Raw genomic sequence first — 57671 nt, forward strand, 5'->3', positions numbered from 1 at the left:
TCTTCTACGAGTGGTTCAAACAACCCACCTTCACCGACGCCGCCGGACGCGCCCTCGACCTCGCCCAGGCCAACTGCTCGGTCTCCGCCGCCGGGGTGCTGCGCGGCATCCACTACGCCGACGTCCCACCCGGGCAGGCCAAGTACGTCACCTGCCCGGCCGGCGCGGTGCTCGACGTCGCCGTCGACCTGCGCGTCGGCTCCCCCACCTTCGGACAGTGGGACGCGGTGCTGCTCGACGACGTCGACCGCCGCGCGATCTACCTCCCCGAAGGCCTCGGCCACGCCTTCTGCTCCCTGGCCGACGGCTCCACCGTCGTCTACCTCTGCTCGACCACCTACAACCCCGACCGCGAACACGAGATCGACCCCCTCGACCCGCAGATCGGCATCGACTGGCCCACCACCGGCCGCGACGGGCAACCGCTGCACCACCAGCTCTCCGCCAAGGACCGGGCGGCCCCCTCCCTGGCCGACGCCGTCGCAGCAGGGTCGCTGCCGCACCGCCATATGCAAGGACAGGGGAACAATTCCTGATGTTCAACAGGTGGCAGACCTCGTGCCCGTAGTTCTTGATTCAAGCGCCCATTATCGCTCACGCATCAGAGCGTTTGTCGAATCGAGCAGACCGAGAATGGGAGCCAATTTGCCGACTGAGAGAGTCAGAGTAGGCGTACTTGGTGCCACTGTCGCCACCGCAGCCACTTTCCTGGGATACACTGCAGCATCGAATTCGACCCTCGTAGGTATTGTGCTGCTCGCCGTCGTCGGTGCCGCAATATTTGTATACCGACCCGACTGGCTTGCCCCGGTGACCATCGTTCTAGGATGTGCTGCGCTTCCCGCAGGTTTGACGCCAAGTTTCAGTTTTGGCGGCTTCACCTTCCCGGCATATGAAATCGCATTGTTTGCCGCACTCATGGCAGCATTGCGTATCAGTATCAATAGGTGGACCAGGTTTAATCTTGGCCTGCTGGCGACATGGCTACTGATTGGTGTGGGAAGTGCGATCCTAACGGGCAACCTGAGCGTTCACACGATCGGCGATCTGCGAAATCTGGGCCAGCTCTTTATGGCGCTGATGGTCGCCGCTACAGTGATTAACACACCGGACGCTGAGCGATGTGCCGTTGTAATGAAATGGGTCCTTTGGGGCTCTGTCGTGCTCATCTTGACTGCATCCACAGCGGGGATTGCTCTGGCGGGCAGGTCCGAGCAGGCAGCCTTGGTTGGCGAATCGGCCGAAGCGACCAGGTACCTTACAGCCGCCACTTATCCCGCACTCGCCACGCTCTGCATCTGCGTCGCACTTGCAGTGCTGGGAGCTGTGCCATTCCGGGCGACGTGGTCATGGACGCTGCCGTCGATTCTCATCCTTTTTCTAGCCTTCTCCCGAAACCACATCCTTGGCATCGCGATCACTGTAATCGCCGCATTGGTCGCCCTCAGGAGTCTGAACGCAGCATTTGCGGCCGCCGCGCGGATTGCCCTGGGAGGCATAACCATAGGAGCCTTCGCCTTCCTCGCTGCAAGCCCTGCGATGTCCGACTTGCCGGGAATGAAGTGGGTCACGGTGCAGGTAAACAGCTATTCGGCGCGTGTGGTTGAAGGCGTCAATTCGGATACCCTACAACGAGATCCATCGGCGTTGTTCAGGCAGGAAGAGAACGACCTTCTCAGGCAATCCGTATATGAAGCGCCCGTCTTCGGCCACGGTTTCGGCTACGCGTACAAGCCGCCGGCCGGCGGGCGCGGTACATGGATGTACGAACAAGCGCCGTACTATGCTCACAACTTCTACCTGTGGGCGACTGCAAAGACAGGAATCGTCGGATTAATTCTGTTTGGGGCCGCTACCGTAATTCCTGTTCTTATACCGATATTGCGAACCAGCAGTGCATCCCGCCTCGCCTCCGGAATCTCTGCCGCTGCCCTAGGCTTTTTCGCTATATCGTTCGTCGCCCCGATGCCTCTCGGCTCGCCCACAGCTGCGATATTGGGAGCAATGGTTGGATGCGTGTGTGGTCTACAGCGCGCAGAAAACTGGAGCAAACCGGCATCATTTCGATACCCTAGCCAAGGCGGAAGCGGAGACGCACTTTGTGTCCGCCAACCGGAACCCGCCCAAAGTTCAGGGCAGAGTTGAACGTGGCGCGCCAGGCGTCCATATGCATTGAAACGCCCAGCTAATGGACCGAAATTGTAGTCGAGAGGAACAAAGATGGCATTGGTCATCAGGGGCCGCGCCGCCTCACTGTTGCGCGGGTCAGTTAAAACAGGTAGTGCTGCTCGCTACGATGCGCATGCATGCAATTTTCAATGGTGCCACGAAGAGCTGGCCGGGTTCCTTCAATGAGCTTTTCAGTCGTCCTAAAGAAGATATGGCCTGGAACCGGCCGCGACCTCGCCTTGAACTTCCTTGTTGCATCACCGATAGTACCGAGGCCAGCTCGGTGGCGACTGTTGCGCGCCATAGGGATGGATATAGAACGAAGCACCATTTCTTCCGGTGTTTGGTTCGGAAGTCGGCGGGTGAGCATTGGAACTGGAACATTCGTCAACTACGGATGCAGGTTCAACACATCGGCTCGGATCAAGATTGGTCGAAACTGCGATATCGGGATGGATGTACTCTTCGTAACTAGCACGCACGACATCGGCCGCACTAACCGGAGAGCCGGGAGGCCGATCGCCAAATCGATTTCGGTAGGTAACGGGGTATGGATTGGCGCTCGATCGGTACTGTTACCGGGGGTCGTTATCGGTGACGGATCGATAGTCGCGGCTGGTGCGGTCGTCACAGCGAACGTTCCGGCGAACACCGTCGTGGCGGGCGTCCCAGCCCGCCCCATGCGAAATCTGGACGACGCATAGGCGGCGCGGTATTGCGCGTGCGCATTGGACGTGCCGTCCGAAGACGGTCACACACCAGATTGGCTTCCGAATCAACAGTCGGTATCTATCGGTGGCCGGACTCCACAGGCACACCTCGTAGATTCCTGTGAGGCAAAGGTATGTAGATGAAAGTACTTGTATTGTGGGCGGACGCAAGCTCACCGAACCTGGGCGTCCGGGCTCTTGCCGAGGGTGCAAAATCACTTGTTCACACTGTTTGGCCGACGGCATCTGTCGAATTTCAGAGTTTCGGTGCCGGAGCCGCGCCGATTCCGATCCGCGAGCGGACGCTGGTAAAGGAACAGTTCACGCGAACTTCGCCTCTCCGGTCGTGGTTGTCGGGTTACGACTTGGTCGTCGACATGAGGTGGGGCGACAGCTTCAGCGACATATATGGCGTGCGTCGATTGGCAGTCATGAGTGCCTTCGCCAGGCTTGTCCACGCGTGCGGAATTCCAATTGTAATGGGGCCGCAGACGATCGGGCCATTTAACAGCAAGCTGGGCCAGATGGTCGGAAAGGCTTCAGGCGGACTGGCGAACGGCATCATCGCCCGCGACGAGGCTAGTGCAGCGTACTGCACAGCGATAGGCCTAAATCGAGCCGTCCTAGCGACTGACGTAGTCTTCGCGATCCCCTCAATCAAAGCGCCGCCTATTAGGGACATCGCGATGAACGTATCCGGACTTCTATGGAACGAGAATTCGCATGTCGATTTTCTGCAATATCGCGAAACTGTTATTAACGTTTGTCGTCGATTAATCGACGAAGGACGCGAGTTGTCATTGTTTGCCCACGTGCTCGACAGCGAGAAGGCCGACAATGATGTGCCCTCGGTACAGGCGGCGGCGGACGCCATCGGTAAGCCGGTCGATGTCTTCATTCCAACCTCGTTGGCGGAAGTTCGAGATTTTGCTGCAGGTTCCAACCTATTACTCGGAGCCCGCATGCACGCGTGCTTGAACGGCCTTTCGGTGGGTACCCCGGCGATTGCCATGGCATATTCGCGAAAATTTGAGCCACTACTCAGAGGAATAGGGTGGCAATACACTGTCGACCTGAGATTTCCGGGCGATATGGCCGAGAGGATCCTGAGTCTTTGTCGGCGTGAAGATCAACTTCGAGATGAAATGCCGCAGCTAAGGTCCAACGTAGACGCCCACATGAAAAGAGCTGCTGAAGAGTTGGAGAGGAGCGCGGCATGTCGAGGTCATTGAAGAACGAAGTCGCGAAAGTAGTTGAAAGGGGGAACTGCTCCGGATGTGGGATGTGCTCCCAACTGAGCTCCAACATCAAAATGACGTTCAACGATGATGGCTACCTGAGACCGACTTGGGATGACGACGTCGCGATAGAGGTCGAGCCTCAGGCGGTGTCGGAATTCTCAAGGGCGTGCCCTGGCGTGACGGTCGAGGCGCGGTTAATCGAGGGTGGGTCCAGACACTCGATATTTGGACCTGTTATCTCGGCCTGGGAGGCATGGGCAATCGATCCTTCGATTCGACACTCAGGCAGCAGCGGCGGGACCCTGACCGCAATAGTGAGTTGGTTGCTGGACACCGGACAGTACACGTCCTCGGCGGGCGTTGTACAATCCCCCGCCGATGCACGCGTTTCCACCGCCGTGGCGCTTACCACAAAGGAGGAAGCGCTGAAATCTGCGGGCTCTCGTTATGCCCCGGTAGCGGCCGCGGGATGCTGCCGATTGGATAGCGCGAACGAGTCGATCTTTGTTGGCAAGCCCTGCGATGTTTCGGCAGTGAAGCAGCTTCTCGACGCCCGGGGTTCCGAACGACCATTACTCCTGTCCTTCTTCTGTGCAGGCACTCCGAGTCAAGTTGCCACGGAACGGCTAATTCAGCACCTCGGAATAGATACGAACGAGGAAAGAGTTGAATATCTGCGATATAGGGGTAACGGGTGGCCGGGCGACTTCACTGTCCGAACGGATGGCGGACGAACCGTAACCGCGAGCTACAACGATTCGTGGGGACGCTTTCTTGGACCGACTACTCAGTGGCGCTGCAAGATATGCCCTGACGGCATCGGAGAGAGCGCCGATATCACCGCTGGAGACTTCTGGCACGCCGACGGTCGGGGATATCCAGACTTCGGAGATAGGGAGGGAATAAGCGTGCTGGTGGCGCGAACCGCGCTGGGGGACAGTATTATCCGGCGCGCAATCTCGTCAGGTGTGTTGGGTGCTAAGCCCGCGGACCTCAGTCAAGTTGCGGCTGTGCAACCACTTCAGGTCAGACGACGAACCACACTGGCCGGTCGGATGGCCGGCGCAACCTTGGGTGGTCGTCGCCTACCCCGGTACCGCGGATTTCAGCTACTGCGGACTGCTCGCCTCGCGCCACTTCAGACGTTGCGCTCGGCTGTGGGGAGCTTTGTACGGGTGAGAAAAGAAGCAGAACGGCGGCCTGTGAAAGACCGCCGACGCAAGGTTAATGCGACATCAACAGCTTTTTCCGGAGCATCGGAGTAGGGGGCACTTTGAACGACATCGAGCCGGGTCGGCACATGCTTATTGCATCGACTGGAGGTCATCTTGCGCAACTAGTGAAGTGGTCCCAGGCAGTACAGAGTCGAGACGACTCTTTATGGATTACATTTGACAATCCTCAAAGTCGATCACTGCTTGCCGATAGGAACACGCTATTTGTCCCGTATATACCACCCAGGGGCGTGTCGAAGGCAGCGAAGGCGTTTGCTCATATGCAAAAAGAAATTGACTGGAAGGGTGGGGGATTCTCTGCGGCGGTCAGTACCGGGGCTGCCTTGGCGGTTCCTGGATTGCTGCTCGCACATGCACGCGGAGTTCCGTCTTTTTACATCGAAAGTGTGTCACGAGTTACCGGGCCCTCGCTCAGTGGTCGAATACTGTCCGCGCACCCAGGTGTCAAGCTATCGTGCCAATACAAGTCCTGGGCGGGCGGAAAATGGCATTATCGAGGTACAGTCCTCGACAGGTACGCCCGCATTGAAAGATCGATAGTGGATGATCCGCAGGTATTCGTGACGCTTGGAACGATTCAACCATATCGATTCGATGCATTAGTGGACGGTCTCTTGGCTACCGGACTTGTTAACGACAGAACTGTTTGGCAGCTTGGCTGCACCGGTCGATCCGATCTGCCCGGAGAAGTACACTCGGAGATGTCGAGCGTGGACTTCGACGCGGCCGCGCAGTCTGCCGATCTGGTTGTGACGCACGCGGGCGTGGGAACGATACTTCGACTCTTGGACCTAGGAATCTACCCGGTAGTAGTGCCCCGGCGGAAGTCGCATAACGAGCACGTCGACGACCATCAGCACCAGATTGCGGACGTAGTCGCCGAGCAAGCCATTGGTGCGGTAATGCCCCCAAATTTGATCACTCTTGAAGCGCTAATTGAAGCTACCGGCTTTTCTGTTCGTGGCCTGTGAACCCAGTTCGGTCCGCTGTGGTGTTCGGGTTGTGTCGAGGAAAAGCTGCATCTTGAAGGGACGTGGGTGCGGTGAAAGATGGATTGGTAGTCAGCTGGGTCCGATATCACGGCCGTTCGGCGGGCTTGTCGGAGGCCCTGGGTTATGAGCCGGCATTTATCGTTGATAGCTCTCGAATACTTGTTTGGAGGTACTTCAAGCAAGCATACGCAACGTGGAGGTTGGTTCGCGGTTCGCACTATCGGCAGGTAATAATTATGCTGCCCCCGTTCCCAGTTTTGATGATCGTTCTGGCTGCTACTAGCAAGAAGGTGTCGATAGTTGCGGATCTGCATACGGGATTCTTCCTCGATCCGAAGTGGAGATGGGCCCGGAAGTTATCGCTTCGAATGTTGCTGGGACATAAGGCAATCGTCACGAATATGCCATTGGCTGAAGTCTGTGAGTCCAGCGGTGTCCGCGCATTCGTGCTTCACGATATCTTGCACAGACCGACTGCGCCTGCGGGGGTAATAGAGCCTTCAGGAGCCAATCGCCATCCCACGCTGGTATGTCCGCTCGGATACGCTAATGACGAACCGATTGCAGAATTGATCGACGCAATTCGCAGAATGCCAGAGTTTCGTTTCATATTGACTGGACGTCCTCCTCAGTGGGTTCGCTCGGCCGTATCATCGAACGTAGAGTTCTCCGGATACCTTTCCAATGATGAGTACTGGCGTCTTATCGACGTGTCAGACGGAGTCGTTGCGCTTACGACACGAGATCTGACGATGCAGCGCGCCGGTTACGAGGCACTACTGTGCGGGAAGCCGCAGGTCACGGCCAACTTCGAAGTATTGCGTAGCTTCTATGAAGACGCGGCGGTGTACACGGATCCCGACTCGGATTCGATTGTCGCTGCGGTTCGAGCGATGGTGCATCAGATTCCCCGGCTACGTGAAAGGTGCGCCGTTGTGTTGGAAGAACGGCGAGCAGAACAGCGACGCGCACTACAAGTGCTAGCGGGCGATTGCCCGCCCACAGCGGTGGGCGGTGCAAAGTTCTCCCGCCTACACGGTGGCCGAGGTGCTTGACCGCCCCGCGGGTCTGGTTGTTACGCGCATCGCTGGCGCGCTTTTGGCCCTCCTCACCTCGCCGTTGATCGCCCGAGCAATTGGTCCCGAAGGCAGAGGCCTAACGGCTGCGGCTATGACAACGTTGATGATCGTGCCGATTGCAATGGGGCTCGGCCTACCATGGGCCGTACGCCAGAAGGCTGCCAACTCAGTGGATGTTGATTCGATTATTCGATCCGCGCGCTTGGTCTCAGTATTCTCAGTCATTCCGAGTCTCGCAGTCGGAGCAATTCTCGTTTTCACCCTGTTTGCGAATATGCCCGCTGGGGCGAATGCGTGGCTTATTGCCGGATTGGCGCTCACGCCGCTTGTAGTTCATCGAAATTCAATTGTCAGTGTCCTGGTGGTCCGCTCTGACTTTCGCCGAATATCCTGCATTAATATTGCGCAACCAGTTGTTTTTTTTGTCGTCATTCTTGGTCTTGCTTTTCTTAGTGCACTCACAGTTACGACCGTAGTCGCTGCTCAGACTGTAGCAATCGCTCTGGGTTTTTTGTTGACCGCGACGTTCCTCCCGGTGTCGTGGAGAGGCTCGAAGTACTCGATCCGTTCCCTAGTTCGAGAATCGATTGCGGCTTCTGGTGCGCAAATTTCAGAGATTGCATCATATCGACTGAACCAGCTAGTCCTGTTGCCGCTTATTGGAAGCGCGGCTCTCGGATTTTACGCTGTCGCTGTCAACGTCGCCCTCGCGCCGGCTCCGGTTGGTCAAGCAATTAGTTCCGCGGTCTTCAGCGATGTCGCTCGTGCCGTGAATACGGAGCGTCGAAATAAGGTCATTCTCGCGTTGCAGGCTTCGAGCTATTTGGGGGTAGTTATTGCGGTCATAATTTCGGCACTTTCGCCGGTGGTAATACCGTGGGCGTTTGGATCGGCCTTTGGTCCTGCGGTTCCCGCAACGATTGTGCTAGCCATTGGCTCGGTTTCTGTCATATGCAATTTCGTGTTGACATCGTCTTTGGTTGCAGACGGAAAATCGAGAGAAGCGAGTGCGGCTCAGTTCGTCGGCTTTGCCGGGGGTACGGTGCTATTGATTGCATTGAGCATGCCATTCGGTTTGATTGGTGCCTCTGTTGCGTCCGCGGCGGGTTTTTGGATCACCTCGGTGGTGGCGTCCAAAGCGCTTGGCATCGGACTGCTCGACTGGGTACCTCGGAGGCCAGCTGTGCGGGCCGCCTTCTCCATCCTGTTCTCGCGTGGCAAGTAATCGGTGCTGCGCGATTTCAAGCTTTGACTCGATAATGGGGTGAATTGCTTTGGCTAATGTGTCGCGCGAAATTTGTGTGGTGGTCGTCAACTACTACTCGTCGGGTCTGCTGACGCAACTACTTGAGAGTCTCGACCTCACGCCTCTTACGGCTCTTATGATCGTCGATAATTCCGACGATATGTGTGAATGGTCGAGAATTAAGTCGGCGGCGTCCCGCTTCGGCGTTGACTGCATTCAGATGTCGTCTAACCTGGGGTTCGGAGCCGGTGTCAACCGAGGTGTGAAGGCGTTGGACCCGAGTGACGAGTCGTATATCTGGATTCTAAACCCGGATACGGTCGTTCGCCCGGATACTGCGGTCGCTCTGATGACGGCCCTTTCTGACAGTGGAGCCGACATCGCGTCACCGTTGATCGTCACGGATCCGAGTGAGCGAGTGTGGTATGGCGGTGGAAATTTCGATTCGCGGCGTGGCCGGACTTGCCATTGGAGCGACGCGCCCGAGGTTATTACGGAGTGCACTTTTGTAACTGGCGCGGCTATGATGATTCGCGGATTGGCCTGGCGTCGACTGGGCGGATTTCGGGAAGATTTGTTCATGTATTGGGAAGATGCAGAATTGTGTATTCGTGCGCACCAACGCGGCATGAAGATGGTAATTGTCCCGTCGGTGGAGATTTGGCACGCGGTCGGCGGGACGGCCAATGATTCCGGCAAGAGTGCGCTCTACTATTTTTACATGCAGCGCAATCGAATCCTGATTCTTGGGGAATACTTCGGACTCCGCGGACTCGTTGGCGTTTTGGCCATCCTGGAAGCATTGCGAATTGGCGTTCGTCCGTTCCGCGAGGAATCGCAGCGAGTCCGCAAGTTCACGGCTTCCGCGCGAGGAATTGTGCATGGACTACGCCTATTGGCAGGAAGAAGCTCCGGGATTATGAGACGCCCTCGGGTCGGAGATGTGTAGGTCAGATCAGAGCAACTCTTGGTTCTATTGCCGTACGGCTGCCGATCTGGGGCGTTAATCTCTTGAATTTGGTCCTTCGCTCGATTCCATTGTTCGCGTGGTGTCCCAGTGCCGCAAGAGTTGTTGAAACTCTGCCGGCTCTTTTGTCCAAGGGTGGAGTTCGAGCAACTCGTCGCGGAGTTCGCCGGTGAGTCGCTGTCCGATTGGCCGGGCTGGGTTGCCGACTACAATGGCAAATGGTTCTACGTCCGAGGTGACGACTGAGCCAGCTCCGATGACGGCGCCAACACCGATCTTGCGGCACCCCGGCAGTATCGTGACGTTGGCCCCGACCCATGCGTCGTGTTCAATCTCGCATGGGGTCCTCTCGACATCTGCGCGATCGTCAACGTAGCCGAGTCGAGGATTGTACCAGAATGGATGCATGCTGGGCGCATCCAGTGGATGCGCCGCCCCGAATCTGCGAACGTTGGGCCCAATGGAAACGTACGAGCCGATCCGGGTGCAGCGATCGGCGTACCCCGGAGTGAGCAGAGAGCCATAGGAGTATGGACCAACTTCTACACCGTAGTGCTCCTCGAGGATGTATCGAAGCGTAGCAGAGTAGAACTCGCCGCCTTCGCGTTTGGAGATCCAGCTGAGAATCTTGGATCGCATTGGAATCCTTGTGTAGAACTTGCAGAATACTCTACCAATTGTGCTTTGTCGAAGTGTCCGGGGCTTCATTGTTTCTCCCAGTGGTTTCAAATGAGTGGTGATGTTCCTAGCGATGTTGCGCGATTCAAGGTTTACTTGTGTGAGAATTCCCTCGGCCGCAAGTGATCCGCGGGATCTTCGATGATTGGATAGATTGAATATGCTTGCTTGGACTCGCCATTTTAGCGTGTTGGTCGTGGAAGAAGATTACTAGATGAGGCCCGGAAGGGCTAAGTGTGGCACTTCTTCTCTGGTTGGCTGGAGTGAGGGGATAGGAGTGGAGACGACTGCGGTAGATTTGTTTCGTCCCCTGGTCTTCATGTGCTCGATTTTCGCTTCTGCTGCTTGGTGTCTCGCTCGACCGCATGTGGTTTCCGTTGCTGCCCTGGTTGTTTCGTCGTTCTTGTGGTTGCCATTCAACGGGCCACTCGAAGGTGAGGTTCTGTACACCTTGAATCCTGACCACGGCATTACCGAGGGAGATCTACTCTCCCTGTGCGGATTCGGCATCGCTCTTTGGGAGTCGGCCCGGTTGTGGTGGCGTCGTGGCAATAGAATCAGGGTCCGGCGTCGGTAATGATTCCGACGCTCAGCACGTAGGCACTTCCACGATAGCCTCGGGGGAGTCGACAAGTGGCTGAAAGGTAAGTCTTGCGGTTCCGTGCGAACTTGGCTCGGTTAGCTCGAAGATTATCTCCGCCGTGTGCCCCTGCTCGATTGGGAGTTGGACACTGTAGACGGGGTGCTTCATTTCAGCCCCGGTGAACTGCATTGCGGGCACGCCGTCCACCGTCACCCTCTCGAGGCGAGCGCGCTGGGTGGCCACTAGCGACAGATCGACCAGATTAGTGCCGAATGGTGCGCCCACCGGGTTGTCGAACATGCCGGCGACGTAGGTCGTGTGGCTACCCTCTGGAAGGTCGTTGGTTAGCCGTACAGTCACCGTCGACTCTCGGGTGTCCCCGTCGCACGACCCTGCGGTGTATTCGATTTCCCGCCGGAGGTAGTAGTCGAGCTTGTTTCCTCCGAGGTTGTTGACTACGACACCGGCGTATGGCGCAGGGTCGTCAGGGACCACGTGTCCCAGTTTTGTGCGCTCCAGAGTTTCCTGCTCTTGAGGATCGTCGCTCCACAACGCCAGGCGTCCTTCGCTCGCGGCGCGGCCGAGTGCCTCTAGAAGTGCCTGCGGCCTGCTGATGCTGCCCGTCATCTTCTGGACGACCGCCGATGCCACCCGTTCCAGGTATTGCTTGCGGGCCGCCTGGTTGTCGCCGAACCGCGAGTACGCCGTGGATTCGGTGAGTTCGACGACGTTGTCGGCGGTGATCTTCTCGCCGTCCGGCAACGTCACCGGGCCGACCACCTCGAGGACGTAGCTGAGCGCCACCGGATCGGTGGCGACCGCGCCGTCGACGCGCTCGCCGGACTCCTGCTGCCAGAGGGACTGCCAGATCTGCGCCGCGTATGGGAAGTGCGAACTGACGTTGCTGTTGCGGAAATCCACCGTCGGCCGGCTGTGCCCGTAGGTGCGGGCGAAGTCCGGTCCGAGGTCGATGGGCTGGTAGTTCGTCCGCAGTTCCCGGTTGCTCGCCAGGTCGTCGACCCGCACCGCACCATCGGCCGCGCGCACGATGCCGAACCCGCCGAGCAGGCCGCCCGTGCCCCGTGCCTCCGCGTTGGTCTGGAACCCGATGAAGTAGCTGCGCGGCCCGTCGGCGCCCAGCATGGCCGGCGCGATCTGCGCCGCGGTGGCCGTGTTGGCGAGCAAACCGGACAATTCGGCTGTCTGGTCCTGCAATTGGACGCGGGCGTCGTCGATCAGGTCGAGGTAGGTGCCGTCGATGTCCTGCGCCCGCGCGTCCAGTTCGGCGGCCGCCGCCGCGGTGGTCTCGAGAACGGGGGCGGCGTCGCGCAGTGCGGCGAGGTTGATGCGGGCGCCGTCGAGGATCAGCTGATCGGGGGAGACGGCCGAGCCGGCATCCACTGCAGGGACCAGGACATCCGATGTGAGTCCTGTCACAACGTCGCTCATCTGCTGGCTCGAGGCGAAGGGGCTGCCGATCCAGGGGATCGCCGCGGCGATGCTCCAGGGCAGCGAGTGGGTGGAGTCCTGGGCCTGCTTCGCGTACTTGTCGGCGTCGCCGGCGGTGCGCAGGGCCGTCTCGGTATCACCGGCCAGGAGAGCGTCTTTCGATCTGGTCGCGTACTCCCGTGCCTGTTCGAGGCTCGACTTTGCCTGCAGCCCTTCGTAAGCCAGCCATGCACCGAGGCTGACGACGACGACCGCTCCTGCGGTGCAACCGATCGCGACGGTCCGACGCTTGCGGCGCTCGGCGGCGATCTGCTCGTCGGTCTTGCGTCGGCGCACCTTGCGCCGCCGTGGTTCCGGCGAAAGTGACTCGTCGGTAACATCGTTCACGCGGTCAAACCCCCTTCGATTCCTCCGCGGCGACCATATCCGAGAAACCGGTCGGATGGTCGGTTCGAGTGGTGAGTAACGCTCAGGATCGTTAGGGTCGATGTATTCGACGGTGATGGATGCAGGGAGGCGTCCACGCCGTGGTCGATCGAGGGGTTCCACTGCACGCCCGTCGGTCTCGAGGGAAAACGAGGGGGTGCGGTGCCGTCTTTTGCCATGTCCACGAGTCAGCGTGGACTGTGGTTTGCTCAGCAGCTCACCCCGGACGTCCCGTTCACCATCGCCCAGTACCTCGACTTGCACGGCCCGCTCGACGCAGACCTGATCCGCGCGGCCTGCAACCGGGCCGCCCGCGAGGTCGAATCCGGCACGCTGTTCCTCGAGATGGTCGACGGCGAGCCGCGGCAACGGGTGATTCCCGACGTCGACGACTGCCCCGGCTACCTGGACCTGCGCGGCCACGACGACCCCGAGGCCGAGGCGCGACGGTGGATGGATGAGACCTACACCCTTCCGCTCGACCCGCTGCACGACCGGCTCATCGCCACCACGCTGATCCAGCTCGCCGACGAGCACTTCTACCTCTTCACCTACATCCACCACCTCGCCCTCGACGGGCACGGCGGCATGGTGATGCTCGGCCGCAGCGCCGAGCTGTACACGGCATGGGCGCGCGGGGAGGAGCCGGCGCCGATCAGGGCGATGAGCCTCGAGCAGATCGCCGAGCACGAGCTCGCCTACGTCGCCAGCACGCGGCAGGCCGCCGACCGCGAGCATTGGAGGCAGCGCCTGGTGGACCTGCCGCCGCCCGTCACGCTCGCCGCCGGCTCCGCCGCCCCCTCGATGCCGTGCCGACACGTCGGTGCGGCACTCACCGCCGAGGTGACCGCCGCCGTCGCCGAGCTGGCCCGTGACGCCAACTCCACCGACGTCCCGATCGTCGTCGCCGCCTTCGCCGCCTACCTGGCCCGCATGACCGGCACCACGGACGTCGCGCTGAGCCTGCCGGTCTCGGCCCGCACCACCGCGTCGCTGCGCCGCTCGGCGGGCTCGATCTCGAACATTGTGCCGCTGCGGGTGGGCGTGGAACCGGACGTGACCGTCGCCGAGCTGGTGCGGCGCGTGCAGGTGGAGCTGACCGGGGCGCTGCGGCACCAGCGGTACCGCTACGAGGACATGCTGCGCGACCTGCACGCCGTCGGCGATCACCGGGAGACCCGCAGCGCGTTCGGGCCCGTGGTGAACCTGATGATGTTCAACCCGGAGTACGCGTACGGCGATATCTCCGGCGAGTACAACCTGCTCTCCACCGGCCCGGTCGACGACCTGTCGGTGAACGTGTACGCCGGGATCGCCGGGCGCAGCACGCGGGTGGACTTCGAGGCCAACCCGCGCCGGTACGGCGACGAGACGCTCACCCGGCACCACCGGCGGTTCCTCGACCTCCTCGGCGCGTTCGCGCGGTCGGCCGACCACGCGGTGGGCGACCTGCCGCTCGCGGCGCCCGACGAACTCGACGGCCTCGTCCCCGCGCGCGGCCCGCACGTCGAGGACGTGTGCCTGCTGCCCGACGTGCTCACCGCGCACGCCGGCTCGGACGGCGTCGCCGTGCGCGACGGCGCCGTCGCACTGACCTACCGAGAACTGGACGAGCGTTCAACTGCGCTCGCGCGCAGGCTGATTGCGTGCGGCGCGGGACCCGACGACCGGGTCGCGGTGCTGCTGCCGCGCTCGGCCGGTTCGGTGGTGGCGCTGTGGGCTGTCGCCAAGGCCGGCGCCGCCTACACCCCGATCGATCCGGGCACCCCGGCGCTGCGGCTCGCCGAACTGCTGCGCGACGTGCCCATCGCGGTGTGCGGCGACGACGTCGCCCTGCCCGACGGCGTGACCCGCGTGGACCCGGCGGGCGGCGAGGCGTCGTCGGCGCCGTTCGACGCGGGCGAACGGCGGCGTCCGCTGCACCCCGACCACCTCGCCTGGGTGATCCACACGTCCGGCTCCGCGGGCACCCCCAAGGCCGTCGCCGTCAGCCACCGCGGGCTCGCGGGTCTCGTCGCGACGCTGCGGGAGCGGTACCCGGCCGACGCCGCGTCGCGCGTACTGCACCTGGCCGCCCCGAGTTTCGACGCGTCGCTGCAGGAACTGCTGCTGGCCTTCGACGCCGGCGCCACTGTAGTGGTGTGCCCGCCCGACGTGGTCGGTGGACCGGATCTGGCGGCGCTGCTGCGCGAGCAGGCCGTCACCCACGCGATCACCGCGCCCGCCGTCCTGGCCGGTACGCCCGAGGCCGACCTGCCGGCGCTGCGGATGCTCGACGCGGGCGGCGAGGCCCTGGCGGTCGACGTCGCCGACCGGTGGTCGCGTGGGCGCACGATGCTCAACGCCTACGGGCCCACCGAGACCACCGTCCTCGCCACGCTCAGCGATCCGCTGCGGCCGGGCGGGGGAGTGCCCATCGGCGCACCCGTCCACGGCGTGACGGCCGTCGTGCTCGACGCGCGGCTGCATCCGGTGCCCGTCGGCGCGGTCGGCGAGCTGTACCTGGGCGGGCCGGCCGTCGCCCGCGGCTACCTCGGCGACCCGGCGCTGACCGCGGCCCGGTTCGTCGCGTCACCGTTCGGGGACGGGCGGATGTACCGCACGGGGGACAGGGTGCGCTGGAGCGTGGTGTCCTTCAGGACCCCGGCAGGTCCGAAAGGACACCACGGCGGCGGAGCCGCCCTCGAGTTCGTCGGGCGCGCCGACCGGCAGGTGAAGATTCGCGGCTACCGCATCGAACCCGGCGAGGTCGAGGCGGCGCTCGCCGCCCTCGGCGACGTCGCGAGCGCGGCCGTCGTCGTCCACGGGGACACGCTCGCGGCCTACGTCGTCGGCGACGTCGAGCCCGACGACGTGCACGCCCGCCTCGCCGAGCGCCTGCCCTCCTACCTGCGGCCCGCGACGATCACCGTCCTCGACGCGCTGCCGCTCACCCCGGGCGGCAAGATCGACCGTCGCGCCCTGCCCGCCCCCGCGGTGGACACGGCGACCGGCTCGCGGCCGCCGACCGGCCCGACCGAGACGCTCGTCGCGCAGCTGATGTGCGAGATCGTCGGCGTCGACCGGGTGGGGACGGACGCGAATTTCTTCGCCCTCGGCGGGCATTCGCTCGGCGCCGCACAGCTCGCGGCGCGGCTCGGGGCCGCGCTGGGCCGCGACGTGCACCTGCGCGACGTGTTCGACCACCCCACCGTCGCCGGACTCGCCGCAGCCGTCGACGCCGGACCCGTCGCCTCGATGCCCGCGCCCACGCGCTCGGACGACGACACGCCCGCCCCGCTCGCCCCCGCGCAGCGACGGCTGTGGCTGCTCGCGCACGGCGACACCGCCGCCTACCACCTGCCGTTCGCGCTGCACCTCGACGGCACCCTCGACGCGGCCGCGCTGCGCGCCGCGCTCGGCGACGTCCTCGATCGGCACGAGATCCTGCGCACGGTGTTCACCGAACCTGGACCGCGGCAACGGGTCCGGGCCGTGGCCGAGGTGCTGCCGGCCCTCGACGCCGAACCCGTCGACCCGGCCGACGTGGACGCCCTGATCGCCGAGTGGGCCGCCGCGCCGTTCGACCTCGCCACCGACATTCCGTTCCGGGTGCGGCTGCTGCGCGTGGACCCGGACCGCCACGTGCTCGCCGTCGTCGCCCACCACATCGCCATGGACGGCGCGTCGTTCGTGCCGCTGACCCTCGACCTCGCCGCCGCCTACGCCGCCCGCGCCGACGGGCACGGCCCGCGGTGGGAACCGTTGCCGCTGCGGTACTCCGACTACGCCCGCTGGCACCGCACCCTGCTCGGCGACGCGGACGACCCGGACAGCCTCGCCGCCCGTGAACTCGCGCACTGGACCACCGCGCTGGCCGGGCTGGGCGAGGCGCCGGCCCTGCCCACCGACCGTCGCCGCCCCGGCAGCCCCGGGCCGGCCGAATCGCTCGAATTCGCTGTCCCCGCCGCGCGGTTCGAGGCGCTGCGCAGCCTGGCCGCCGTGCACGACGCCACCGCGTTCATGGCGGTGCACGCCGCCGTCGCCGTGTGGCTGTCGGCGTGGACCGGGGGGCGCGACGTCGCCGTCGGCTCCGGCACGGCCGGCCGCGAGCACCCCGACCTCGAGCGTCTCGTCGGCATGTTCGTCGGCACCGTCGCGCTGCGGCTCGACGTGGACCCGGCCGCGTCGTTCACCGAGTTGCTCGCCGCCGCCCGTCGCGCCGACCTCGACGCCTATGCCCACGCGGCGGTGCCGTTCGACCGCGTCGTCGACGCGCTCGGCTTCGCGCCGTTCCAGGTGATGCTCGCCTACGACAACGTCGCCGTGCCCGACCTCGCGCTGCCCGGCCTGGCCGTGCGCGCCGAGGAGATCCCGTCCGGCCGCGCCCGGTTCGACGTGGAGATCGCGGTGCGCGAGCTGCCCGACGGCTCGCTGCGCGGACGGGTGATCTACGACGGTGCCCTGTTCGAGCGCGCGACGGTCGCCGCCGCGGTGGCCCGCCTGCACGCGGTGCTCGACGCGGCCGTCGCCGCGCCGCAGGCACCCGTCGGCGATCTCGACGTCGGCGCCCCCGAGATCGCTCTGGCCCCGGCCGGTCCGGTCGCGACGCTGCCGGAGTTGCTTGCCGCGCATCCGCTGCGGGTGAGCGCACCGGGCGGCGCACCGATCGAGTTGATCGCCGCCGCAACACCGTTGGCGTGGCACTTGATCGAGCGCGGCCTCGGCCCCGAGGACCGGGTGGCGATCCTGCTGCCGCGGTCGGTGGACTCGGTGCGCGCGGTGGCCGCCGTCGCGCTGACCGGGGCGGCGTTCGTGCCCGTCGACCCCGCGCAGCCCGCGGTGCGGATCGCCCAGATCTTCGCCGACGCCGGGGTGCGGCACGTCGTCGCCCGGCCCGGCACGTCGCTGCCCGACGGTGTCGCACTCGTCGACCCGGACGCGGGATCCGCGCGGTCGGGTGAGATCACCGACGCCGACCGGACGCGGCCGCTGCGACCCGATCACGCCGCCTACCTCGTCTACACCTCCGGCTCGACCGGCGCGCCGAAGGGCGTCGTCGTCACCCACCGGGGGCTCGCGCCGCTCGTCGCGTCGCTGCGCCGCCGCATGAATCTCGACCCGCAGGCGCGGGTGCTGCACGCTGCGTCGCCCACGTTCGACGCGTCGGTGCTCGAATACCTCATGGCGGCCGCGGCCGGTGGCACGCTCGTCGTCGCGCCGGACGATGTGTACGGCGGCGACGAACTGCTGGAACTGCTGCGCGCCGAACGCATCACGCACTGGTTCTCCACCCCCGCCGTGCCGACGCAGCTGGACCCGTCAGGGCTGGACGCGCTGCGGGTGCTCGCCGTCGGCGGGGAGGCGTGGCCGGCCGAGACCGCCGACCGCTGGGCGCCCGGCCGCACCATGCTCAACGTGTACGGGCCCACCGAGACCACCGTGCTCGCCACCGCCGGCGCGCCGCTGGTGCCGGGGGAGCGGCTGACCATCGGCACCGGCCTCGACGGCGTCACCGCGCTCGTCCTCGGCCCGCGGCTGCGGCCCGTGCCCGTCGGCGTGGTCGGCGAGCTGTATCTCGCCGGGGCGGGCCTGGCCCGCGGCTACCTCGGGATGCCGGGTCTGACCGCGAGCCGCTTCGTCGCGTCCCCGTTCGGCGGCGGTCGCATCTACCGCACGGGCGACAGGGTGCGCTGGAGCGGTGTGTCCTTTGGGCGGCCGGAGCAGCCCAAAGGACACACCGGCGGCGGAGCCGCCCTCGAGTTCGTCGGGCGCGCGGACCATCAGGTCAAGCTCCGCGGGTTCCGGATCGAGCTGGGCGAGATCGACGCCACCCTCACTGGGCATCCCGCGGTCGCCGCCGCCGTCACCGTCGTGCGGGGCGATGCGCTCGTCGCGTACGTGCACGGTCCCGACCCCGCCCGTCTCGACCCGGCCGAGCTGCGGGAGTTCGTCGCCGCGCGGCTGCCGCGGCACATGGTGCCCGCGACGGTCACCGTCCTCGATGCGCTGCCGCTGACGAGCACCGGCAAGATCGACCGCGCCGCGCTGCCCGAGCCCACCGCGGAGCCGGACCGCCCGACCACCGGATACCGCAGCGCCGCCGAGGAACTCGTCGCCGGTGTCGTCGCCGACCTGCTCGACCTGCCCGCCGTCGCCGCCGCCGACGACTTCTTCGCGCTCGGCGGCAACTCGCTGCTCGCCACCCAGCTCGCCGCGCGCCTCGGCGCTGTCGCCGGCCACCGCGTCGGCGTGCGGGAGATCTTCGAGCACCCCACCGTCGCCGGCCTCGCCGTCGCCGTGTCCGATCCGCTCGTCGGCGAACGACTTCCGCTGCTGCCGGCCGGCGACGCCGGGCCGGTGCCGCTCGCGCCGGCGCAGCAGCGGATGTGGCTCGCCAACCGGCTCGACGTCGCCGACGCCGCCCCCGGCGACCACGTCGCGTTCGCCGTCGACCTCGCCGCCGGCACCGACCTCGACGCCCTCGCGGCCGCCGCCGCGGACGTGATCGCCCGGCACGCCGTGCTGTGCACCGTCCACCCCGACGGCCCGGACGGGCCGACACAGCGGGTGCTGCCCGGCGTCGCCCTCGACCTCGCGCCACGCGCGGCGCCCGCCGACCTCGACGCCGCCCTCGCCGAATTCGCCCGCACCGGTTTCGATCTCACCGTCGACCCGCCGCTGCGCACCCGCCTCCACCGCACCGGCGCCGGCTACACCCTCGCCGTGGTGCTGCACCACATCGCCGTCGACGGGCTCTCGCTGCTGCCGCTCGGCCGCGACCTCGCCGTCGCCTACGCCGCCCGCCGCGACGGACGCACCCCGGCGTGGCCGCCGCTGCCCGTCACCTACCGCGACTACGCCCGCTGGCAGCACACCCTGCTCGGCGACCCGGCCGACGCCGACAGCCTCGCCGCCCGCCAGCTCGCGCACTGGACCCGCACCCTCGCCGGCGCCCCGCCGCTGCTGGCCCTGCCCACCGACCGTCCGCGCGGCGACGGCGACGGCGCCGCCGGGCGCGTGCGCTTCTCGGTGCCCGCCGAACTGCACGCCGCCGTCGACAAGCTGGCCCGCGCCCACGACGCGACGACGTTCATGGTCGTGCACGCCGCGCTCGCCGTGCTGCTCGCGACCTTGGCCGCCGCCGAGGACGTCACCGTCGGCACCCCCGTCTCCGGGCGGGTCGACCCGATGCTCGACGACGTGGCCGGCATGTTCGTCGGCACCGTCGCGCTGCGGCTGCCCGTGCCGGCCCGCGCGACGTTCGCCGAGCTGCTCGCCGAGGCCCGCCGCGTCGACCTCGACGCGTTCGCGCACGCCGACGTGCCGTTCGACCGGGTCGTCGACGCCCTCGGCGCCTCCGCGTCGCGGCACCACCCGGTCTTCCAGGTGATGCTCGCCTACGAGAGCTTCGCGCTGGACGGCCTCGACCTGCCCGGCGTGACCGGGGTGCGCGAGATCTCCACCGGCACGGCCCGATTCGACCTCGAGGTCACCGTCCGCGAGACCCGCTCCGCCGCCGGCACCCCCACCGGGCTCGACGGGGTGCTCACCTACGACCGTGGCCTGTTCGACCACGACACCGTCGCCGCGTGGGCGCCGTTCCTGCTGCGCATCCTCGACGTGGTCACCGCCGACCCGGCCGTCGCCGTCGGCGGCATCGACCTGCTCGGCCCCGACGACGACGCGTCCGCACCCCGGTCGGCCCCCGACACGGCCACGCTGCCCGCGCTGGTCGCCGAGCAGGCACGCCGCCGCCCCGACGCGGTCGCGCTCACCCACGGCGACGACACCCTGACCTACGCGCAGCTGCACGCCCGCTCCGGGGCGCTCGCCGAAATGCTCGCCGAGCGCGGGCTCGGCGTCGAGGACGTCGTCGCCGTCGCGCTGCCGCGCTCGCTCGACCTGGTGGTGGCGATCCTCGCGGTCGCCCGCGCCGGCGCCGTGTACCTGCCGCTGGACGTCACGCACCCGCCGGCGCGGCTGCGCGCCCTGCTCGACGACGCCGCTCCCGCCGCGGTGCTGTGCGGCACCGGGTTCGCGGTCGACACGGATGTCGTTCTCCTGCACGTCGATGCGCCCGAGGTTCGGCAACGCCTGGACTCCGGCGCCGAATTCGATGCGGCCGTGCCCGCCGGAGCCGGCGCGTACCTGATCTACACCTCCGGCTCCACCGGCACCCCCAAGGGCGTGCTCGTCGGGCACGAGGCCGCCGCCGCGGTGTTCGCCGCCACCGGCAACTTCGGGTTCGGCCCGAGCGACGTGTGGGCCCTGTTCCACTCCCCGGCGTTCGACTTCTCGGTGTGGGAGATGTGGGGGGCGCTGACCACCGGCGGGCGGCTCGTCGTCGTCGACCACTACACCGCCCGCGACCCCGGGGCGTTCGCCGCGCTGCTCGACGGCGAGGGCGTCACCGTCCTCAACCAGACGCCTACCGCGTTCGGCCAGCTCGCCGCCGTCGACACCGCGCTGCCCACGCTGCGGCTGCTGATCTTCGGCGGCGAGGCCCTCGACCCCGGGCGGGTCCGGCCGTGGCTCGCGGACCGGCCGCACGTGCGCGCGGTGAACATGTTCGGGATCACCGAGACCACCGTGCACGTCACCCGCGGCCCCGCCGCCGAGCCCGGCGTCGGGCGGCCGCTGCCCGGGCTCGACGTGCAGATCCTGGACCGGTCGCTGCGCCGCACCCCGCCCGGCACCGCCGGCGAACTCTACGTCGCCGGAGGCCAACTCGCCCGCGGCTACCGCGGCCGCCCCGGCCTGACCGCCACCCGGTTCGTCGCCGCGCCCGGCGGCGCCCGCCGCTACCGGACCGGCGACCTCGGCCGCCGCGGCCGCGACAGGGTGCTGCACCACCGGGGCCGCGCCGACGACCAGCTCGAGCTGCGCGGCTACCGCATCGAACCCGGTGAGATCGAGGCCGCGCTGCTGCGCTGCGACGGCGTCACCCAGGCGGTGGTGGTGCTGCGCGACGACCGGCTCGTCGCCTACCTCGTCGGCGGCTCACCCACCGGGGCGCTGCGCGCGCTGCGCCGCACCCTGCCCGACTACCTCGTGCCCGCCGCCGCCGTTGCGCTGGACGCGCTGCCGCGCACCGCCAACGGCAAGCTCGACCGCGCGGCCCTGCCCGCACCCACCGTCGTACCCACCGGCGGCCTCGCCCCGCACGGGCCGCTCGAGGAACTCGCCGCCGAGGTGTACCGGGAACTGCTCGGCGCCGGGACCGTCGGCGCCGGCGACGACTTCTTCGACCTCGGCGGCAACTCGCTGCTCGCGACCCGCCTCGCCGGGCGCCTCGCCGACATCGCCGACGTCGACGTCACCGTCCGCGACGTGTTCGACGCCGCCACCGTCGCCGGCCTCGCCGCGCTGCTCGCCGCCCGCGCCGGCACCGGCCGTCGCCGCGCCCCGCTCGTCGCGGCCGGCGACGACACCCCGGCGCCGCTGTCGCCGGCGCAGCAGCGGCTGTGGTTCGTCAACCGGCTCGACCCCGGATCCGGCAGCTACAACCTGCCGTTCGCGGTGCGGCTCGACGGCCGGCTCGACGTCGCGGCGCTCACCGCCGCCGTCGCCGACGTCCTCGACCGGCACCGCACCCTGCGCACCGTGTACCCCGACGCCACCGCGCAGGTGGTGCGGCCCGTCGCGCGGCCCGGCCTCGAGCCCGTCGCCGTGCCCGCCGAGGGACTCGACGAGTTCGTCCGCGAATTCGCCGCCCCCGGCTTCGATCTCACCCGCGAGACGCCGGTGCGGATGCGGCTGTACCGGCTCGCACCGCGGCGGCACGTGCTCGCGGTGGTGGTGCACCACATCGCCGCCGACGAATGGTCGCTCACCCCGCTGCTGCGCGACCTCGTCGCCGCCTACACCGCCCGGCTCGCCGGGCAGGCGCCGCGGTGGGCCCCGCTGCCGGTGCAGTACACCGACTTCAGCCGCTGGCAGCGCGCCGGCGCCGACGAGCAGCTCGCGTACTGGACGAGGCTGCTCGCCGGCCTGCCCGACGAGGTGACCCTGCCCGGCGACCGGGCGCGGCCCGCGCGCCCGACCGGCCGCGGCGCCACCCACCGGGTGACGGTGGATCATGCTGTCGCCGAAGGTGTTTCGCGGCTCGCGCGGGACGGTCGCGCGACGACGTTCATGGTGCTGCACGCGGCGCTGGCCGTGCTGCTGGCCCGGCACGGCGCCGGCGACGACATCGCCGTCGGTACCGTCGTCGCCGGGCGCGGCGACCCGCAGCTCGACGACCTCGTCGGCATGTTCGCCGGCACCCTCGTCCTGCGCACGCCCGTCGACCCGGACGCCTCCTTCGCCGACCTGCTCGCCGAGGTCCACGCCCGCGACCTCGCCGCCTACACCCACCCCGACGCGCCGTTCGAGACCCTCGTCGAACGCCTGAATCCCGCCCGCAACCCCGCCCGGCACCCGCTGTTCCAGGTCGCCCTGTCGCTGCGCCGCCCCACCGTCGACGCGTTCGAGCTGCCCGGCCTGACCGGGCGGGTGCTGCCGGTGGCCGACGAGCACGCCAACTTCGACGTCCAGCTCGTCGTCACCGAGACCGGCACCGGCGTCGACCTCGAATTCGCCTACGCCACCGACCTGTACGACGCCGGCACCGTCGCCGCGTTCGCCGACCGGTACATCGCGATCCTGCGTGCCGCCGTCGCCGACCCGGCCGTGCGGATCGGCGACATCGACCTGCTCACCGAGCGGGAACGCGCCGCGCTCGTCCCCGCCGCCGGACCCGAGCCGGCCCCGGCGCGGACGCTGTGGCGGTGGCTGGCCGCGGGTGCCGAGCGGGCGGGCGATGCGGTGGCCGTGCGCGACGGCTCGACGGAACTGACGTATCCGCAGCTGGTTTCGCGCGCCGACGCGCTCGCCGCCCGGCTCCGCGCCGCCGGCGCCCGGCCCGGCACGGCCGTCGCGTGCGCGCTGCCCCGCTCGCTCGACTCCGTCGTCGCCGTGTGGGGCATCGCCCGGCTCGGCGCCGCCCCGATACTCGTCGACCCCGCCCAGCCCGCCGCGCGGCTCGCCGCGATGCTCGGCGACGCGACCGTCGGCGTCACCGGCGCCGCGCACCTGCCGTCGCTGCCCGCCGCCGTGACGTGGCTCGACGTCGCCGGCTCTCACGGTGGCGGCTTTCACGGTGGCAGTGTCGCGGTGGCCGACCCGGGCTCCGGCGCGCCCGCCTACCTGGTGTTCACCTCCGGTACCAGCGGAAACCCCAAGGGCGTCACCATCACTCACCGCGGGGTGAGCGCCCTCGTCGAGGACCTCGCCGAGCGGTTCGCCGCCGCACCCGGCGACCGCATGCTGCACGTCGCGTCGCCGAGCTTCGACGCGGCGATGCTCGAGCTGCTCGTCGCGGGCACTGCCGGCGCGACCCTCGTCGTCGCCGGGCCCGACGCGTACGGCGGCGACGCCCTCGCCGACCTGCTCGCCGGCGAGCGCATCACGCACGCGTGCGTCACCCCGTCGGCGCTGTCGACCGTGCCGCCGCGGGCACTGCCCGACCTGCGGGTGATCATGCTGGGCGGCGAGGCCGTGAGCGACGAGCTCGTCGCGCGGTGGGGTGCGGGCCGTCGCCTCTACAACGGCTACGGCCCCGCCGAGGCCACCGTCTTCGCCACCTGTTCGCGGCCGCTGGTGCCCGGCGCGGACGTCGTGATCGGCGCCCCCGTGCGCGGGGTGCAGGCCGTGGTGCTCGACGAGCGGCTGCGGCCCGTGCCCACCGGCGTGGCCGGGGAGCTGTACCTGGCGGGGGAGCGGCTCGCCGACGGGTACCGCGACGACCCGGGCCGCACCGCGACGCGGTTCGTCGCCGCCGACGGCGGTCGTCGCCGGTACCGCACGGGCGACCTGGTGCGGTGGACCGGTGCGTCCTTTGGGCGGCCGGCGCAGCCCAAAGGACACACCGGCGGCGGAGTCGCGTTGCGGTTCGTGGGGCGCAGCGACGATCAGGTCAAGCTGCGGGGTGTGCGCATCGAACCGGGCGAGGTCGACGCCGCGCTGCGGACCGTGCCCGGCGTCGAACGGGCCGCGACCGTCGTGCGCGACGGGGCGCTCGTCTCCTACGTCGTGCCCGCCGGCGTCGACGCCGAGGACGCGCGGCGGCGGCTGCGGCAGAGCCTGCCCGCCCACCTCGTGCCCGTCGCCGTCGTGCCGCTCGACGCGGTGCCGCGCACCGCGCACGGCAAGCTCGACGTCGCGCGGCTGCCCGCCCCCGACCTCGGCGGGCGCGACGAGCCCGGCACCGGGACCGAGGCGCTCGTCGCGCGGGTCTACGGCGAACTGCTCGACTCCCCGGTCGGCAGGACCGCCGACTTCTTCGCCGTGGGCGGCAACTCGCTGCTCGCGACCGTGCTCGTGGGCCGGCTGCGCGAGGAGACCGGCGTCGCGGTGCCGCTGCGGCTGATCTTCGAGCATCCCACCGTCGAGGGGCTCGCCGCCGCGCTCGACGCCGGCGGACTCGACGTCGAGGCCGGGCCGGTGCCCGTCCACCCGCGCCCCGCCCGGATCCCGCTCAGCCGCGCGCAACGTCGCCTGTGGGGGCTCAGCCGCCTCGACCCCGACGCCTACCTGCTGCGCGCCGACGTGCGCCTGACCGGCCCGCTCGACGTGCCCGCCCTCGAGGCCGCGCTCGGCGACGTCGTGGCCCGGCACGAGATCCTGCGCACCCGCATCGTCGTCGACGAGCAGGGCCCGCATCAGGTCCTGGCGGACCGTGGTGTCCATTGGGACCTCGAGGGGACCGAAAGGACACCACGGCGCCTGCGCCTGACCGTGGACCACGCCGCGGCGGACGGGGCGTCGCTCGCGCCGCTGCTGCGCGACCTCGCCGTCGCCTACGCCGCCCGCGCGGCCGGGCAGGCGCCGCGGTGGGAGCCGCTGCCGCTGCAGTACGCCGACTACGCGCTGTGGGAACAGGCGCGCGGGATCCCGGAGGCGGACGCCGCGCACTGGCGGCGCGCCCTCGACGGGCTCGACCCGGTCGAATTACATACGCAGGCAGGGTATTCGGCGGCAGAGTCTTCGGAGCCCGTGGCCGGGACCGTCGCGTTCGAGGTGCCCGCCGACGTGCGCGCCGGGATCGCAGAGCTCGCGCGGGTCCACGGGGCCACCGAGTTCATGGTGCTGCACGCCGCGCTGTCGGTGCTGCTCGCCCGCGTCGGCGCCGGACACGACGTCGCGGTCGCCGCCGTGGTCTCCGCCCGGCGCTGGGCGCAGGTCGAGGACCTCGTCGGCCCGTTCCTCGAGACGCTGGTGCTGCGCGCCCGCGTGGAACCCGACATGCCGTTCGCCGGCCTCCTCGCGCAGGTCCGCGACTTCGACGTCGCCGCCCTCGACCACGCCGGGGTGGCGTACGAGCAGATCCTCGCCGGCCTGCCCGGCCGCGCCCCGCAGGTCGCGCTCGCCCTGCAGGACTTCGCCCTCGCCCCCACCCGGATCGGGGACCTCACCGTCGAGGCCGAGGAGATCGTCCGCGGCGCACCTAAATTCGACCTGCAGTTCGCGTTCGCGCCCGCCGCGGACGGCTACGCCGGCACCCTCGTGCACGACGCGTCGCGGTTCGCCGGACCCGCCGCGCGGCGGCTCGCGGACCGGTTCGTCGCCGTCCTGCGGCACCTCGTCGCCGCGCCCGACACGACCGTCGGGGACCTGCCCGTCGACCGTCCCGCCGCGCCGCTGACCGGCGCCGCCCCCGCCCCGGCCCGCCCACTGCCGGACCTGCTGCGCGCCACCGCCGCCGCGCACCCCGACCGGGAAGCCCTGCGCGAGGGCGACACCGCGCTGACCTACCGCGAACTCGACGCCCGCTCCGACGCGCTCGCCGACGAACTGCGCGCCGCCGGCGCCGGCCCCGGCACCGTGGTGCCGATCGACCGGCCCCGCGGTCTCGAGTACGTGCTGCGGCTGTGGGCGATCACCAAGACCGGCGCCGCGTTCACCGGCGCCCCCGACGCGGCCGGCCCGGCGCCGGCGAACGTCGCGTACGTGGTGTCGACCTCCGGCTCGACCGGGGCGCCCAAGCGCGTCGCCGTCACCCACGCCGGCCTCGCCCCGCTCGCCGCCGAGGTCGCCCGCCGCTACCGCGTCGGACCCGGCGACCGGGTGCTGCAGGGCTACCACCCGGCGTTCGACGCGGCCCTGCTCGAGATCCTGCTCGCCCACACTACCGGCGCGACCCTCGTCGTCGCCCCGCCGGAGGTGTACGCGGGGGAGGACCTGCAGCGGCTGCTGCGCGCGCAGCGCATCACCCACTACCTGTCCACCCCCGCGGTGCTCGGCACCCTCGACCCGCACGAGCTGCCCGACCTGCGGGTCGTCGCGTCCGGCGGCGAGAGCCTGCCGCCCGCGCTCGCCGCCCGCTGGACCGACGGCCGGCACATGCTCGACGCGTACGGACCCACCGAGGCCACCATCGTCGCGACCCTCACCGACGTCGACGGCCGCGGCGGCATCGGCCGGCCCGTCCCCGGCACCGTCGCGCACGTCCTCGACGCCCGCCTGCGCCCGGTGCCCGACGACGCCGTGGGCGAGCTGTACCTGGCCGGGGCGTCCGTCGCGCTCGGCTACCTCGGCGCCCCCGCGCTCACCGCGCAGCGGTTCGTCGCCGCCCCCGGCGGCACCCGCCGGTACCGCACCGGCGACCTCGTGCACCGCCGTCCCGACGGCACCCTGGCCTTCCGGGGCCGCACCGACCGGCAGCTCAAGGTCCGCGGCGTGCGCATCGAACCCGGGGAACTCGAGGCCGCCCTGCTCGCGCAGCCCGGCATCCGGCACGCCGTCGCGCTGGCCGCGGGCGGTGCGCTCGTCGCCTTCGCCGCCGCCGATCCGGGCGTCGAGCCGAGCTGCGTGCTCGCCGGGCTCGCCGACGTGGTGCCGCCGCACCGCATGCCGACGCGGCTGCGGCTGCTGCCGGAACTGCCCACCACCGTCAACGGCAAGCTCGACACCGCAGCCCTGCGCGACGTCGACACCGCCGGGGACGCGCCCGCCGACGACCGGCCGCTCACCGACGTCGAGGACCTCGTCGTCACCGTCGCCGAGAGCGTGCTCGGCGCCCGGCCCGACATCCACGCCGGGTTCTTCGCCGCCGGCGGTGACTCGCTGTCCGCCGTCGTCCTCGCCGCCCGTCTCGCCGACGCCCTCGGCACCGACGTGCCCGCCCGCGCCGTGCTGCAGGCACCGACCCTCGCGGCGCTCGCCGCCCACATCCGCGACGGCGACAGCACCCGGATCCCGTTGCGCCGCTATGACGACGGCGCCGCCACCCCGCTCGCCCCCGCGCAGCAGCGGCTGTGGCTGCTCGGCCGCGCCGAGCCCGGCAGCGCCGCCTACACGGTGCCCGTCGCGCTGCACCTGACCGGCGACCTCGACACCGCGGCGCTGGCCGCGGCGGTCGCCGACGTCGCCGCCCGGCACGAGATCCTGCGCACCGCCTACCCCGACGGCGTCGCGGCCGAGGTCGATCCGCCTGTGCTCGAAGCGGTTCCGGGCATCGACCCGGCCGCCGCCGTCGCCGAGGTGCTCACCGCGCCGTTCGACCTCACCGCCGAGGCGCCGCTGCGGATCCGGCTGATCGAACTCGGCGCCCGCGAATGGGTGCTCGCCGCGGCCGTCCACCACATCGCGTTCGACGGCGGCTCCGTCGCGCCGCTGCTGACCGACCTGCAGCACGCCTACGCCGCCCGCGTCGCCGGTGCGGAACCGATCTGGTGGCCGCTGCCCGTGCGCTACCGCGACTACGCCCGCTGGCAACGCGACCTGCTCGGCGACCCCGCCGATCCGGACAGCCTCGCCGCCCGCCAACTCGACCACTGGGCAACGACTCTCGCGGGCCTGCCCGACACGCCGCTGCCGCTGCCCGCCGACCGGCCCCGGCCCGCGCGGCCCAGCCACCGCGGCGGCGCCGTCACCGCGCACCTCGACGCCGCCGCCCACCGCCTCGTCCGCGACGTCGCGCGGGCCCACGACGCCACCGGCTTCATGGTGCTGCACGCGGCGCTCGCCGCGCTGCTCGCCCGCCGCAGCGGCCGCGCCGACATCGCCGTCGGCACCGCCGTTGCCGGGCGCGCCGACCCGCGCCTGCACGCCCTCGTCGGCATGTTCGTCGGCACCCTCGCCCTGCGCACCACCGTCGCCGGGGACGAGCCGTTCGGGGACCTGCTGCGCCGCATCCGCACCACCGACCTCGACGCCCTCGCGCACGCGGACATCCCGTTCGACCGGGTCGTCGCGCGGGTCGCGCCGGCCCGCGGCACTCACCATCCCCTGTTCCAGGTGCTGCTCGCCCACCGCACGGTGCCCGCGGGGGAGGACCTGCCGCAGCTGCCCGGCCTGCGCGTGCGCGAATTCGACGCCGGCACACCGGCCGCGCAGTTCGACCTCACCTGGGACATCACCGAACGCGACGGTGACGGCGGCATCGACGTGCGCCTCGTGTACGCCACCGACCTGTTCGACCCCGCCACCGCCGAGGCGCTGCTCGACGACTACGTCGCGCTGCTCGGCGCCGCGCTCGCCGACCCCGGCACCGCCGTCGGCGACCTCGCCGCCCCCGCGCCGGCGCCGCTGTCCGCGCCCGCGGCGGCGCCGCGCACGTTGCCGCAGCTCCTCGCCGCCACCGCCCGCGCCCACCCCGGCGCCATCGCCGTGCGGGCCGGGGCCGTCGCCTGGACCTACGCCGGGCTCGCCACCCGCGCCGACGTCGTCGCCGGGGAACTGCGCGCGCGCGGCGTGACCCGCGGCGACGTGGTCGCCGTGGCCGTGCCGCGCGGGGAATGCTGGCCGCTCGCGGTGTGGGCCGTCGCCCGGACCGGCGCGGCGTGGGTGTCCGTCGACCCGGCGCAGCCGCCCGCCCGCGTCGAGACCGTGCTGCGCGACAGCGGCGCCACCGTCGGGTTGACCGTGGCAGGTGCCGAACCGGTGGGGGAGGGCATCGACTGGGTGGACCTGACCGGCGAGTGGGAGGCGCGGGAAGTCACTGCGCCGCAAACACATCCGGACGACACCGCGGCGGAGCCGCATCCGGACGACACCGCGGCGGAGCCGCATCCGGATGACACCGCGTATCTGATCTACACGTCCGGGACCACCGGCACCCCCAAGGGCGTCGCCGTGCCGCACCGCGGCCTGACCGCCGTCGTCGACGCGCAGCGGCACGTCCTCGGCGTCGCGCCGGGCAGCCGGGTGCTGCACGCGGCGTCGCACACCTTCGACGCGTCGGTGTTCGAACTGCTCGCCGCCCACGCGCACGGCGCGACCCTCGTCGTCGCCCCCGACCACGTCTACGCGGGAGCGGCGCTGCAGCGGCTGATCGTCGACGAGCACGTCACCCACGTGGTCGCCACCCCCACCGTGCTGGCCACCCTCGACCCGGACGCGCTGGAGCGCCCGGTCACCGTCCTGTCCGAGGGCGAGGCGCTCACCGCGCCCGTCGTCGAACGCTGGCGGCGGCACCGCCTGCTCAACGGGTACGGGCCCACCGAGTTCACGATCGCCGTGTCGTTCGGCGGGCCGTTCCAATCCGGCACCCGGCCCACCGTCGGCGCCGTCGTCGCCGGCGCGACCGCCCACGTCCTCGACGCGCGCCTGCACCCCGTCCCGGCCGGGGTGGTCGGTGAGCTGTACGTGACCGGGGCGGGCCTGGCCCGCGGCTATCACGGCCGAAGCGGGCTCACCGCAACCCGATTCGTCGCCGACCCGCACGGCGAGCCGGGTGCGCGCCTGTACCGCACCGGCGATCTCGCGCGCGTGACCGCCGGCGGCGAGCTCGACGTCCTCGGCCGCGTCGACGAGCAGATCCAGCTGCACGGCATCCGCGTCGAACCCGCCGAGATCGACGCGGTGCTCACCGCCGCCGACGGCGTCGAGGCCGCCGTCACCGTCGCCGTGCCCGGCCCCGCGGGCGGAACCGTCCTCGCCTCCTACGCGCAGGGCAGCGCCGACGCCGCCGCACTGCGCACCCGCGCGGCCGCGCACCTGCCGCGCGCGCTGCGGCCCGCCGCGATCACCGTCGTCGACGCGCTGCCGCTGCTGCCGTCCGGCAAGGTCGACCGCGCCGCGCTGCCCCAGCCCGACTTCGCCTCGCCCACGGACGGATTCGTGACGCCCGACGGGGCGACGGCCGAGGCGGTCGCCGCCGTGTTCGCCCGGCACCTCGGCCGGCCCCCCGGATCGGTGTCCGCCGACGCCGGGTTCTTCGACCTCGGCGGCACGTCGCTCGGGGCCGTCGCCGTCGCCGCCGACCTGCGTGCCGAACTCGGCCGCGACGTCCCGCTCGACTGGCTGCTCACCGCACCCGCCGTCGCGGACCTCGCCGACCGGATCGACCACGGCGGTGACGACACCGATCCGCTCGCCACGCTCGTGCCGCTCGCGGGCCGTTCCGGCGGCACCGCGCTGTTCTGCGTCCACCCGATCAGCGGCATGTCGTGGTGCTACACCGGGCTCGCGCCGCACCTGCCCGACGTCGCGCTGTACGGGCTGCAGGCCACCCGGCTCGCGCCGCTGCCGCGCACCGTCGCCGAGTTCGCCGCCCGCTACGTCGACCGGGTCCGCGCCGTCCAGCCGGACGGCCCCTACCACCTGCTGGGCTGGTCCCTCGGCGGCACCATCGCCCACGAGATGGCCGTGCAACTGCGCGAGGCGGGGGAGCAGGTGGCGTCGCTGATCCTGCTCGACACGCTCACCCCCGACACCCTCCCGGACGTCGCGGCGCTGCCCGACGAGCCCGTCGTCGAGCTCGAGGTGCCCGGCCTGCCGTCGACGTTCGTCGCCGAGATCCGGGAGCGGGCTCTGGCCGCGGGTGCCGCGCTGGAGGAGGCCGTCACCGCGCACATCCCACGCGTCCTCGACGGCGACGCGCTGCTGTTCCGGGCCCGGCCCGGCGGGCAGAGCGGACCCGATCTGGCGGCGAGCTGGCGGCGCCACGTCCGCCGCGTCGCCGAGCACGACGTGCCCTACCCGCACTCCGACCTGACCACCCCCGGCGCGCTGGCCCTGATCGGCCCCACGCTCGCCCGGCACCTGACCGAACGACAGATTTCCGCGCCCGTAGGGTGCACCGACAGTGTCACAGCAACGAGGGAGACACCGTAATGGAAGTACACGACTACCTACGCATCCTGCAGGCGCGATGGAAGATCGTCGCCGTGACGACCGTGGTGGCGGTACTCGGTGCGCTCGGAGCCTCCCTGCTCACCACTCCGATCTACCAGGCGAGCACCCGGCTGTTCGTCTCCACCTCCTCCGGGGCCTCGGTCAACGAGATCTACCAGGGCAACCTGTTCTCGCAGCAGCGCGTCGCCTCCTACACCAAGTTGCTCACCGGCACCACGCTGGCGCAGCGCACCCTCGACCGGCTCGGCCTGTCCGACGTCACGCCGTCGCAGCTCGCCGGAAAGGTCACCGCGTCGTCCGCCCCGGACACCGTGCTCGTCGACGTCAAGGTCGACGACGAGTCGCCGGAGCGGGCCCGGGACCTCGCCAACGCCCTCTCCGACGAGTTCGTCGTCATGGCGCGCGAGCTCGAGACCCCTGAGAACGGCGGTGAGCCCACCGCGCGGGTCGTCGTCGAGCAGCACGCCGACACCCCGGCGACCCCGGTGTCGCCGAAGACGAAGCGCAACCTCGCGCTCGGCCTCGCCGTCGGCCTGCTCCTCGGCATCGCCCTCGCGGTGCTGCGCGACCGGCTCGACAACACGGTCAAGGATCGCAAGACGGTCGAGGAGCTCGCCGGGACGGGCCTCGTGGGCACCATCCCCCTCGACAAGGAACGGCAGGAGCACGCGGCGATCGACTTCCAGGAGTCGAACTCCGGCAGCGCGGAGGCGTACCGGGAGATGCGCACCAACCTCAAGTTCCTCGACGTCGACAACCCGCCGCGCGTCATCGTCGTCACCAGCGCCCTGCCGGCCGAGGGCAAGACCACCACGGCCATCAACACCGCGCTGGTGCTCGCGGAGGCCGGCCATTCCGTGGTGCTCGTCGAGGGCGACCTGCGCCGGCCCCGGGTGTCGAAGTACCTCGGGGTCGTCGGCGACGTCGGGTTCAGCACCGTGCTGTCGGGCCAGGCCGGTCTGGAGGACGTGCTGCAGCCCAGCCAGTACGAGGGCCTGTGGGTGCTGGCCTCCGGGCCGCTGCCGCCCAACCCCAGCGAGCTGCTCGGCTCCGAAACCGCCAAGCACGTCATCGACGACCTGCGGGCGCGCTTCGAGTACGTGATCATCGACGGCTCGCCGGTCCTGCCCGTCACCGACTCGGTCGTGCTCGCCGCGGCCACCGACGGCGCGCTGCTCATCTCTCGCCACGGCAAGACCACCCGCGAGCAGCTCAGCCGCGCGGTCGGCAACCTGGGCAGCGCCGGGGCACACCTGCTCGGCACCATCATCACGATGACGCCGACCAAGGGCCGCGGCGCCTACGAGTACCGGTACTACTACGAGTCCGACGAGTCGGCGAAGAAGGCCACGGCCGCTGCGTCGACGCCCGCCCCGACCGGGTCCGCGCCCGCGCAGCCGGGCCCGGCCGCACGGCCCGCGCAGCCGGCCCCGGCCGCGCAGACCACCGGCGGACGCCGCTACCGCGAGGAGCAGAACCGGCCGGAACCGTACCGGCCGGAGCAGCCGCACCGGGGCGGGCAGGACCACGACGACGCGCAGCCGGGACAGCACTACCGCGCCCCGCAGGCGTACACCGCCGACCCCGCCTACCGCGAGCAGGCGGTGCCGACGGCGGTGGCGCGGCCCGTCGCGCCGTCGCCCATGCAGGGCCCGCGCAACGGGTCAGTCGTGGAGCCGGGCGAGCAGCGGTAGCAGCAGATCGGCGATCTCGGTCCCGACGGCGACGAACGTGTCCTCGTCCAGACCGATCGGATCGGTGACGTCCTCCGGTCCGGGCGCGGGGAACTGCGCCCGGGCCGCGGCGAGGTCGGCGACGGTCTCGGCGCCGCTGAGCTGCTGCAGCCGCGCGGCCTCGCGCAGCGTGAACGTCCGCTTGAGCGTCCGCGGCGCCGCCTGCAGCACGGCCCCCCGGTGCGACTCGGCCATCGTGATCACCAGGTCGGCGTCCTGTGCGATGTGCGGCGACAGGCGCCGGGCAACGAATCCGTCGGGCTCGCCGCCCAGCTGGCGCAGCACGAGCGCGGCCGTCGGCTCCATGGGCCGCCCGACCATGGCGCGGGTGCCGGCGCTGTGCGCGGACAACTCGCCCCGGCCCGTCTCCGTCGCGTATGCGGTGGTCAACAGCTCGGCGGTGGGCGATCGGCAGATGTTCCCGGTACAGACGTACAGAACCCGCATCGCTCGATCCTAGGCAGCGAACGGGTCGTTCGCCCGGTTGTGACGGCGTGTGTCCGATTCGCCGGGTAGGCGTGTCCGGACCGTTCGGTACCATCGGGCGGTCGGGATGCGCCGGGGGTGGATGTGCGGCGCAAAACACGATCAGAAGGCGGCTGATGAGTTCGGTTCTCGGGGTGACCGCAGGGACGAGTGCCGTCCGGATCGTTCGTCCGATCGATCCGGCCGCGCCCGCCGCGGGCTACCAGTTCCAGGTGGTGGAGACCAGGCAGGACGAACCGGCACGGCTCGCGGCGCAGACCGTGGGCGTGCTCGTGCAGGCCGGCATTGCGGGCGACACCGTCGAGCGGGTGGGCCTGGTGTACCGCGACGGCGCCGACGCCGAGCGGCTCCGCGCCGCGATGGCCGAGCAGGGACTCGACCGCTACACCCTCGTCGGCGAGTCCGAGGCGGCCCTGGCCTACCTGCGGGCCACCGGCGAGCTCACCGGCGACGTCGCGGTGCTCTACGACCTCGGCGCCTCCGGTCTCACCGTCACCGTCGTCGACCGCACCGCCGGCGCCGTACACACCGAACGCACCAGGACCGTCTCCGGCCGCCTGTTCGACGAGGCGGTGCGCCTGCACCAGCTCGGCTCGGACGGCGTGTGGCGACCCGACGACCCGGAGGACGAGGAGTTCGTCGCCCAGTGCCGCACGGCGAAGGAACAGCTGTCCGGCAGCGACGCCGTCGCCGTGCCGGGCACCGCCGGCGTGATCCTGATGTCCCTCGAGACCTTCGACCCGCTGATCACCCCGCTCGTGGAGGGTTCCGCGCGGTTCCTGCGCGACGTCGTGCACCGGTCCGGCGCCCGGCCCGAGACGATCGTGCTGCTCGGCGGCGGCGCCCATGTCCGGCTGGTGCGCCGGGTGCTCGAGACGTGGATGAAGCTGCCCGTCGTGGTGCCGCACGAACCCGAGCTCGTCCTGGCCAAGGGCGGCGCCCTGCGCGCCGTCGCCGTGGGCCACACCCCGTCGGCGGTTACCGAACTGATCGTCCCGCCGGGGGCGACCGAACGCATCGTCCCGCCGCGCGGAGTGGCGCCCCAGCGCACCGAGCGGCTCGCGCGGACCGAGACACCCGCGCCGGCCTCGGTGGACGACGCCGGGACGCCGGAGCGGACGCCGGCGTGGAAGCGGGCGGCGACCGCGCGCGGCCCGCACGTGTCGGGCCGCCAGATCAGCGGGGCCGGGCTGGCCGGCACCGCCCTGGGCGTGGTGGCCATGATCGGGCTGGCGCTGGGCGCGCAGAACACCTTCGCCGGCGACGACGAGTCGGAGCCCCGGCCGACCGAGGTGATCGTGACGACGCCGCCGCGGACCCCGCAGCCGGCGCCCGCCGTCGCGCCGGCGCCGGTGCCGACGACGACCACGGTGCCGCCGACCGAGGAGTCCACGACGGAGCGGGTAGTGCCGCCCCCGCCGGTGGCCACCCCTCCGCCGCCGCCGCTGATTCCCGGGCTCAACATCCCGGTACCGACACTGCCGCCGCTGCCGCCCCTGCCCACGATCGAAGTGCCGCCGGAGCTGCGGCTACCGATCTGACGGGCCCCTCCGCCGCCGGGGACCCTCGTGGCCGATGGCGCCCGGCGCGACGGGTTAGAGTACAGACGATGTTTTCGCCACAGAACACCCCGCTGTGCGACTCGGTCACGCTGGCCTATCGGCGCGTGCGCGCCGAGCCCGGTCAGCTGACCGTGCTGCGGCGGGCCCTGGAGCGCTGGCTCGACGCGGTGCACGTGCGCCCAGAGCTGACGCGCGACGTGCTGCTGGCCAGCTACGAGGCCCTTGCCAACGCCGTCGAGCACGCCTACCGCGACGGTGTGTCGGGCACCCTCGACCTCGAGGCGACGCTCATCCCGGGCGACCGGCAGGTCGAGGTCGCCATCATCGACCGGGGCAGCTGGCGCGCGAACGACACCGACCCGGGCACCAGCTCGCGCGGGCACGGTCTCACGCTGATCAAGTCCCTGGCGGACACGGCGACCGTGGCCCCGGCCGACACCGGGACCGTCGTCACCATGCGCTGGAGCATCTAGGCCCTGTTTTTCGAAAGCGGAGAATCGACGGGTCGTTCAGGCGTAGAGGCGGGCTTCTCGCGTCGAGACCGACCCCGGTCTCGGTCAGCCGAGGGGTTCGACCTCGCCGGGTTGCCACGTCCGGTCGAACCATGCCTGGAGTGGTCCGTAGAGGCGCAGGATCAGGAACCAGGACTTCCCCGGGACCGTCTGGATCCAGTTCGACTCCCGGCCCGCCGGCGATGCGGGTCCGAAGTAGACGTCCACCGAGCCGTCTTCGTTGGCTGCGACCGTCCCGGTGTTGCTGCTGAGCGACGGGTACGGGTTGTCGGTCTGCAGCAGTGAGCGGGACTGGCAGTCGTAGACGCACAACGACCAGAAGTCCTTGACGGGAATGCCGGCGGGCAGGTGCACCCGGTAGGTGCCGCCCCCGTCCAGCCATTCGCCCTCGGCGTCCTCGGCGGTGTAGGCGTACTGCGAGCCCACTCCCACCATCGGGGTCGCCATCGCCGGCGTGACGACGGTGGCGACGTAGTGGAACAGCGTACGGGCATCCAGGAGGCGAACACCGTCGTGCAGGAACTCGGAGCTTCCGCCCACGAAGGCCGTCTTCCACGACGACACGTCCCGGCCGTAGATGTAGGACTGCGGGTCACGTGGCCGGTACGCGAGAGTGCGCGCAATCGCCGCACCGATCGGCGCCGCCTGAGACAGGATTGCGCGCATCCGCTGATCGGGAGCGAACGGCCGGCCCTTGATGATGCCGATCGCCGCCAGCTGACCGGCAAGCTCGGGATCGAGTGCGTCGACGGGTTCTTCCTGGACGATCTGGTCGACCTCTTCGTAGAACGAGAAGTCGTTCGAGTGGACGGTGTTGTACGGCACGCCGTCTGCTTTCACGAACCGCATCTCCGGCGGGTCACCGGCCTGGGCGAGCGGATAGATACGGGTCTGCTCGATGACATCGAGCCCGCCGAGGTTGCGGGCGAACAGGAAGTTGGTGAACGTGCGCGAGCGGTAGGTGAAGTAGCCCTCGGGGACCTCGCCCTGGTAGCCCGGCGGCAAGAACAGGTACTTCCCGCCCTGCCCCTTGTCGGGCCCGGCATTGCCCAGGTCGGCCACGTACCGGAACCAGAAGTCGTCGACCACGTCGAGCGACATCGGCGGGCACTCGATCACCGTCGGCCCGTCGGCCCGTAGGTCGAGCAAAGTGAACCCATAGGTCGTCTCGGTGTTGGCTGTCAGGAGGTAGGGCACCGAATCCATGCGCGGGCACACGGCCATGTCCCGCGACGTGTGGATTCCCAGCGACGGGAACGCGGCACGTGCGGCCGCGAGCGACGCGCCGGGAACCGCGTTCAGGAACACGTCGACGCCGCGCAGCAGGTCGAGACGATCCCAGCACAACGCCATCGTGTCCAGGTCCGGGACACCGTCGTCGAATCGGAATGTCCCCAGGTCCGTCTCGACGACATCAGGGATCCCCACCGCGCGAGGACCCTCGTCGGAAATCCCGCCGGAAGACCGACCCAGCATGATCACTCCTTCCCCGGCCGGCGCTCAGGACCGGATCACCGTGTTGCGCGACTTCTGTCGAAGGTCACGAAAGGAGTAGGCCGGGCAGTTGGTGGCTTCTGCGTCCTCTCTGCAAGATAAGGGCATCACACTGGATCCAGCAAGGCTGCTTCCGTGGACCCGGGGCGGCCAGAGACGTAGGCCCTGAATCGAACGGACAAAGAGCAAGTGCAACTGGGACCTGTGGCCCGTGGCCGAGCGATCCATTGCCTGGGAACCGGCGAAGACGCGGCCGTCCCGATCGGTCGTCAAAAATATCTGCCCAATTGTCTCAAGACACAAAGGAACACATTTGCAGAGCACTGGCGGCGGCGGTATTCGTCGACGGATACCGCAGTCGACGCCGATGGTTACCGGCGGCGGGGCAGCCGCACCACCTGGACGAAGAACTCGTCGATCTGCCGGACCGCCCCGATGAATTGGTCGAGGTCCACCGGCTTGGTGACGTACGCGTTGGCGTGCAGCCGATAGCTGCGCAGGATGTCCTCCTCGGCGGCCGAGGTGGTCAGCACCACGACCGGGATGTCGGACAGGTCCGGGTCGGACTTGATCTTCTCGAGGACCTGGCGCCCGTCGTACTTGGGCAGGTTGAGGTCGAGCAGAATCAGGTCGGGACGCGGCGCTCCGGTGTGCGCGCCGCGCTGGTACAGGAAGTCCAGCGCCTCCTCGCCGTCGCGGACCACGTGCAGCTCGTTGCCGATCTTGTTGTCCTCGAAGGCCTCGCGGGTCATCAGCTCGTCGCCCGGGTCGTCTTCGACCAGTAGGACGTCGATGGGCTCTGCGGGGGTCATGCGGGGGCTCCTTCGAGATCGGTGTCGGCCGGGGCGTGCTCTTCGGGTTCTGCCTCGGGCAGGGCGGGGACGGTGAAGCAGAACCGGGTGCCTCCGGTGTGCTCGGTGTCGATCCAGATCCTGCCACCGTGGTACTCGACGATCTTCTTGCACACCGCCAGGCCGATGCCGGTGCCGGTGTAGACGTCGCGGCCGTGGAGGCGCTGGAAGATGATGAACACCTTCTCGGCGAACTCCTTGTCGATGCCGATGCCGTTGTCCGTGACGCACAGCTGCCAGCGGCCGGCGCCCGCCCGGTCACCGTCGTCCTCACCGTCGATCCGGTCGCACGTGATCCGCACGACGGGTGCGCGGTCGGGGTGGCGGAACTTGATCGCGTTGCCCAGCAGATTCTGCCAGAGCATCGTCAGCAGGGTCGGATCGCCCGTGATCTCGGGGAGCTGCTCGGGCCGCTCGATGCGCGCCTCGGACTCGTCGACGGCGGCGGCGAGGTTGGCCAGTGCCTTGTCCAGCGGCTGATCCAGGTCGACGCGCACGTGGGCGTCGTTGACCCGGCCGACGCGGGAGAACGCCAGCAGGTCGTTGATGAGGACCTGCATGCGCTTGGCGCCGTCGACGGCGAACGCGATGTACTGGGTGCCCCGTTCGTCGAGCTTGTCGCCGTAACGCTTCTCGAGCAGCTGGCAGAAGGAGGCGACCTTGCGAAGCGGCTCCTGCAGGTCGTGCGAGGCGACGTAGGCGAACTGCTCGAGCTCGGCGTTGGAGCGGCGCAGTTCCTCGGCCTGGGCGTCGAGGTCCGCCTTCTGGCTGGCGAGTCGCTGGTGCTGAGTATGGGCGGCCGCGAGCGCGAACACGATGCGTCCGCGCATGGCTTCGACGTCCTGTGCCAGGGCCCGGATGTCCTTCGGGCCCTGGGGCCGGATGTGCTGGTCGAAGTTGCCGTCCGCGACGACGCGCCGCGTCGCCGCGCGCAGGCTGACCAGCGGCATGGCGACGAGGTTGTGCACGAGGATCACCATGAGCAGGCCGGTGAGCAGGAAGCCCGCCACCATCGCCACGAGCACGGAGTTGCGGATCGTCCGGGCGTGGATGAGGTTGTCGTAGCCCTCCGCGCGGGCCTGGACGAGTTCGGCGTTCTGCGCCTCGAAGAGGGTGCGCATGGCGTCGAACGTGGTCCGGCCCCGCTCGATGCTGGCGGGATCCACGGGTGCGGGGACGCCGGGGACGACGCTCGCGACGAGCGGGTCGGCGTAGTCGGCGCGCCACGCCGCCGCCGCCGCTTCGATCTCGTCGACGGCGGCGAGCAGTTCCGGATGGCCGGCGGTGAACTCCCGCATCCGGTCCGCGGCCTCCTGCTCGATCCGCTTGCCCGTCAGGTACGGCTCGAGGAATTCGACGTCGGCGGTGGCGGCGTAGCCGCGGGCGCCGGTCTCCTGATCCAGCAGCGCCGCCTGCAGTCGGTACGCCTCGGCGCGGGCCGGCTGGATCTGGTCGACCAGTTCGTCCGTGATCTGGGCCGTGCGCTGGATGAAATACCCGCCGACCGCCGTGCCGACGACGACGAACACGGCGAGGACCGCGAAGGCGACCTGGAACCAGCTCTGGACCGTCAGCCGCGAGCGCACCCGCTCGACCTTGGGTTCGGGCATCGACGGGTCTCTCATGACTGTTCCGTCACCTTCTCGCTCCAGCGCACGTGTACCACGGCCACGTCGTCGGCGAGTCCTCCGTGACTCTCCGCCAGCGCCTCGGCCCGGTCGATCAGGGTGTCGACGAACGCCTCGGGCGCCAAGTGGCCCTCCTCGCGGGCCAGCCGCAGCAGGCCCTCCTCGCCGAGGCGTTCGCCGCCGTCGCCGATCCGGCCTTCGAACAGCCCGTCGGTGAACATCATGATGCCGCCGCCTGGCGGCAGTTCCAGCTCGTGCACGGGCCACGTCGAGACACCGGGCAGCAGTCCGAGGGCGGGTCCGCCGGGTGCCTCCACCCAGTCCACGCCCCGGGAACTGTGCAGCAGCAGACCCGGATGCCCGGCGCGCATCACCTGCACCCGGCGCCGGTCCGGCGACATGGCGAGGCTGGTGAGGGTGGCGAAGTGCCGTTCGTTCGCCCGTTCGGCGACCATGATCCGCTCGAGTTTCTGCAACTGCGCGACACCGGTGACGCCGGTGACCACGAGGGTGCGCCACGCGATCCGAAGGCTCACCCCGAGTGCCGCCTCGTCGGGACCGTGCCCGCTGACGTCGCCGATGAGCACGTGCACCGTGCCGTCCTCGGTCTGCACGACGTCGTAGAAGTCGCCGCCGAGCAGGGACTGCTCGCGCCCGGGCCGGTAGCGGGCCACGACGTCCACGTCGCCCGTGCCGCGCAGCATCGGCGACGGCAGCAGGCCGCGTTCGAGGCGGGCGTTCTCGCGCGCCTGCAGCCGGCTGGCCTGCAACGCGACGGCGGCATGCTCGGCCTGCTTGCGCTGGATCGCGTAGCGCACGGTCCGGCCGAACATGTCCGGCTCCACCCGGCCCTTGACGAGATAGTCCTGAGCGCCGGCGGTCACCGCCGCCAGCCCCGTCTGCTCCTCGGCGAGACCGGTGAGCACCACGACCGGAACGCCGGCGGCGTACTGCTGCACCCGGGCCAGCGCGTCCATGCCCTGCGCGTCGGGCAGATGCAGGTCCAGCAGGATGCAGTCGGGCAGTCCGCCGGCCAGCTCCGCGCGAGCCGCGGCCATGGTCTGGACCCATTCCAGGCGCATGCCCTGCGCGCTGTCCGCCACCAGTTCCTCGACGATGAGTGCGTCGCCGGCGTCGTCCTCGATCAGGAGGACCGACGGCTCCTCCCGGTTCCAGTCGGTGTCCAGGGCGACCGATGTACCTTTGCTGCTGCTTCCTGGTGGTGCGCCGGCAGGCCCGTGCTGCTCGGAGAACATGGCCCCTGCCCTTCGATCTCGCGTGCCGTGATCCCGGTTCCCTCGCTCCGGACGACAACAGAGGAAGAATACCTATCGTTCACCCGCCCCCCGTCGCCCGCGGCCGACGAACCGGTCACCGGGCATGGCGGCCCTTGTGGGCGACGGGCTCCTGGGCGCCGGGCCGGGCCAGCAGCGCGGCGATGCCGGTGGTGAGCGGGACGGACAGGGCCAGCGCGATGCCGCCCACACACGCCCGCACCACCTCGATGGCGACGGCGTCGCCGGTGAGCACGTCCGAGATGGACCGGCCGGCGACGCTGAAGAGCAGCAGCAGGGGCAGGGCGCCACCGGCGTACGCCAGTACGAGGGTGTAGACGGTGCTGGCGATGTGGTCGCGGCCGACCCGCATCGCGGAGGAGAACACCTTCCGGCGAGAGGCCGTGGGATCGAGCGCCGCCAGCTCGAACGCCGACGCCGCCTGGGTGATGGTCACGTCGTTGAGGACGCCGAGCGAACCGATGATGAAGCCGGCGAGGAGCAGGCCGGTGATGCTGACCTGCTCGAGGTACAGCTGCACGTCGGTGTTCTGTTCCTCGGACAGCCCGGTCAGGTGTGTCATCCAGATCGCGAGGTACGAGAGCAGGGCGGCGAGCAGCATCGACGCGAGGGTGCCCAGCAGGGCCGAGCTGGTGCGCAGATTCACCCCGTGCGCGAGATAGAGCACGGCGTAGAGGATGATCGCGCCGCCGACCAGCGCGACGGGCACGGCGGGTTTGCCGTCGAGCAGCGCGGGGAGCATGAACACCACGAGCACCCCGAACGCGACCAGCAGGCCGATCAGGGCGCGCAGGCCACGCCACCGGGCCACGGCCACGATGACCACGACGAACGCCGTGATGATCAGCGCGAGGGGAAGCCCGCGGGAGTAGTCGTAGAACGAGTACTGGGTGGCGCCGGACGGGTCGACCTGCCGCACCAGCCGGATCTCCTCGCCGACGCGCAGGTCCGGCTGCCCCGGGCCGGGCCCGATCTCGAGCAGGGTGCGGGTGCCCTCGTTGGGGCCCGAATCGATGGTGACGATGCTGCGCTGGCACTGGTAGGCGTCGGTCGCGGGGGGGACGGGGTCGCCGGTGAACGGGCGGCCGGCCGAACTGCTCCCGCACGGGCCGATGTCCTGCTCGACGACGGTGCCGGCCTCGGTGACGACGGCTCCGCCGCCGGTGGTCTGGAACGGGGCCGGGATGTCGACCGCCTGCCCGCTGGGCCACAGCGCGACGGCGCCGGCGAACACGGCGACGCCGATCGCGACGAGGAGTCCGACGACGACCTTCGCGGCGGTGGGTCCGACCGGGATCGGCCCGGAGAAGTGGCCGTGTCCGTGTCCGTGGCCGGGGGGCTCTGCGCGAGTCACCGCATCAGGGTAACGACGAGATCGCGGCGAGGTCGCATCGCGGAAGCCCGGCCGCATCCGGGGGACAAGGGCTGGTGGTGGCGGGGAGCAGGGGGGGTGTCCCCGCCACCTTCGACCTGATCTCGCACAGGGGGGATGGCGATGATCAGGGAGCCCAGCACGCTGAGGTGCCGTAGACAAACGTAATGGTTCTGTCGGCCCCCGGGGTAGTGCCTACAGTGTGTCGGTCCTCACCGGGGTCCGGCCGCACGCTCGTTTCCGGGGGCAGTCGGCGGCTCTGCCTGCGGTGACGCCGTCCGTTCGTCGCAACATATACTTTCGACAACGGTCGGCGTGTCGTGCATCCCGGGCGTGTCGCGCCGACGGTCACTGCTTGTAGCTGGACAGGAAGTTGCCGAAGCGTTCGATGGCCACTGCCAGGTCGCGCGCCCACGGCAGCGTCACGATCCGCAGATGGTCCGGATCCGGCCAGTTGAAGCCGGTGCCCTGCACCATCAGGATCTTCTCCTGCAGCAGCAGGTCCTGGACCAGCTTCTCGTCGTCGTGGATTTCGTACACCTCCGGATCGAGGCGCGGGAAGGCGTACAGGGCGCCGCGCGGCTTGATGCAGCTGACGCCGGGAATCGAGTTCAGGCGCTCCCACGCGACGTCGCGCTGCTCGAGCAGCCGGCCACCGGGCAGGATCAGGTCCTCGATGCTCTGATGCCCGCCGAGCGCCACCTGGATCGCGTGCTGGGCCGGCACGTTGGGGCACAGACGGGTCGAGGCGAGCAGGTCGATGCCCTCGAGGAACCCGCCGGCATGGTCCTTGGGGCCGGTGATCGTCATCCAGCCCGACCGGTACCCGGCGACCCGGTAGGCCTTCGACAGGCCGTTGTAGGTCAGGCACAGCAGGTCGGGCGCGAGGGTGGCCAGGGAGATGTGCTTGGCGTCGTCGTAGAGGATCTTGTCGTAGATCTCGTCGGCGAGCAGCAGCAGCTGGTACTTGCGGGCCAGCTGCACCAGCTGTTCGAGCACCTCGAGCGAGTACACGGCACCCGTCGGGTTGTTCGGGTTGATGACCAACAGGGCCTTGGTCTTCTCCGTGATCTTCGACTCGATGTCCTCGATGTCGGGATTCCAGTCGTTGGACTCGTCGCACAGGTAGTGCACCGGCGTACCGCCGGCCAGGGACGTCATCGCCGTCCACAGCGGGTAGTCCGGCGCCGGGATCAGCACCTCGTCGCCGTCGTCGAGCAGGGCCTGCATCGTCATCGTGATCAGCTCGGAGACGCCGTTGCCGAGATAGACGTCGTTGATGTCGAGCTTCGGGAAGCCCGGCACGAGCTCGTAACGGGTGACGATGGCCCGGCGCGCCGACGCGATGCCCTTCGACTCCGAGTAGCCCTGGGCGTTGGGCAGCGCCGCGATCATGTCCTGCACGATCGTCTCGGGTGCCTCGAACCCGAACGGCGCCGGGTTGCCGATGTTGAGCTTCAGGATGCGGTGCCCCTCCGCCTCGAGCCGCGCGGCGTGCGCGTGCACCGGCCCCCGGATCTCGTACAGCACGTTCTGCAGCTTCGCCGACTGCTCGAGCTTGCGGGTGATGCGGTGATGAAGGTGGCCCTGTTCTCCTGTACTCACGGCGTCCATGGTGCCACCCGGCCGCAACCGGGTTTCAGGCGGATTTCGCCTGCATCGACGCGTCCACCGCGACGATCGGCCCGAAAAGTGCAATCATGACCACTTGTGACCGTTGCGTCGGGGTGACGCGCGGGTGGATTGAGGAGTCGCACGGTATGGCACAGGGAACTGTGAAGTGGTTCAACGCCGAAAAGGGTTTCGGCTTCATCGAGCAGGACGGCGGTGGACCCGACGTGTTCGTCCACTACTCGGAGATTCAGGGCTCCGGCTTCAAGTCGCTGGACGAAGGTGCCCGGGTCGAGTTCGAGATCGGGCAGGGACAGAAGGGCCCGCAGGCCCAGGGGGTCCGTCCCATCTGAGCGGGTCGTCCCGACGGTTCGACGGCGCTGCACCTACGGTGCGGCGCCGTCGCTGTATTCGGACCGGTCACAACTTCGTGGGTGGTTCGTCTCGTTTGTCCTACCATTCGGTAACATCCCGGCGCGTTGCGGACATATGGGATGTAAGAACCGTGATGTTCGGGGGACGGGCGAGACAACCAGGGGGTTGGTGTACATGGTGGGGGACGGGACCGCGGGGGCGCGCTGGAAGGACCGCAAACGGTACCTGTGGCTGTGCGGGCTCGCCGTCCCGCTGAGCCCGTTCGTCGCGTGGCTGCTCGTCGAGTACCTGCACCTCGGGGTCTTCTGGGCGTCCGGTGCGCTGTTGATCGCGGTGATCGTCCCGCTCGTCGACCGGTTCAACGGCGTCGACAAGGCCAACCCGCCGGAAGAGGTCATGCGCGACCTGGAGGAGGACCGGTACTACCGCTGGTGCACCTACCTGTACCTGCCGCTGCAGTACGCGGGCCTCGTCTTCGCCTGCTGGGTGTGGACCGTCGCGCCGATGGGCTGGCCCGAGCGGTTCGCGATGGCCGCCACCGTCGGCGTGGTCGGCGGCGTCGGCATCAACGCCGCGCACGAACTCGGGCACAAGCGCACCGACCTCGAACGCCGGCTCGCCAAGATCGCCCTCGCCCAGTCGGGCTACGGGCACTTCTTCGTCGAACACAACCACGGTCACCATCTGCGGGTCGCCACCCCGGAGGACGCCGCGACGGCGCGGTTCGGCGAGACGTACTGGGAGTTCCTGCCGCGCTCGGTGTTCGGCGGCCTCCGGTCCGGCTGGCGGTACGAACGTGAGCGCCTGGCCCGTCGCGGGCTGCCCTGGTGGAGCCCGCGCAACAACGTCCTGAACGCCTGGGCCCTGACCGTCGTGTTGTACGCCGGGCTGATCGCGGTCTTCGGATGGTCCGTCGCGCCCTGGCTGGTGGTGCAGGCCGTGCTGGCCGTGATGTTCCTCGAGGCCGCCAACTACCTCGAGCACTACGGTCTGCTGCGCGGCACGCGTCCGAACGGCACGTACGAGCGCGTCGCGCCGCGGCACAGCTGGAACAGCGACCACAGCTGCAGCAACCTGTTCCTCTACCACCTGCAGCGGCACAGCGACCACCACGCCAATCCGCTGCGGCGCTACCAGACGCTGCGCACGATGGAGGAGGCGCCGCAGCTGCCCGCCGGCTACGCCGTCATGATCCTGCTGTCGTTCGTTCCGCCGTTGTGGCGCAAGGTGATGGACCCGCGCCTGCTCGACCACTACGACGGTGACGTCTCGCGCGTGAACCTCGATCCCAAACGCCGCGAGGAGCTGCTCGCCCGGCACGGCTGACACCCGCGTGTTCGCACCCGGTGGGGCAGTCGAATCCGGTTGTCGGGACGCGGCTTCGGGTGCACGCTCGGCTGTCCACAACCAGGCGGTTCGTCCACAGCGTTCCGACGATCGGAGCTGTCGGCGGCCGGCGGGGCGATCGCGACGGGCCGTCGCGGTGACCACGGCCGCGGCCGTGCTGGATCGGCCGAACCGATCCGGGCGCCGTGGACCTTGCCGGACTCCATACCCTGGCCCGCTGCGAACACACCGCACCGTCGGAGATTGCGCGGCGACTCGGCATGCGTACACCGCGCGAAGCCGCCCGTGCCGGCCAACTGAGCGAGTCCCAGCAACGGCAACCGACATCGATCGCAGGTTGTCCTCAGATTGTGTCGATACCCAGCAAGTGTTCGATGCCGCGGAGATCGCCGATGTTGCGGGTGACGAGTCTGGCGTTGTTCGCGTGTGCGGTGGCGGCGATCATCAGATCGAGGGCTCTGGGCTGGGGTTTACGGCCGTACGCTCGCACGGCTGCGGCCAGCTGCCCGTAACTTCGAGCGACACCTGCGTCGACGGGTAGGGGTTCGAATGTGCGTTCCACGGCGATCAGCCGCTGCAACCGCTGCGCTCGCTGTTCCGCGGTGGTCGCGACCAGGAGTCCGAAGTGTAGTTCCGCCAGGCTCACGGCACTGATCGCGACCTCCCCATCGATGGGCGGGACATCGTTCGCGATCAGGATGCTCGTATCGAGTACCGTTCTCACCGGGGAGCCCAGGGGTCCGCGATCGGGTCGTCGATCAGGTTGCGGTCGGCCTCCCACGTCGGATCCGTGTCCGTCCGAAAGACGTCGGCGACCTCGTCGAAGGCGCGCCACGTCTTCCGCCCGGCCGGGCCGAGGATCGCGCTCGGCCGGCCGGCGACCGTGATCAGCATCGTCTCCCCAGCTTCGGCACGTTTGACGTAGTCACTGGCATGCTGGCGCAGTTCCTTCAACCCCAGACTCTCCATACCCGATGGTAGCACTAATGCTACTTCGGATTGTTGGGCTATGAGCGGAAAACCATGCGGACTGGCGGTTGTTCTTGTGGCAGTGCAGGCGTTCGGCGGCGGTGAAACCTCGTCCTGTCTCGAGGAAGACCTCGAGGGGGATGTCTGCTCCGGGAAACGGCGACGCCCCCCACCCGAGCGGGTGAGGGGCGTCGCCGTGGGTGCTACCCGCGCCGGCCGGGGGCCTTGGCGCCGGACCTGAAGCCCAGCGCTCCCGGCTTGGCCTGCGGCGGGGCCGGTGCCTCGGCGCCGTTGGTCGACGAGGCCTCCGTGCCGTTGGTCGACGGCGCCTCGGGTGCCGGTGCCTTCTCCGGCGGTGCATCCGGATCGGGCGCCTCACCCGGGGGTGCGTGCGCCGGTTCCGGTGCCTCCGCGGGGGCCTCGGGCTTCTCCGCCGGAGGCTCGGGCTTCTCCGCCGGAGGCTTCGGCGCGGCGGCCTTGCGGGCGCCGGGAGCCTTCGCTCCGCCCTTGAATGCCAGGCCGCCCGGCTTCGCCTTCGGCGGCTCGGGAGCCGCCGGAGCCTCCGGGGCGGGTGCCTCGGCGGCCGGTGCCGTGACGGCCGGTGCCTCGGCAACCGGTGCCGTCGCGGGGGCCTCCGTGGCAGGTGCCGGAGCGGCCGGAGCCGTCTTCTTGGCGCCCGGGGCCTTGAGCCCGCCCTTCATCTGCAGTCCGCCCGGCTTGGCCTTCGGAACCGAGGGCGTGGCGGGTGCCTCGGCGGCCGGTGCCGTGGCGGGTGCCTCCGTGGCCGGTGCCTCGGCGGCCGGTGCGGCCGCGGCCGGAGCCGTCTTCTTGGCGCCCGGGGCCTTGAGCCCGCCCTTCATCTGCAGTCCGCCCGGCTTGGCCTTCGGGGCCGCCGGTGCCTCGGCCGGAGCGGATTCGGCAGCGGGAGCGGCGGCAGCCGGGGCGGCCTTTTTAGCGCCCGGGGCCTTCAGGCCGCCCTTCATCTGCAGTCCGCCCGGCTTGGCGGCCGGGGCAGCGGGAGCCTCCGCTGCGGCACCGTCGCCGGCTGCGGGAGCCTTCGCGCCCGGAGCCTTCAGGCCGCCCTTCATCTGCAGCCCGCCCGGCTTCGCGCCGGGAGCCTTGGCGGCGCCCTTCATCTGCAGGCCGCCGGCCGGGGCCGTCTTGGGGGCCGCCGGGATCGCGGCCGCCTCCTCGATCTCCTCGACGCGCTCCTTCTCCACCGTCTCGGCGGTCGCCTCCGAGGCCACGGCGGCCTCCTGGGTGCCGGCGGTCGCCACCGGTTCCGCGACGGGCCGCTCACGCGGGATCACCTTGATGTTCTCGCTGAGCGTCGCGGGCTCGAGACGGGTGATGGAGTCGAGCATGAGTTGGGCGACGTCGACGACCTCGACACCCTCGCCTTCGCCCTTCTCCTGACGCGCGGTGACACCGTCGTTGAGCATGACGCGGCAGAACGGGCAGCCGGTGGCGATCTTCGACGGATTCGTCGACAGTGCCTCGTCGACGCGGTCGATGTTGATCCGCTTGCCGATCTTCTCTTCCATCCACATGCGGGCACCACCGGCACCACAGCACATGGACCGTTCGCCGTGCCGCGGCATCTCGGTGAGCTTCGCGCCGGACGCAGCCATCAGCTCACGCGGTGCGTCGTACACCTTGTTGTGGCGGCCGAGGAAGCACGGGTCGTGATAGGTCACGTCCTGGCTCACCGACGCCACCGGCACCAGCTTCTTCTGCCGCACCAGGCGGTTCAGCAGCTGGGTGTGGTGCACGACCTCGTAGTTCCCGCCGACCTGGGGGTACTCGTTGTTGAGCGCGTTGAAGCAGTGCGCGCAGGTGACGACGATCTTGCGCTTGGAGTCCTCGACGCCCTCGAACACCGAGTTCAGGGTCTCGATGTTCTGCATCGCGAGCTGCTGGAACAGGAACTCGTTGCCCGCGCGACGGGCCGAGTCACCGGTGCAGGTCTCCTCGGCACCGAGAACCATGAACTTCACGCCGGCGGTCGCGAGCAGCTCGGCGACGGCCTTCGTGGTCTTCTTGGCCCGGTCCTCGTAGGCGCCGGCGCAGCCGACCCAGAACAGGTACTCGTAGTCGGCGAAGCTGTCCGCGTCCTGGCCGAACACCGGAACGTCGAAGTCCAGCTCGGAGATCCAGTTGAGCCGGTCCTTGGCGTTCTGGCCCCAGGGGTTGCCCTTGTTCTCGAGGTTCTTGAACAGACCCGCGAGCTCGGACGGGAAGTCGGACTCGATGAGCACCTGGTAGCGGCGCATGTCGATGATGTGGTCGACGTGCTCGATGTCCACCGGGCACTGCTCGACGCAGGCGCCGCAGTTGGTGCAGCTCCACAGCGTCTCCGTGTCGATGACGGGCGCGAGCTCGCCCTCGACGGTCTCGCCGACGAGCTTGCGATCGGCCTCGGCCAGGGCTGCGGCCGGGATCTTCCCGAGCTTGGCCTCGTCCGCGTTGCCCTCGGTGTCGACCAGGCCGACCTCGTCGCCGCCGAGGTCCTTGCGGCCACCGGCGAGCAGGTAGGGCGCCTTGGCGTAGCCGTGGTCGCGCAGCGAGGTGATGACCAGCTTGGGCGACAGCGGCTTACCGGTGTTCCAGGCCGGGCACTGCGACTGGCAGCGACCGCACTCGGTGCACGTGGTGAAGTCGAGCCAGCCCTTCCAGGAGAAGTCCTCGATCTGTCCGGCACCGAAGGTGTCGGTGTCCGGATCGGCCGTCTCCATGTCGATGGCCTTGCCCTTCGACGTCATCGGCTTCGCGGCGCCGAGGGCGACGCCACCGTCGTCCTCGCGCTTGAAGTAGATGTTGAAGAACGCGGCGAAGCGGTGCCAGGCGACACCCCATGTGATGTTGCGGCCGACGACGTACAGCCAGATCATGCCGGACATCAGCTTGACGAACGCGAAGATCGACACCATCACGGCGCTCGCCGGCAGCAGCTTGGCGAGGTTCATCGTGAAGAAGTCGGTCCACGGGTTGGCGTGGCCGTAGGTCGCGATCTTGCCGGCCTTGACGAAGATCATGCCGAGGCCCTCGATGAGGACGACGGTCTCGACGAAGTACGCGGCCCGGAAGTCGGAGCCGGCGAAGCGCGAGAGCCGCGCGGGCTTCCGCGGGTGGTTCAGCTGCCGGATGATGATCAGCGCCGTGATTCCGATCACGGTTCCGAGGCCGAGCAGTTCGTCGATCAGGTGATAGACGGCGGTGTTGCCGATCAGCGGCCAGTGGAACGTCGGGTCGAAGGTCTGGCCGTAGGCCTCGAACCAGACGATCGCGCCGAGCATGAAGCCGACCATCACCAGCCAGTGGGCCCAGCCCACGGTGCGGAACTTACTCATCCGGGTGTGTGCGACGAACTCGACGAGCATCTGCTTGAAGCGCGGGAAGAACGGCCGCCACCGATCCGGAGCCGGCTGGCCGATCCGGACGACGTTGACCATCTTCATCGCGCCACCGATGAACGAGTACCAGCACACCAGACTGAGCAGCACGCCGATCGTGCCCAACGTGATCGTCAGGGCATTCATAGGTGGCCTTTCGTGTCGGGGGCGGCAGCGCGCCGCCTGGTATAAGCCCACGCATCCTAACCCGAACTAAGTTACCAGCCGGTAGCTATAGGAAGTTACCGGCCGGTAGTCTAGTCTCGCGGTGCTGCGGCGCGGTGCTGAGCAGAGGTCGACCGCGTGGGGGGCGGCCGAATTGCCGCATCGCGCCGTAGCGTGAGTGTCCGCTCACGTTAAGCGTTAAACCTTTCGACTCATTGAGTCAGGCAAACCTAACGTGCGGTAGCTGGTCACGCTTCGGCATACGTACTCGTGAGTCCGGCAACGGAGTGGCAACGGATTCGGTACATTCCGGACGCGAGGATCCGTGTGATGTCGGTTATGATGCTGCGCGAGATGTGCTTCGCGCACCCGCGATCAGGGCCTACGGTGCGCAGGGGCATATTGGTGTCAGAACTTGGGGGGCGTCCGTCGGGGGCGTGCGCCGAAGTCACAGAACGGAATCGAATGAAGTTCAGGAAGCTCGCCGCCGTCGCGGCGATGACCATCGCTGCCGTCGGCGTCACCGCCGGCACGTCCTACGCCGCACCGGCGGTCACGGCACCGGAGAAGATCAACTACGAGACCAAGGCGGAGGGCGACTCCGTCGTCACCGTCATCGACGCCGGCTCGTTCGCCGTGTCCGGCGACGGCAAGAGCGTCGAGCTGCAGGACGGCGACGGCAACGCGGTCGTGAGCCTGCCGCTGGCCATCCAGCTCGGCGACCTCCAGCTGCCCTTCGAGCGGGAGATCAGCGAGGACGGCAAGACCCTCACCCTGACGCCGGTCGTTGCCGAGGACAAGCTGACGCCGGTTGCGCCCGAGGACAAGGTCGCTCCGGGCCTCAGTCCGGTCAGCCTTAAGCTGAGCGACGTCGCGTCGCCCGAGGAGAACCTCAAGGCTCAGCAGAACTTTGCCTCCCAGCTCGGCATCGCCTCCGCGGTCGGTGGGTTGACGGGCGGCATCATCGGGTGCCTCGTTGCCGGTATTCCTGTCGGACTGCTTACTCTCGCGGTCGGCGCGTTGCCGGCGTGTGCTGCTGGCTTCGGTATTGGTAGTGTCGTCGGCACCATCGCTGCCGGTGGTCCCACCCTGGTTATCGCCGGCATCGGCCTGATCCAGACCCTCACTGCGCCTCCGGGCACCACACAGTGGGCTGAGTAGTCCTAAGAATTCAGCTGCGGCCCCTCGCCATCTCGGCGGGGGGCCGCAGCTGTTTTCCAGGTCTCAGGAGTTGAGCGTGATCAACCGGAAGAGATGCACCACGATCTCGACGGCGTAGCCCACGATATCGACCCCGACCAGCAACAGATCTGTTGACACCGGTCACTCACCTTTTCGTCGAACCGGTCGTCAACGGACGCCGGGATATGCGACGGTCCGGCCGCGGAGCACGCTCCGTGGCCGGACCTCGGGACCCTCAGGATCCTAAACCGGGCGGCTGGTTTCCCGTCGTCTCGCTCGGCGCGACACGCCGCACAGCACGAGGGCCCGCCTCCGGTCGGAGGCGGGCCCTCGTGGAGCTCTCAGGGCGCGACGATCACCAGGTGCGCACGCGCAGCCCGGGGTTCTCGGCGAGGACCGCGGAGATCGGCGTCGCGAACAACTCCGGCGACTCGCCCAGCAGGCCGCTGACCACGCCGGCGATCTCGCACATGCCGTACTGGCCGACGTTGGAGGCGCTGGAGATGCCCAGGGCCAGGGTGCCGGTGACGATCGTGCCGCCGCTGTCGCCCTGCAGGGCGCACAGGTTGGTGGAGAAGCCGTTCTCCAGCACGCGGTGGCCGACCTCGACGGTCTGGCCCGCGGCGGTCACGACACCGCAGCTGTAGCCCGAGCGGACGCCGGACTTGCACGCGGGCGCGCCGACGACGGGCTCGGCGACGCCGGTGATCGGCAGCGGCGCCGCCAGCGGCACCCGCACACCGTTGTTCTCGAACCGGCCCTGGGCCTCGGCGGTGGGCCGGATCACGGCGTAGTCGCGGCCGTCCAGGCTGGTCTTCTCGAAGGTGCCGAGCTGCTGGCCGAGCTCCTCACCGAGCAGCTGGTACACCTTCGACGCGAACTGGGTGCCGGCGGACGGCCGGTTCGGGTCGCAGTGCCCGGCGGTGATGTTGACCGGGCGGTCCGAGCCGTCGACGGCGTTGAAGCCGAGCGAGCAGCGCAGGCCCTCGCCGGCGCCGAGCGCGGCGTAGGCGTCCCCGCCGAACAGGGCCGTCGGGGCGGCGAGGTCGGCGACGGGCCGCAGGTCACCGGCGGCCGGCTCCGGAACGAGCGGCGCGGGCGCGAACAGCACCCGGGCACCCTGCAGGAAGTCGGGCAGCTGAATCCCGGCGACGTTCTCGGTGCGCAGCACGACGTCGTTGTTCACGACGTCGATGGCGACGCCGCGCACCAGGTCGGCGACGGCGGGCGGCTGGGTGGCCAGCCAGTCGTTCAGCGCCTTCAGTTCGTCGCGCAGCTGCGTCTCGGTGCGGTCGGTGTCCTCGACGGTGAATCCGGCGTCCTCGGCGGCCTCGCGGGCCGCGTCGTAACCCTCGCCCTCGGTCAGCCCCACCTTCGGCGTGCCGTCCCGCTCGAGCCACACGCCGGAGAACACGGCAGCGAACTCCTCCCGCGCCGATTCGGCGAAGCGGGCCAGCTCCTGGCTGCGGGCAGCATCCGTCAGGTACCGCTCCGGGCTCATCTGCAGGTCCCGGGCCAGCGCCTCCACGAGTTCGTTCGGCAGCGCCGTCGCCTCGATCGGGGCCGGGTCGGCCTGGGCGATGGCGGCGGCGGGGCCGAGCAGCATGAGCGCTGCCGAACCGTATACCGCTGCTCGACGGGCGAAGGAGCGTCGCATGGATGCCTTCCTCGTTGATCTCCGCGACGGTGCGCGAAGATGCCGGCCCCGGGCGGGCCGGTGCTGGACGGGACGATCATATGGGGTCGGCCGCGCGAACACCCAGCCGCGCGGCGTGGCGCGGGACCGGTCAGGCCGCGGCGCCGGTGCGCACCCGCGCGCCGGTTTCGGCCTCGATGTCCCGGATCGCGATGCCCAGGCTGGACGTGCCACCCTGCGGCGCGAGGACGAGGTTGGCCTCCACGCAATCGGGGGCGCCGGAGCTGTTGGAACCGCTGATTACCCCGAGCGCGAGGGTGCCGGTGACGATGGCGCCGCCGCTGTCGCCGGAGAGGGTGCAGGCGGTGGTCGCGAAGCCGCGGATCGTGGTGCTCGTACCGTCGGCGCGGACCAGCTGGGTCTCGATCCGGTCGGCGGCGACGATGCCGCACGTGAAGTACGACGACTGTCCGGACTTGCACACCGGGGCGCCGGCGACGGGCGCGGCGGTGCCGGTGACGGTCAGCGTCGAGCCGTTGCCGCCGCGGATCACGGGCCGGTTCAGGCCGACGTCCTCGCCCGCCTGGTCGAGGCCGATGATGCCGTAGTCCAGGGTGCTGCCCTCGCCGACGGTCGAGCGGGTGAACGCGCCGATCTTCAGGCTCTCGTCGATGTTCTCCCGGTTGGGCAGGTAGACGGTGGAGCCGCCGTCCTCGCGGGCGACCGCGTCGCAGTGGCCGGCGGTGATGTTGGCGGCCGATCCGTCGGCGTCGACGGCGTTGAAGCCGAACGAGCAGACGCCGATGCGGTCGAGCGGCGTCGAGCGGACGTCACCGTCGGCGGTGATGTAGGTGTCGCCACCGAGCGGGCCGGGCTCGTTCGGCGGCTGGCCCGGGGTGAGCATGACCTGGACGTTGGCGATGAGCGTCGGCAGGTTGAGGGCGCGGCCGGCCGGGCTGTTGGCGATGTCGACGATCAGGCGGTTGTTGAACACGTCGATCGACGTCGAGTTCACCTGGGAGGCCAGTTCGCGGGGCAGCGCGGCGACCCAGCGGTTCAGCTCGGCGAGGGACCGCTCGAGCCCGTCCGCGGACACCGGCGCGACGGTGACGTGGTAGCCGTCGTTCTCGGCCTGCCGGGCGGCGTCGGGGTTGGTGACCGCGACGACGGGCTGACCGTCGGTGCCCAGCCATGCCCCCGCGAAGTCCTCCGGCCGTTCGGCGCGGAAGCTGCGCGCGTAGTCCGCGAGTTCCTGCGCGCGGTCGGATCGCTCGAGGTACTCGTCGGCGCTGATCTTCAGGTCGCGGCTGATGGCCTCGACGAGTTCGGCGGGCAGCTGATCCGTGGGCAGCTGATCGGCCGGGGCGGCGTGGGCGGTCGCAGCGAGCGGCCCGGCCAGCAGCAGTGCCGACGCCGCAGCGACGACGACACGGCGGACGGTGGTACGAGCAGCGGCGCGCGACGCCGACGAGTGACGCATGGGGGCCCTTCGAGAATGGGTTGACGGGTTTCGTGCGCGGTCGTGTCGCGGAAGCGGACACAACCGTGTGACAGCGTACGGGACGGGGAGGGTCACCCTGCCGCCTCGGAACCGGTCGTGTCCGTTGGGTCCGGTTCCGTGGTTTCGGGGGGCGTCGACGTGGACGTCCCGGTCGGCGCGACGGTCGTGGTGGTCGTCGTCCGGGTGGGCCGGTCCCGTTCGCGGGTGGCCTCGCTCGGGGTCGGTTCGACCGTGGTCGACCGCGTGGTGGTGGTGGAGGGGGCCGCCGGTCGGGACGTCGTGGCCCGGGCCGACGTGGTCGGCGGCGCGGCCTCGGCGGCGGTGCCGGGGGCGGGGGTGACCGCCACGAGCCCGGAGTCGACGGTGTCCGGTGCCGCGTCCGGGGCGGTCGTGGTGGTGGTACCGGTGGGGGTGCCGGTGTTCGGGGGCACCTGCACCGCGCTCGACAGCGACTCGTAGGCGGCGCCCGCCTCCCGGACGGGTGTGTCCGCGGGAGCGTCTCGCAGCGAGAACACCAGGGCGCCCATCCCGACGAGCAGCGCGACGGCCGCCGCGACGGCGCCGCCGACGACCAGCCGGTTGTGCGGGGCCCGGTCCGGGCCGCCGGGCACCGCGGCCGCCTCGGTGGCGGTCGCCGCGACAGTGCCGGTCGCCGCGGCGGGGGCGGCGGCCTCGACGGGCGGCTCGACGGGGGCGACGGGGTCGAGCTGGGTGCGCGCCGCGGCGCCGGTGCGGACCGCCGGCATGATCCGGGTGGCGCCGAGCATGTCCGCGGAACCGGCCGCGGCGGCGAGCGCCGCGCCCCGCACCACCGCGTGCTGCGGCTGCGGCGGCAGCACGCACCGCACGCCCATACCGGCCTTTACGGTCTGCGCGACGAGTTGCGCCGCCGACGGGTCCACCGGTTCCTCGGTGCTGATCACGACGGCGTCGAGGTTGCTGACGAGCCAGCCGAACGCGCCGAGCGCGGCCGACAGCTGCGCGGGCACCGACGGGGCGTCCCCTTCGGGGTAACGGAACGAGCGGCCCGCGGCGACACCGGACCGCACGAGCGTCACCGTCGATCCGCCGGCGTCGAGGTGATAGACGGCGACGAGCCGGCCGCTCTGCTGTGCGACCCGGGCCTCGAACCAGGCCGCGACGGCCTCGGCGTCGGAGATCAGGGTGACGTGCCGCAGCCCGACGTAGTCGAGGGCGTTGCGCAGCACCGCCACGGTCGCCAGCGACCATTCGGTGGGATGTGCGGCGGCGACGGTCGCCTCGGCGTCGCCGACCAGGGGTGCGGCGTCGGCGAGCAGGCATTCCATCGCGGTCGCGACGAGGTCCTCCGCGCGGGAGAGGGCGCCGTCCTCGGCGCGCACCCCGGCCGGTTCGCCCACCCGCTCGACGAAGCCGGAGAAGGAGCTGCACTCGTCGGCGGCGCCGGGGTCACGGACGCCGAGCGTTGCCGTGCCGTCGGAGTGCAGGTGCAGACGGGTGAAGCGTTCGACCGGCTCGGGATCGGGACGGATGCCCTCGGCGGAGGTGACGGCCACGGCAGACACGATGGTGCCGACTCTCAGGCCCACGCCTACGGACATGCAGAAATCCCCCCGTTCCCACTGGTTGCCGGTTGCCGAACCTCGGCGCCGTGCCCGAGCGCACGGAGCATCGAGATGAGCTCCGATCGCGAGCCGGCGCCGAGCCGCCGCCGGATGCGCGCGACGTGATGTTCGACAGTCTTCGCGGAAATGTACAGGCGCGACCCTACTTCGCGGTAGGTCAGGCCGGCGACGACGAGATCGGCGACCTCCGCCTCCCGGTCCGACAGGGGACTCGGCGCCGCCGGGGCGTCGGCCGCGGGCGTGGGCGCGGCGGTGCGCGGCGCAGCCGAGGGGTGCCGCACGGTCCGCGCGACCTGGAGCAATGCCGTCGCCGTCGTCGTGTCGTCGACGCGCAGCGCGGCCTCGCCGGCCAGTCGCGCCCCGTCCCACGGCAGGCCGATCGCGGCGAGCGATTCCGCGGCCGCCTGCACCCGCGTGGGGTCGGCATCGCCCTGCAGCACCCGCAGCCAGGCGTGCCCGGCCCGGGCCAGGGCGGCCGCGTAGGCGGTGGTCTCCGCCGCCGCCCCGAGGGCCCGGGCGTGCGGCAGCAGCTCCGCGGGCCGGTCCGCGGCGATGGCCGCCTGCACCCCGTACCAGTGCAGCGTCGCGCCCCACAGCGGCGGTTCGTCGAGGGTCGTCAGGAGATCCTGGGCCTGACCGACCAGGTGGGCGATGCGGTCGGCCTCGCCGAGCCGGACCGCGGCGAGCCACAACTCGCCGAGCGGCAGCAGGCTCAGCAGGTCCACCGAGTACTCGGCCACCACGCCCTGCGCCGCGGTCCAGGCGGCGGTCAGCGCGCCGACGTCGCCGCCGCGGCGGGCCAGGCCCACCCGCAGCCCGTGCAGGAACAGCAGGTCCCGCTGCTCGGTGGCGTGGGGAGCGAGCTCGTCGGCGGCAGCCGTTGCGGCCGGCAGGTCGCCGCCGATCAGCGCCGTCCACGCCGCGAGCAGGCGGTGCCGCACGGAAGGCGCCGCGGTGGCGCGGCCGAGCACGGCGCCGGCGTGGGCGAGTTCGCCGGAGTGCAGGCACAGCAGCGCGGTGATCGCCTCCGGGGTGTCCGGCAGCAGCCGCGTCCGGTCGGCCGCCCCGTGCACCGACAGG

The 57671-nt window shown here is 69.8% G+C and carries 31 protein-coding genes (1 of these 31 running past the window's edge); 16 read left to right on the forward strand and 15 right to left on the reverse strand.

Features of this window, described 5'->3' with window-relative positions:
- The 9 genes from ACWPOB_RS25585 to ACWPOB_RS25625 form a co-directional block, all read left to right on the forward strand.
- A partial coding sequence (locus ACWPOB_RS25585; RefSeq protein WP_455402535.1) for a dTDP-4-dehydrorhamnose 3,5-epimerase family protein occupies nt 1-536 on the forward strand: 536 nt, incomplete at its 5' end.
- Nucleotides 537-810: 274 nt separating this feature from the next.
- Nucleotides 811-2145, forward strand: coding sequence for an O-antigen ligase family protein (locus ACWPOB_RS25590; protein WP_455402536.1), 1335 nt, complete (start codon nt 811-813; stop codon nt 2143-2145).
- Nucleotides 2146-2621: 476 nt separating this feature from the next.
- Nucleotides 2622-2873 carry a DapH/DapD/GlmU-related protein gene (locus ACWPOB_RS25595; RefSeq protein WP_455402556.1) on the forward strand — a complete coding sequence of 84 codons (252 nt, stop codon included), beginning with the start codon at nt 2622-2624 and terminating at the stop codon, nt 2871-2873.
- Between the two features lie 146 nt (nt 2874-3019).
- Nucleotides 3020-4111 carry a polysaccharide pyruvyl transferase family protein gene (locus tag ACWPOB_RS25600; protein WP_455402537.1) on the forward strand — a complete coding sequence of 364 codons (1092 nt, stop codon included), beginning with the start codon at nt 3020-3022 and terminating at the stop codon, nt 4109-4111.
- A gap of 80 nt (nt 4112-4191) precedes the next feature.
- Nucleotides 4192-5385 (forward strand): Coenzyme F420 hydrogenase/dehydrogenase, beta subunit C-terminal domain, encoded by a 1194-nt coding sequence (locus ACWPOB_RS25605; protein ID WP_455402557.1) that lies wholly within the window; start codon nt 4192-4194, stop codon nt 5383-5385.
- Between the two features lie 200 nt (nt 5386-5585).
- Nucleotides 5586-6326 (forward strand): glycosyltransferase, encoded by a 741-nt coding sequence (locus tag ACWPOB_RS25610; protein ID WP_455402538.1) that lies wholly within the window; start codon nt 5586-5588, stop codon nt 6324-6326.
- Nucleotides 6327-6748: 422 nt separating this feature from the next.
- Nucleotides 6749-7402 carry a glycosyltransferase family protein gene (locus ACWPOB_RS25615; RefSeq protein ID WP_455402558.1) on the forward strand — a complete coding sequence of 218 codons (654 nt, stop codon included), beginning with the start codon at nt 6749-6751 and terminating at the stop codon, nt 7400-7402.
- Complete coding sequence (locus tag ACWPOB_RS25620; protein WP_455402539.1) at nt 7386-8651, forward strand: oligosaccharide flippase family protein; 1266 nt, start codon at nt 7386-7388, stop codon at nt 8649-8651. Before ACWPOB_RS25615 ends, ACWPOB_RS25620 begins: the two co-directional genes overlap by 17 nt.
- A gap of 79 nt (nt 8652-8730) precedes the next feature.
- A complete protein-coding gene (locus ACWPOB_RS25625; protein WP_455402540.1) occupies nt 8731-9621 on the forward strand; it encodes a glycosyltransferase family 2 protein in 891 nt (296 codons plus the stop codon).
- Between the two features lie 1285 nt (nt 9622-10906).
- Here the strand turns inward: ACWPOB_RS25625 and ACWPOB_RS25630 are convergent.
- Entirely contained in the window at nt 10907-12736 is a 1830-nt protein-coding gene (locus tag ACWPOB_RS25630) for a DUF4012 domain-containing protein (protein ID WP_455402541.1), read from the reverse strand.
- Nucleotides 12737-12952: 216 nt separating this feature from the next.
- On the opposite strand from ACWPOB_RS25630, the gene ACWPOB_RS25635 reads away from it, so the two are divergent.
- Nucleotides 12953-31855: an amino acid adenylation domain-containing protein gene (locus ACWPOB_RS25635; protein ID WP_455402542.1), complete on the forward strand. Its 18903-nt coding sequence runs from the start codon at nt 12953-12955 to the stop codon at nt 31853-31855.
- Nucleotides 31855-33570, forward strand: coding sequence for a polysaccharide biosynthesis tyrosine autokinase (locus ACWPOB_RS25640; RefSeq protein WP_455402543.1), 1716 nt, complete (start codon nt 31855-31857; stop codon nt 33568-33570). Before ACWPOB_RS25635 ends, ACWPOB_RS25640 begins: the two co-directional genes overlap by 1 nt.
- Here ACWPOB_RS25640 and ACWPOB_RS25645 read toward each other — a convergent pair.
- Nucleotides 33541-34056, reverse strand: a complete 516-nt coding sequence (locus tag ACWPOB_RS25645) for an arsenate reductase/protein-tyrosine-phosphatase family protein (RefSeq protein WP_455402544.1) — start codon at nt 34054-34056, stop codon at nt 33541-33543. The genes ACWPOB_RS25640 and ACWPOB_RS25645 overlap by 30 nt on opposite strands.
- A gap of 155 nt (nt 34057-34211) precedes the next feature.
- Here ACWPOB_RS25645 and ACWPOB_RS25650 point away from each other — a divergent pair, with 155 nt between their 5' ends.
- Nucleotides 34212-35636 carry a chaperone protein gene (locus tag ACWPOB_RS25650; protein ID WP_455402545.1) on the forward strand — a complete coding sequence of 475 codons (1425 nt, stop codon included), beginning with the start codon at nt 34212-34214 and terminating at the stop codon, nt 35634-35636.
- 68 nt (nt 35637-35704) lie between these two features.
- The gene (locus ACWPOB_RS25655; protein ID WP_100056884.1) at nt 35705-36130 is read left to right on the forward strand and encodes an ATP-binding protein; all 426 of its coding nucleotides are present in this window, start codon (nt 35705-35707) and stop codon (nt 36128-36130) included.
- Nucleotides 36131-36214: 84 nt separating this feature from the next.
- Here ACWPOB_RS25655 and ACWPOB_RS25660 read toward each other — a convergent pair whose 3' ends face one another.
- The 6 genes from ACWPOB_RS25660 to ACWPOB_RS25685 all read right to left on the reverse strand — a co-directional run bounded on the left by ACWPOB_RS25660 (nt 36215) and on the right by ACWPOB_RS25685 (nt 44423).
- The gene (locus ACWPOB_RS25660; protein ID WP_455402546.1) at nt 36215-37645 is read right to left on the reverse strand and encodes a DUF1254 domain-containing protein; all 1431 of its coding nucleotides are present in this window, start codon (nt 37643-37645) and stop codon (nt 36215-36217) included.
- 389 nt (nt 37646-38034) lie between these two features.
- A complete protein-coding gene (locus ACWPOB_RS25665) occupies nt 38035-38475 on the reverse strand; it encodes a response regulator (RefSeq protein ID WP_100056882.1) in 441 nt (146 codons plus the stop codon).
- Nucleotides 38472-40124, reverse strand: a complete 1653-nt coding sequence (locus ACWPOB_RS25670; protein WP_455402559.1) for a sensor histidine kinase — start codon at nt 40122-40124, stop codon at nt 38472-38474. Before ACWPOB_RS25670 ends, ACWPOB_RS25665 begins: the two co-directional genes overlap by 4 nt.
- Nucleotides 40125-40135: 11 nt before the next feature.
- Complete coding sequence (locus ACWPOB_RS25675; RefSeq protein ID WP_455402547.1) at nt 40136-41398, reverse strand: PP2C family protein-serine/threonine phosphatase; 1263 nt, start codon at nt 41396-41398, stop codon at nt 40136-40138.
- Nucleotides 41399-41513: 115 nt separating this feature from the next.
- Nucleotides 41514-42848 (reverse strand): YibE/F family protein, encoded by a 1335-nt coding sequence (locus ACWPOB_RS25680; protein ID WP_455402548.1) that lies wholly within the window; start codon nt 42846-42848, stop codon nt 41514-41516.
- 309 nt (nt 42849-43157) lie between these two features.
- Nucleotides 43158-44423 (reverse strand): pyridoxal phosphate-dependent aminotransferase, encoded by a 1266-nt coding sequence (locus ACWPOB_RS25685; protein ID WP_455402549.1) that lies wholly within the window; start codon nt 44421-44423, stop codon nt 43158-43160.
- A gap of 146 nt (nt 44424-44569) precedes the next feature.
- Here ACWPOB_RS25685 and ACWPOB_RS25690 point away from each other — a divergent pair, with 146 nt between their 5' ends.
- Together ACWPOB_RS25690 and ACWPOB_RS25695 are read left to right on the forward strand one after the other, a co-directional pair.
- Complete coding sequence (locus ACWPOB_RS25690) at nt 44570-44773, forward strand: cold-shock protein (RefSeq protein ID WP_003938894.1); 204 nt, start codon at nt 44570-44572, stop codon at nt 44771-44773.
- A 196-nt stretch (nt 44774-44969) separates the two neighbouring features.
- Nucleotides 44970-46121: an alkane 1-monooxygenase gene (locus tag ACWPOB_RS25695; protein ID WP_455402550.1), complete on the forward strand. Its 1152-nt coding sequence runs from the start codon at nt 44970-44972 to the stop codon at nt 46119-46121.
- 364 nt (nt 46122-46485) lie between these two features.
- On the opposite strand, the gene ACWPOB_RS25700 is transcribed toward ACWPOB_RS25695, so the two are convergent.
- From ACWPOB_RS25700 to ACWPOB_RS25710, 3 genes are all read right to left on the reverse strand, one after another.
- On the reverse strand, nt 46486-46977 hold the full coding sequence (locus ACWPOB_RS25700; protein WP_455402551.1) for a PIN domain-containing protein: 492 nt from the start codon (nt 46975-46977) through the stop codon (nt 46486-46488).
- Nucleotides 46863-47111: a type II toxin-antitoxin system Phd/YefM family antitoxin gene (locus ACWPOB_RS25705; protein ID WP_100056881.1), complete on the reverse strand. Its 249-nt coding sequence runs from the start codon at nt 47109-47111 to the stop codon at nt 46863-46865. Before ACWPOB_RS25705 ends, ACWPOB_RS25700 begins: the two co-directional genes overlap by 115 nt.
- Nucleotides 47112-47314: 203 nt before the next feature.
- Nucleotides 47315-50650 (reverse strand): (Fe-S)-binding protein, encoded by a 3336-nt coding sequence (locus ACWPOB_RS25710; RefSeq protein ID WP_455402552.1) that lies wholly within the window; start codon nt 50648-50650, stop codon nt 47315-47317.
- A gap of 483 nt (nt 50651-51133) precedes the next feature.
- Between ACWPOB_RS25710 and ACWPOB_RS25715 the strand changes: the two genes are divergently transcribed.
- The gene (locus tag ACWPOB_RS25715) at nt 51134-51829 is read left to right on the forward strand and encodes an ammonium transporter (RefSeq protein ID WP_455402553.1); all 696 of its coding nucleotides are present in this window, start codon (nt 51134-51136) and stop codon (nt 51827-51829) included.
- 376 nt (nt 51830-52205) lie between these two features.
- On the opposite strand, the gene ACWPOB_RS25720 is transcribed toward ACWPOB_RS25715, so the two are convergent.
- From ACWPOB_RS25720 to ACWPOB_RS25735, 4 genes are all read right to left on the reverse strand, one after another.
- Nucleotides 52206-53507 carry a S1 family peptidase gene (locus tag ACWPOB_RS25720; RefSeq protein WP_100058150.1) on the reverse strand — a complete coding sequence of 434 codons (1302 nt, stop codon included), beginning with the start codon at nt 53505-53507 and terminating at the stop codon, nt 52206-52208.
- Between the two features lie 130 nt (nt 53508-53637).
- Complete coding sequence (locus tag ACWPOB_RS25725; RefSeq protein WP_100059097.1) at nt 53638-54966, reverse strand: S1 family peptidase; 1329 nt, start codon at nt 54964-54966, stop codon at nt 53638-53640.
- A gap of 92 nt (nt 54967-55058) precedes the next feature.
- Entirely contained in the window at nt 55059-56567 is a 1509-nt protein-coding gene (locus tag ACWPOB_RS25730; protein WP_455402554.1) for a hypothetical protein, read from the reverse strand.
- Nucleotides 56558-57671, reverse strand: the 3' end of a protein-coding gene (locus ACWPOB_RS25735) for a LuxR C-terminal-related transcriptional regulator (RefSeq protein WP_455402555.1). Its footprint extends 1355 nt past the window's final position; the window shows 1114 of its 2469 coding nt (coding positions 1356-2469); the start codon falls outside the window, past its right edge; its stop codon occupies nt 56558-56560. The genes ACWPOB_RS25730 and ACWPOB_RS25735 overlap by 10 nt, the downstream gene beginning before the upstream one ends.

The sequence above is a fragment of the Rhodococcus sp. 2H158 genome, from assembly GCF_053764755.1.

Bases quoted from the DNA above. Each gene is read 5' to 3' on its own strand.
- ACWPOB_RS25595 (WP_455402556.1), top strand. From the start codon at position 2,622: ATGGATGTACTCTTCGTAACTAGCACGCACGACATCGGCCGCACTAAC.
- ACWPOB_RS25600 (WP_455402537.1), top strand. From the start codon at position 3,020: ATGAAAGTACTTGTATTGTGGGCGGACGCAAGCTCACCGAACCTGGGC.
- ACWPOB_RS25605 (WP_455402557.1), top strand. From the start codon at position 4,192: ATGACGTTCAACGATGATGGCTACCTGAGACCGACTTGGGATGACGAC.
- ACWPOB_RS25615 (WP_455402558.1), top strand. From the start codon at position 6,749: ATGCCATTGGCTGAAGTCTGTGAGTCCAGCGGTGTCCGCGCATTCGTG.
- ACWPOB_RS25635 (WP_455402542.1), top strand. From the start codon at position 12,953: ATGTCCACGAGTCAGCGTGGACTGTGGTTTGCTCAGCAGCTCACCCCG.
- ACWPOB_RS25640 (WP_455402543.1), top strand. From the start codon at position 31,855: ATGGAAGTACACGACTACCTACGCATCCTGCAGGCGCGATGGAAGATC.
- ACWPOB_RS25645 (WP_455402544.1), bottom strand. From the start codon at position 34,056: ATGCGGGTTCTGTACGTCTGTACCGGGAACATCTGCCGATCGCCCACC.
- ACWPOB_RS25650 (WP_455402545.1), top strand. From the start codon at position 34,212: ATGAGTTCGGTTCTCGGGGTGACCGCAGGGACGAGTGCCGTCCGGATC.
- ACWPOB_RS25655 (WP_100056884.1), top strand. From the start codon at position 35,705: ATGTTTTCGCCACAGAACACCCCGCTGTGCGACTCGGTCACGCTGGCC.
- ACWPOB_RS25660 (WP_455402546.1), bottom strand. From the start codon at position 37,645: ATGCTGGGTCGGTCTTCCGGCGGGATTTCCGACGAGGGTCCTCGCGCG.
- ACWPOB_RS25665 (WP_100056882.1), bottom strand. From the start codon at position 38,475: ATGACCCCCGCAGAGCCCATCGACGTCCTACTGGTCGAAGACGACCCG.
- ACWPOB_RS25670 (WP_455402559.1), bottom strand. From the start codon at position 40,124: ATGCCCGAACCCAAGGTCGAGCGGGTGCGCTCGCGGCTGACGGTCCAG.
- ACWPOB_RS25675 (WP_455402547.1), bottom strand. From the start codon at position 41,398: ATGTTCTCCGAGCAGCACGGGCCTGCCGGCGCACCACCAGGAAGCAGC.
- ACWPOB_RS25680 (WP_455402548.1), bottom strand. From the start codon at position 42,848: ATGCGGCCGGGCTTCCGCGATGCGACCTCGCCGCGATCTCGTCGTTAC.
- ACWPOB_RS25685 (WP_455402549.1), bottom strand. From the start codon at position 44,423: ATGGACGCCGTGAGTACAGGAGAACAGGGCCACCTTCATCACCGCATC.
- ACWPOB_RS25690 (WP_003938894.1), top strand. From the start codon at position 44,570: ATGGCACAGGGAACTGTGAAGTGGTTCAACGCCGAAAAGGGTTTCGGC.
- ACWPOB_RS25695 (WP_455402550.1), top strand. From the start codon at position 44,970: ATGGTGGGGGACGGGACCGCGGGGGCGCGCTGGAAGGACCGCAAACGG.
- ACWPOB_RS25705 (WP_100056881.1), bottom strand. From the start codon at position 47,111: ATGGAGAGTCTGGGGTTGAAGGAACTGCGCCAGCATGCCAGTGACTAC.
- ACWPOB_RS25710 (WP_455402552.1), bottom strand. From the start codon at position 50,650: ATGAATGCCCTGACGATCACGTTGGGCACGATCGGCGTGCTGCTCAGT.
- ACWPOB_RS25715 (WP_455402553.1), top strand. From the start codon at position 51,134: ATGAAGTTCAGGAAGCTCGCCGCCGTCGCGGCGATGACCATCGCTGCC.
- ACWPOB_RS25720 (WP_100058150.1), bottom strand. From the start codon at position 53,507: ATGCGACGCTCCTTCGCCCGTCGAGCAGCGGTATACGGTTCGGCAGCG.
- ACWPOB_RS25725 (WP_100059097.1), bottom strand. From the start codon at position 54,966: ATGCGTCACTCGTCGGCGTCGCGCGCCGCTGCTCGTACCACCGTCCGC.
- ACWPOB_RS25730 (WP_455402554.1), bottom strand. From the start codon at position 56,567: ATGTCCGTAGGCGTGGGCCTGAGAGTCGGCACCATCGTGTCTGCCGTG.